Origin of the sequence: Chelatococcus sp. GCM10030263, from assembly GCF_042666455.1 — a bacterium.
GTDB lineage: Bacteria > Pseudomonadota > Alphaproteobacteria > Rhizobiales > Beijerinckiaceae > Chelatococcus.
This window is the reverse complement of the sequence record NZ_JBHTDB010000007.1, coordinates 52,065-107,736: the sequence shown is the minus strand read 5'-3', so window position 1 is coordinate 107,736 and position 55,672 is coordinate 52,065. Positions and strand designations below refer to the sequence as shown.

General features: G+C 65.5%; 55 protein-coding genes (2 of these 55 only partly in view). 17 read left to right on the top strand and 38 right to left on the bottom strand.

What is annotated here, in order from left to right; all coding sequences use genetic code 11:
* The 13 genes from ACFQU1_RS16715 to ACFQU1_RS16655 form a co-directional block, all read right to left on the bottom strand.
* Window positions 1-554, bottom strand: partial view of a peptidoglycan DD-metalloendopeptidase family protein gene (locus tag ACFQU1_RS16715; RefSeq protein WP_378134645.1) — the 5' end (the start) only. It extends 667 nt beyond the left edge of the window; only the first 554 of its 1,221 coding nucleotides appear in the window; its start codon is at window positions 552-554; its stop codon lies beyond the left edge, outside the window.
* Window positions 555-753: 199 nt separating this feature from the next.
* On the bottom strand, window positions 754-1,461 hold the full coding sequence (locus ACFQU1_RS16710) for a protein-L-isoaspartate O-methyltransferase (protein ID WP_378134643.1): 708 nt from the start codon (window positions 1,459-1,461) through the stop codon (window positions 754-756).
* Complete coding sequence (gene surE, locus ACFQU1_RS16705) at window positions 1,442-2,203, bottom strand: 5'/3'-nucleotidase SurE (RefSeq protein ID WP_378134641.1); 762 nt, start codon at window positions 2,201-2,203, stop codon at window positions 1,442-1,444. Before surE ends, ACFQU1_RS16710 begins: the two co-directional genes overlap by 20 nt.
* 25 nt (window positions 2,204-2,228) lie before the next feature.
* Window positions 2,229-3,560: a serine--tRNA ligase gene (serS, locus tag ACFQU1_RS16700; RefSeq protein ID WP_378134639.1), complete on the bottom strand. Its 1,332-nt coding sequence runs from the start codon at window positions 3,558-3,560 to the stop codon at window positions 2,229-2,231.
* A gap of 49 nt (window positions 3,561-3,609) precedes the next feature.
* Window positions 3,610-4,446, bottom strand: a complete 837-nt coding sequence (gene tatC / locus ACFQU1_RS16695; RefSeq protein ID WP_378134637.1) for a twin-arginine translocase subunit TatC — start codon at window positions 4,444-4,446, stop codon at window positions 3,610-3,612.
* Window positions 4,443-5,174, bottom strand: coding sequence for a Sec-independent protein translocase protein TatB (tatB, locus tag ACFQU1_RS16690; RefSeq protein WP_378134635.1), 732 nt, complete (start codon window positions 5,172-5,174; stop codon window positions 4,443-4,445). Before tatB ends, tatC begins: the two co-directional genes overlap by 4 nt.
* Before the next feature lie 74 nt (window positions 5,175-5,248).
* The gene (locus ACFQU1_RS16685; protein WP_378134632.1) at window positions 5,249-5,497 is read right to left on the bottom strand and encodes a twin-arginine translocase TatA/TatE family subunit; all 249 of its coding nucleotides are present in this window, start codon (window positions 5,495-5,497) and stop codon (window positions 5,249-5,251) included.
* Window positions 5,498-5,665: 168 nt separating this feature from the next.
* Window positions 5,666-6,373, bottom strand: coding sequence for an SMC-Scp complex subunit ScpB (scpB, locus tag ACFQU1_RS16680; RefSeq protein WP_378134630.1), 708 nt, complete (start codon window positions 6,371-6,373; stop codon window positions 5,666-5,668).
* On the bottom strand, window positions 6,370-7,185 hold the full coding sequence (locus tag ACFQU1_RS16675; protein WP_378134628.1) for a segregation and condensation protein A: 816 nt from the start codon (window positions 7,183-7,185) through the stop codon (window positions 6,370-6,372). The genes scpB and ACFQU1_RS16675 overlap by 4 nt, the downstream gene beginning before the upstream one ends.
* A 49-nt stretch (window positions 7,186-7,234) precedes the next feature.
* Entirely contained in the window at window positions 7,235-8,248 is a 1,014-nt protein-coding gene (gene nagZ / locus ACFQU1_RS16670; RefSeq protein ID WP_378134626.1) for a beta-N-acetylhexosaminidase, read from the bottom strand.
* 52 nt (window positions 8,249-8,300) lie between these two features.
* Window positions 8,301-9,875, bottom strand: coding sequence for an SPOR domain-containing protein (locus ACFQU1_RS16665; RefSeq protein WP_378134624.1), 1,575 nt, complete (start codon window positions 9,873-9,875; stop codon window positions 8,301-8,303).
* Between the two features lie 119 nt (window positions 9,876-9,994).
* The gene (argS, locus tag ACFQU1_RS16660; protein WP_378134622.1) at window positions 9,995-11,758 is read right to left on the bottom strand and encodes an arginine--tRNA ligase; all 1,764 of its coding nucleotides are present in this window, start codon (window positions 11,756-11,758) and stop codon (window positions 9,995-9,997) included.
* A 155-nt stretch (window positions 11,759-11,913) separates the two neighbouring features.
* On the bottom strand, window positions 11,914-13,122 hold the full coding sequence (locus ACFQU1_RS16655; RefSeq protein ID WP_378134620.1) for a deoxyguanosinetriphosphate triphosphohydrolase: 1,209 nt from the start codon (window positions 13,120-13,122) through the stop codon (window positions 11,914-11,916).
* Window positions 13,123-13,256: 134 nt separating this feature from the next.
* On the opposite strand from ACFQU1_RS16655, the gene erpA reads away from it, so the two are divergent.
* Together erpA and ACFQU1_RS16645 are read left to right on the top strand one after the other, a co-directional pair.
* Window positions 13,257-13,583, top strand: coding sequence for an iron-sulfur cluster insertion protein ErpA (gene erpA / locus ACFQU1_RS16650; RefSeq protein WP_378134618.1), 327 nt, complete (start codon window positions 13,257-13,259; stop codon window positions 13,581-13,583).
* A 119-nt stretch (window positions 13,584-13,702) separates the two neighbouring features.
* Complete coding sequence (locus ACFQU1_RS16645; protein ID WP_378134616.1) at window positions 13,703-15,469, top strand: hypothetical protein; 1,767 nt, start codon at window positions 13,703-13,705, stop codon at window positions 15,467-15,469.
* Here the strand turns inward: ACFQU1_RS16645 and ACFQU1_RS16640 are convergent.
* Window positions 15,450-17,774, bottom strand: a complete 2,325-nt coding sequence (locus ACFQU1_RS16640) for an NADP-dependent malic enzyme (protein ID WP_378134614.1) — start codon at window positions 17,772-17,774, stop codon at window positions 15,450-15,452. The two genes, ACFQU1_RS16645 and ACFQU1_RS16640, sit on opposite strands and share 20 nt — an antisense overlap.
* A 126-nt stretch (window positions 17,775-17,900) precedes the next feature.
* Here ACFQU1_RS16640 and ACFQU1_RS16635 point away from each other — a divergent pair, with 126 nt between their 5' ends.
* Window positions 17,901-18,521, top strand: coding sequence for a CatB-related O-acetyltransferase (locus ACFQU1_RS16635; RefSeq protein ID WP_378134612.1), 621 nt, complete (start codon window positions 17,901-17,903; stop codon window positions 18,519-18,521).
* Here ACFQU1_RS16635 and ACFQU1_RS16630 read toward each other — a convergent pair.
* From ACFQU1_RS16630 to aspS, 3 genes are all read right to left on the bottom strand, one after another.
* A complete protein-coding gene (locus ACFQU1_RS16630) occupies window positions 18,493-19,602 on the bottom strand; it encodes an acyltransferase family protein (RefSeq protein ID WP_378134610.1) in 1,110 nt (369 codons plus the stop codon). The two genes, ACFQU1_RS16635 and ACFQU1_RS16630, sit on opposite strands and share 29 nt — an antisense overlap.
* 96 nt (window positions 19,603-19,698) lie before the next feature.
* Window positions 19,699-20,574, bottom strand: coding sequence for a glycosyltransferase family 2 protein (locus ACFQU1_RS16625; RefSeq protein WP_378134608.1), 876 nt, complete (start codon window positions 20,572-20,574; stop codon window positions 19,699-19,701).
* A 291-nt stretch (window positions 20,575-20,865) separates the two neighbouring features.
* Window positions 20,866-22,641, bottom strand: coding sequence for an aspartate--tRNA ligase (aspS, locus tag ACFQU1_RS16620; protein WP_378134606.1), 1,776 nt, complete (start codon window positions 22,639-22,641; stop codon window positions 20,866-20,868).
* A 158-nt stretch (window positions 22,642-22,799) separates the two neighbouring features.
* On the opposite strand from aspS, the gene rnd reads away from it, so the two are divergent.
* Together rnd and ACFQU1_RS16610 are read left to right on the top strand one after the other, a co-directional pair.
* Window positions 22,800-23,945 (top strand): ribonuclease D, encoded by a 1,146-nt coding sequence (rnd, locus tag ACFQU1_RS16615; protein WP_378134604.1) that lies wholly within the window; start codon window positions 22,800-22,802, stop codon window positions 23,943-23,945.
* 240 nt (window positions 23,946-24,185) lie between these two features.
* Complete coding sequence (locus ACFQU1_RS16610; RefSeq protein WP_378134602.1) at window positions 24,186-25,832, top strand: reprolysin-like metallopeptidase; 1,647 nt, start codon at window positions 24,186-24,188, stop codon at window positions 25,830-25,832.
* Window positions 25,833-26,264: 432 nt separating this feature from the next.
* Here ACFQU1_RS16610 and ACFQU1_RS16605 read toward each other — a convergent pair whose 3' ends face one another.
* The 5 genes from ACFQU1_RS16605 to ACFQU1_RS16585 form a co-directional block, all read right to left on the bottom strand.
* Window positions 26,265-27,773 (bottom strand): Ppx/GppA family phosphatase, encoded by a 1,509-nt coding sequence (locus tag ACFQU1_RS16605; RefSeq protein WP_378134600.1) that lies wholly within the window; start codon window positions 27,771-27,773, stop codon window positions 26,265-26,267.
* Between the two features lie 4 nt (window positions 27,774-27,777).
* Window positions 27,778-29,982 carry an RNA degradosome polyphosphate kinase gene (locus ACFQU1_RS16600; protein ID WP_378134968.1) on the bottom strand — a complete coding sequence of 735 codons (2,205 nt, stop codon included), beginning with the start codon at window positions 29,980-29,982 and terminating at the stop codon, window positions 27,778-27,780.
* Between the two features lie 239 nt (window positions 29,983-30,221).
* Window positions 30,222-30,890: a hypothetical protein gene (locus tag ACFQU1_RS16595; protein ID WP_378134598.1), complete on the bottom strand. Its 669-nt coding sequence runs from the start codon at window positions 30,888-30,890 to the stop codon at window positions 30,222-30,224.
* Window positions 30,883-32,052 carry an AI-2E family transporter gene (locus ACFQU1_RS16590; RefSeq protein ID WP_378134596.1) on the bottom strand — a complete coding sequence of 390 codons (1,170 nt, stop codon included), beginning with the start codon at window positions 32,050-32,052 and terminating at the stop codon, window positions 30,883-30,885. Before ACFQU1_RS16590 ends, ACFQU1_RS16595 begins: the two co-directional genes overlap by 8 nt.
* 23 nt (window positions 32,053-32,075) lie before the next feature.
* On the bottom strand, window positions 32,076-32,606 hold the full coding sequence (locus tag ACFQU1_RS16585; protein WP_378134594.1) for a CDP-alcohol phosphatidyltransferase family protein: 531 nt from the start codon (window positions 32,604-32,606) through the stop codon (window positions 32,076-32,078).
* Window positions 32,607-32,822: 216 nt separating this feature from the next.
* Here ACFQU1_RS16585 and purM point away from each other — a divergent pair, with 216 nt between their 5' ends.
* From purM to ACFQU1_RS16570, 3 genes are read left to right on the top strand one after another with little or no spacing between them, the layout of a single operon-like run.
* Window positions 32,823-33,899, top strand: a complete 1,077-nt coding sequence (gene purM / locus ACFQU1_RS16580) for a phosphoribosylformylglycinamidine cyclo-ligase (protein ID WP_378134592.1) — start codon at window positions 32,823-32,825, stop codon at window positions 33,897-33,899.
* Between the two features lie 2 nt (window positions 33,900-33,901).
* Window positions 33,902-34,585 (top strand): phosphoribosylglycinamide formyltransferase, encoded by a 684-nt coding sequence (gene purN, locus ACFQU1_RS16575; protein WP_378134590.1) that lies wholly within the window; start codon window positions 33,902-33,904, stop codon window positions 34,583-34,585.
* Complete coding sequence (locus ACFQU1_RS16570; protein ID WP_378134588.1) at window positions 34,586-35,065, top strand: hypothetical protein; 480 nt, start codon at window positions 34,586-34,588, stop codon at window positions 35,063-35,065. It abuts the gene before it with no gap.
* Here ACFQU1_RS16570 and ACFQU1_RS16565 read toward each other — a convergent pair.
* The 3 genes from ACFQU1_RS16565 to ACFQU1_RS16555 all read right to left on the bottom strand — a co-directional run bounded on the left by ACFQU1_RS16565 (window position 35,055) and on the right by ACFQU1_RS16555 (window position 36,730).
* Complete coding sequence (locus ACFQU1_RS16565) at window positions 35,055-35,405, bottom strand: hypothetical protein (RefSeq protein WP_378134586.1); 351 nt, start codon at window positions 35,403-35,405, stop codon at window positions 35,055-35,057. The two genes, ACFQU1_RS16570 and ACFQU1_RS16565, sit on opposite strands and share 11 nt — an antisense overlap.
* Window positions 35,406-35,537: 132 nt before the next feature.
* A complete protein-coding gene (gene ndk, locus ACFQU1_RS16560) occupies window positions 35,538-35,960 on the bottom strand; it encodes a nucleoside-diphosphate kinase (RefSeq protein ID WP_378134584.1) in 423 nt (140 codons plus the stop codon).
* A 104-nt stretch (window positions 35,961-36,064) separates the two neighbouring features.
* Window positions 36,065-36,730: a glutathione S-transferase N-terminal domain-containing protein gene (locus ACFQU1_RS16555; RefSeq protein WP_378134582.1), complete on the bottom strand. Its 666-nt coding sequence runs from the start codon at window positions 36,728-36,730 to the stop codon at window positions 36,065-36,067.
* Window positions 36,731-36,963: 233 nt separating this feature from the next.
* Between ACFQU1_RS16555 and ACFQU1_RS16550 the strand changes: the two genes are divergently transcribed.
* Together ACFQU1_RS16550 and ACFQU1_RS16545 are read left to right on the top strand one after the other, a co-directional pair.
* Window positions 36,964-37,302, top strand: a complete 339-nt coding sequence (locus ACFQU1_RS16550; RefSeq protein WP_378134580.1) for a hypothetical protein — start codon at window positions 36,964-36,966, stop codon at window positions 37,300-37,302.
* A 27-nt stretch (window positions 37,303-37,329) separates the two neighbouring features.
* Window positions 37,330-38,130: a class I SAM-dependent methyltransferase gene (locus ACFQU1_RS16545; protein WP_378134578.1), complete on the top strand. Its 801-nt coding sequence runs from the start codon at window positions 37,330-37,332 to the stop codon at window positions 38,128-38,130.
* A 76-nt stretch (window positions 38,131-38,206) separates the two neighbouring features.
* Here ACFQU1_RS16545 and gatB read toward each other — a convergent pair whose 3' ends face one another.
* Entirely contained in the window at window positions 38,207-39,688 is a 1,482-nt protein-coding gene (gatB, locus tag ACFQU1_RS16540) for an Asp-tRNA(Asn)/Glu-tRNA(Gln) amidotransferase subunit GatB (protein WP_378134576.1), read from the bottom strand.
* Window positions 39,689-40,051: 363 nt separating this feature from the next.
* Between gatB and ACFQU1_RS16535 the strand changes: the two genes are divergently transcribed.
* Genes ACFQU1_RS16535 through ACFQU1_RS16525 form a run of 3 tightly spaced genes read left to right on the top strand, consistent with a single transcriptional unit; the run spans window position 40,052 to window position 43,250 of the window.
* Window positions 40,052-41,077: an ABC transporter substrate-binding protein gene (locus tag ACFQU1_RS16535; RefSeq protein ID WP_378134574.1), complete on the top strand. Its 1,026-nt coding sequence runs from the start codon at window positions 40,052-40,054 to the stop codon at window positions 41,075-41,077.
* A 53-nt stretch (window positions 41,078-41,130) separates the two neighbouring features.
* The gene (locus tag ACFQU1_RS16530; protein ID WP_378134572.1) at window positions 41,131-42,000 is read left to right on the top strand and encodes an ABC transporter permease; all 870 of its coding nucleotides are present in this window, start codon (window positions 41,131-41,133) and stop codon (window positions 41,998-42,000) included.
* Between the two features lie 5 nt (window positions 42,001-42,005).
* Entirely contained in the window at window positions 42,006-43,250 is a 1,245-nt protein-coding gene (locus ACFQU1_RS16525; protein ID WP_378134570.1) for a glycine betaine/L-proline ABC transporter ATP-binding protein, read from the top strand.
* Window positions 43,251-43,282: 32 nt separating this feature from the next.
* On the opposite strand, the gene ACFQU1_RS16520 is transcribed toward ACFQU1_RS16525, so the two are convergent.
* From ACFQU1_RS16520 to ACFQU1_RS16495, 6 genes are all read right to left on the bottom strand, one after another.
* Window positions 43,283-43,591, bottom strand: a complete 309-nt coding sequence (locus ACFQU1_RS16520; protein ID WP_378134568.1) for a chorismate mutase — start codon at window positions 43,589-43,591, stop codon at window positions 43,283-43,285.
* Window positions 43,591-45,072, bottom strand: coding sequence for an Asp-tRNA(Asn)/Glu-tRNA(Gln) amidotransferase subunit GatA (gatA, locus tag ACFQU1_RS16515; protein WP_378134566.1), 1,482 nt, complete (start codon window positions 45,070-45,072; stop codon window positions 43,591-43,593). The genes ACFQU1_RS16520 and gatA overlap by 1 nt, the downstream gene beginning before the upstream one ends.
* Before the next feature lie 109 nt (window positions 45,073-45,181).
* On the bottom strand, window positions 45,182-45,469 hold the full coding sequence (gene gatC, locus ACFQU1_RS16510) for an Asp-tRNA(Asn)/Glu-tRNA(Gln) amidotransferase subunit GatC (RefSeq protein WP_378134564.1): 288 nt from the start codon (window positions 45,467-45,469) through the stop codon (window positions 45,182-45,184).
* Window positions 45,470-45,544: 75 nt separating this feature from the next.
* Entirely contained in the window at window positions 45,545-46,051 is a 507-nt protein-coding gene (locus ACFQU1_RS16505) for a hypothetical protein (protein ID WP_378134561.1), read from the bottom strand.
* 111 nt (window positions 46,052-46,162) lie between these two features.
* Complete coding sequence (locus ACFQU1_RS16500) at window positions 46,163-46,861, bottom strand: metal-dependent hydrolase (protein ID WP_378134559.1); 699 nt, start codon at window positions 46,859-46,861, stop codon at window positions 46,163-46,165.
* Between the two features lie 77 nt (window positions 46,862-46,938).
* A complete protein-coding gene (locus tag ACFQU1_RS16495) occupies window positions 46,939-47,481 on the bottom strand; it encodes an MOSC domain-containing protein (protein WP_378134557.1) in 543 nt (180 codons plus the stop codon).
* Between the two features lie 57 nt (window positions 47,482-47,538).
* On the opposite strand from ACFQU1_RS16495, the gene ruvX reads away from it, so the two are divergent.
* A complete protein-coding gene (gene ruvX / locus ACFQU1_RS16490) occupies window positions 47,539-48,036 on the top strand; it encodes a Holliday junction resolvase RuvX (RefSeq protein WP_378134555.1) in 498 nt (165 codons plus the stop codon).
* 129 nt (window positions 48,037-48,165) lie between these two features.
* Window positions 48,166-48,438, top strand: a complete 273-nt coding sequence (locus tag ACFQU1_RS16485; protein WP_378134553.1) for a hypothetical protein — start codon at window positions 48,166-48,168, stop codon at window positions 48,436-48,438.
* 196 nt (window positions 48,439-48,634) lie between these two features.
* Here the strand turns inward: ACFQU1_RS16485 and ACFQU1_RS16480 are convergent, their stop codons facing one another.
* Entirely contained in the window at window positions 48,635-49,930 is a 1,296-nt protein-coding gene (locus tag ACFQU1_RS16480) for an Nramp family divalent metal transporter (RefSeq protein ID WP_378134551.1), read from the bottom strand.
* 107 nt (window positions 49,931-50,037) lie between these two features.
* Between ACFQU1_RS16480 and mntR the strand changes: the two genes are divergently transcribed.
* Window positions 50,038-50,487 (top strand): manganese-binding transcriptional regulator MntR, encoded by a 450-nt coding sequence (mntR, locus tag ACFQU1_RS16475; protein ID WP_378134549.1) that lies wholly within the window; start codon window positions 50,038-50,040, stop codon window positions 50,485-50,487.
* On the opposite strand, the gene dprA is transcribed toward mntR, so the two are convergent.
* The 4 genes from dprA to ACFQU1_RS16455 all read right to left on the bottom strand — a co-directional run bounded on the left by dprA (window position 50,484) and on the right by ACFQU1_RS16455 (window position 54,748).
* Window positions 50,484-51,782: a DNA-processing protein DprA gene (gene dprA, locus ACFQU1_RS16470; protein ID WP_378134547.1), complete on the bottom strand. Its 1,299-nt coding sequence runs from the start codon at window positions 51,780-51,782 to the stop codon at window positions 50,484-50,486. The two genes, mntR and dprA, sit on opposite strands and share 4 nt — an antisense overlap.
* 19 nt (window positions 51,783-51,801) lie before the next feature.
* Window positions 51,802-52,404: a glycerol-3-phosphate 1-O-acyltransferase PlsY gene (plsY, locus tag ACFQU1_RS16465; RefSeq protein ID WP_378134546.1), complete on the bottom strand. Its 603-nt coding sequence runs from the start codon at window positions 52,402-52,404 to the stop codon at window positions 51,802-51,804.
* Window positions 52,405-52,425: 21 nt separating this feature from the next.
* A complete protein-coding gene (locus ACFQU1_RS16460; protein WP_378134544.1) occupies window positions 52,426-53,721 on the bottom strand; it encodes a dihydroorotase in 1,296 nt (431 codons plus the stop codon).
* Window positions 53,722-53,788: 67 nt separating this feature from the next.
* Window positions 53,789-54,748 (bottom strand): aspartate carbamoyltransferase catalytic subunit, encoded by a 960-nt coding sequence (locus ACFQU1_RS16455; protein WP_378134542.1) that lies wholly within the window; start codon window positions 54,746-54,748, stop codon window positions 53,789-53,791.
* A gap of 219 nt (window positions 54,749-54,967) precedes the next feature.
* Here ACFQU1_RS16455 and rpmG point away from each other — a divergent pair, with 219 nt between their 5' ends.
* Complete coding sequence (gene rpmG, locus ACFQU1_RS16450) at window positions 54,968-55,135, top strand: 50S ribosomal protein L33 (RefSeq protein ID WP_378134540.1); 168 nt, start codon at window positions 54,968-54,970, stop codon at window positions 55,133-55,135.
* A gap of 381 nt (window positions 55,136-55,516) precedes the next feature.
* On the opposite strand, the gene ACFQU1_RS16445 is transcribed toward rpmG, so the two are convergent.
* A protein-coding gene (locus ACFQU1_RS16445; RefSeq protein ID WP_378134538.1) for a PleD family two-component system response regulator crosses the window boundary here: on the bottom strand, window positions 55,517-55,672 show its 3' end. It continues 1,218 nt past the right edge of the window; only the last 156 of its 1,374 coding nucleotides appear in the window; the start codon falls outside the window, past its right edge; the stop codon is at window positions 55,517-55,519.

Sequence of the window (55,672 nt, the reverse complement as noted above, 5' to 3'; positions counted from 1 at the left end):
GGCGGTGCAGCGAAATGGCCCGTGGATCCGGCCGAACGAGAAGCGACGGTCTGCGGCGCCGAGGGATTATAAACCGGGATGATGATCTGCTGGCCGGGCGACACGCTGTTGCCCTTGAGCCCATTGGCCGCGGCGAGCGCCGCGACCGGCACGTTGTAGCGCCCGGAAATGCCGGCGAGGGTATCACCCGTTCCGACGACGAAAGGCGTCCCGCCTTGCGCGGTCCAGCCCTTGGCGCTACCGCCGACAGCCTCGGGCGGTGCGACCGAGGCCCGGGGTGCCGAAGGCGCCGCAAGCGGGGCGCTCGTCACGGGAGCAGACCGCGAGGGATAGGCGCTCGGCGAGCCATAGGATGCCCCGCCGACCGGTGCCGAGGGTCCGATGCTTCCCGTCGCCATCTGATCACCGGCATTCGCCTTGAAGGGATCGGTGAAAGGATTTTGCACGAAGCGCATGGTGTCCGTGCCGCATCCCGAAGCAACGCTCGCGAGCAACCCGACAACTGCCACCCGCGACAACAGCCGCGGCCGCAACGACGCAACACGATGACGCATCGATACATCCATCCCATACGCAACAATCCGCAAACTGATTGAAAGCGGATTCTGGTTAAGTATCCGTTGCTGCGCTGGTAGTTTTGTAAGTTTTGAGGGCGGGCTGTGCAGGACCGCACTCTCTCGGAAAGAATGACCGGGCCCTCGAGGCTCCCGCTCACGGGTTCTCGCGAGCGGTACGAAGGGTCTAGATTCGCCGTTACAAAGCCCGTGCGATGCCCGAGACGAGCGGCGGCAGGCGAAGGAGACCGCCGAGTTCCTCCTTGAGCGTGCCGTCGGGCTCGCGCTCGATCCGCATGAGCTTCAGCTCGCCTGCGGCGAGCCGCGCCCCGACAAGGCGCCCGCCGGACGCGAGCGCACCCGTCAGCGTCGTCGGCGGAAAGGCAATAAGCGCTCCATTCAGCAGAATGCGATCGTAGGGGCCGCGCAGCCCCGCTTGCCCGGCGCCGGCCATCAGTCCGTCCGCGGTGATGATCTGCACATTCTCCAGCCCCAGGTTCGCAACCCGCTCGGACGCCGCCATGGCGAGCGTACGGAAGCGCTCGACCGACACGACTTCGGCACCGAGATGCGCCAGCACCGCCGCCACATAGCCGGAGCCGGTGCCGACCTCCAGGATGCGATGGTGATCTTCTATCCCGAGCGCCAGCAGCATGGTGGCGATCACGGCCGGGGCGGTCATCGTCTGCCCGCAGGGCAAAGGCAGGGACACGTCCGACCGGGCGAGATCGCTGAAACGCCGCGGCGCAAAGAGATCGCGGGGCACCATTTCCATGGCCCGGAGCAGGCGCGTGTCGCGGATGCCCTTGGCTCTGAGGCTCAGCAGAAAGGCAACCGTCTCCTCGGCCTCGGAGATCGGCCGCTCCAGCTCCTGCGCTGGCGTATCGCTAAGCGAAGAGTCGCGCATAGCGCGTCATGGTGGGCTCGTGCGTCAGGTTGATCTGCAGCGGCGTCACCGAAATACGCTGCTCGGCGAGCGCCGTCAGGTCCGTGCCGGTCGAGAGTTCCGGCTTGCCTTTCAGGATCGACAGCCAGAAATACGGCACGCCCCGCCCGTCGACCCGCTCGTCGATATCGAGCAGCTCGAGGCCGCGGCGGCCTTGCATGGTAACGGCGACGCCGGCCACCTCCTCGGGCGCGCAACCCGGGAAATTGATATTGACCAGCGTGCCGGCATCGACACCGGCTTCGAGCAGCTGCCGGATCAGGGGCGCGGCATGGGTCTGCGCGCAGGCCCAGGGCACGTTGCTGCGTCCGTTCGGCCCGAAGGCCTGCGAAAGGGCGAAGGCCGGCAGGCCGAGAAGAGCGCCTTCCATGGCGCCCGCCACCGTGCCCGAGTAAATGACATCCTCGGCGACGTTGCGGCCGCCATTAACGCCGGAGAGCACGAGGTCCGGCGCCTTGCCGGCGAGCACCTTTCGCACGCCCATGATGACGCAGTCCGTCGGCGTGCCCTTCACGGCAAAACGGCGGTCGCCGAGCTGCCGCAAGCGCAGGGGGTCATGCAGCGACAGCGAATGCGACACACCGCTCTGGTCGGTTTCCGGCGCAATGGTCCAGACGTCGTCGGAGAGTTGACGGGCGATAGTCTCCAGCACCTCGAGGCCGGGGGCGTGAATGCCGTCGTCGTTCGTGACGAGGATGCGCATGAGCTGGATGTCTCTCTGCAGGGGCTCAGCTTGCCCGTTCGATTGTGGTGACGCCACCCATATAGGGCCGTAGCGCCGACGGAACGGTGACGGAGCCGTCCGCATTCTGCCAAGTCTCGAGCACCGCGACCAGGGCACGGCCCACCGCCGTGCCCGAACCGTTCAGGGTGTGGACGAGCCGCGGCTGCTTGGCCCCGGCTGGCCGGTAGCGTGCCTGCATACGCCGGGCCTGGAAATCGCCGCAGACCGAGCAGCTCGAAATTTCGCGATAGGCCCCCTGCCCCGGCAGCCAGACCTCGATGTCGTAGGTCTTCTGCGAGGCGAATCCCATGTCGCCCGTGCACAGCGTCACGACCCGGTAGTGCAGCTCCAGGCGTTTCAAGACCTCCTCGGCGCAGGCGAGCATGCGCTCGTGCTCGTCGCGCGAAGCCTCGGGCGTGGTGATCGAGACGAGCTCGACCTTGGTGAACTGATGCTGGCGGATCATGCCGCGCGTGTCGCGGCCGGCGGCCCCAGCCTCCGCCCTGAAGCAGGGTGTGAGCGCCGTGAATCTTTTTGGCAGCTCTTCCTCGGAAAGGATTGATTCGCGCACAAGATTCGTCAGCGGCACCTCGGCCGTCGGGATGAGCCAGAGGTGGTTCGTCGCACCGGCAGAAGGCTCGTCCAGACCTGCGTGAACCGAAAACTGATCCTCCCGGAATTTCGGCAGCTGTGTCGTTCCGAACATGGCATCGTCGCGCACGAGAAGCGGCGGATTGACCTCCGTATAGCCGTGCTCGCCCGTGTGGATGTCGACCATGAACTGCCCGAGCGCCCGCTCGAGCCGCGCGAGCTGGCCCTTGAGCACCACGAAACGCGCGCCCGAGAGCTTGGCCGCCGTTTCGAAGTCCATGAGGCCGAGCGCCTCGCCCACCTCGAAGTGGTGCTTGGGCTCGAAGGCGTAATTGCGCTTCTCGCCGTGCCGGTGGCGCTCGACGTTGGCGTGCTCGTCGGCGCCGTCCGGCACCTCTTCGAGCGGTGTATTGGGGAGGGCGGCGATTTCGGCGTCGAGCGCGGTGAGCGCGGCACGCTCCTCGGCTTCGAGCTCCGGCGCCCTTTCCTTGAGCGCCGTCACTTCAGCCATCAGCGCCTGGGCGCGGGCCTCATCCTTCGCCTTTTTGGCCTCGCCCACCTCGCGCGAGAGCGCATTGCGCTGCTCCTGGACGGATTGCAACGCGGCGATCGCGGCCCGGCGGCGGTCGTCGAGCGCGATCAGCCGATCGAGGATCTCCTGCGCCACCTCCGGCGGGGTGCCGCGGCGGAGAAGTCCCCTCATAAAGGGATCGGGATCGTCGCGAATGAGGCGGATGTCGTGCATGGGCCCAGTCGTCTTGCGCCGCCGAGGAATAGGCGGCGCGCCGCAAGGCTCACGTCGCCGCGCGTGCGGCCTCGGCTTCCGCCCGCTTCTTCTCGACCATGCGGACGGAGAAGATGGAAAGCTCGTAAAGGAGGAGCGTGGGCAGGGCAAGGGACGTCTGGCTGATGATGTCCGGCGGCGTCAGCACGGCCGCCACGACGAAGACGCCGACGATGGCGTAGCGCCGCTTGCTCTTCAGGAAAGCGCTGTCGACGAGCCCCGCCCGCGCCAAAAGCGTGAGCAGCACCGGCAGCTGGAAGCACAGGCCGAAGGCGAAGATCAGCGTCATGATCAGCGAGAGATATTCGCTGACCTTCGGCAGCAGCTGGATGGCCGCGACGCCGTCGCCGCCCGCCTGTTGCTGGCCGAGCGAGAAATTCATCACGACCGGCATGGCGATGAAATAGACCACCGCCGCGCCCAAAATGAAGAAAAGCGGGGTGGCGACGAGATAGGGCAGGAAGGCCTGCCGCTCGTTCTTGTAGAGCCCCGGCGCGACGAATTTGTAGATCTGCGTCGCAACCACCGGGAAAGAGAGAAAGGCCGCCCCGAAAACCGCGATCTTGATCTGGGTGAAGAGATATTCGAGCGGCGCCGTATAGATGAGGCGCACGTCCGCGCCCGACCCTGCCGCAAAGACATAGGGCCAGACGAGGATGTTGTAGATCTGCTTCGCCAGAAGGAAGGAGAGGAAGAACATGATGATGAAGCTGATCAAGGCCTTGATCAGCCGCGACCTCAGCTCGACGAGGTGATCGATCAGCGGCGCCCGCGACGCCTCGACCTCATCTCCCTCGGCTTCCGGAGTGGGCTTCTCGGTCTGGCCTTCTGTCACCGTGTCGCTCATGACGAGCTCCCCTCGCCGGAGGAGCCATCGGGGGGCGCCACAGCCACCTTCTTGCGCGGCGCGCGCCTGGTGGTCGTGCCGGCGGCCGCGTCATCCGCCGCAACCTTGCGCGTCCGCGGCTTCCGCGGCGTCGCGGGGCCCACTTCAGCCAAGGCGGTGAGTTCGTCGGGAGCGCCCCTGGCCGTGCGTTTCGCCGGCGCCTTCCGAGCAGGCTTTGTCGCGGTCGCCTCCGGCGGCGCTGCAACGGGGGGCGCCTCGGCCGCGATCACCTTTGCCGGCTCCGGAGCCGGCGGAACAGCGGGCAGCGACAGATCGGCAACCGGCTGGGGCGTCGAGGCGATGTGATCGGCCGTCCCCGCATCTGGAACCGCGTTCTGCACCGTGCCGGGCGCTTCCACCGTCCCATCCGCGGTCACGGCGGCTTCCTCCGAGACAGGCGCTGCCGGCGGCTTGGCTTCGATCGTGTTGCGCAGCTCCTCGCGCACGGTTTGCAGCGGATTGAAGCTCTTGGTCGTCTCGCGGACGCTCTCGACGCTGCGTCTGATGTCGTCGAGCTCGGCCTCACGCATGGCCTCGTTGAACTGGCCCTGGAAATCGGCCGCCATGCGCTTGAGCTTGGTGGTGAACTGGCCGAGCGTGCGTAGGGCCCGCGGCAGATCCTTCGGGCCAATAACCACGAGCGCGACCGCACCAACCAGGAGTAGCTCGCTCCAACCTATGTCGAACATGTTAGGCCTAACGGCGTCCGCCGGTCCGATCGCAAGAATTCAGCAATGCAGCGTCGCCGCCGGTTTCAACGGGCTCAGCCCGCCTTACGCTCACCGACGCCGCTCTCGACCGGCGCACTGGACGTCTGCTGATGTCCGATGGGACGCGGCGGTTCCGCAGCCGTAGACGGCGGCGCCTTCTCGTCATCGTCGCTCATGCCCTTCTTGAAGGCCTTGATGCCCTTGGCTACGTCGCCCATCAGGTCCGAGACCTTACCCCGTCCGAACAACAGGAGAACGATCACGCCGACGACGATCCAATGCCAGATACTTGCTCCACCCATCACCATTCTCCGAAGCGCCTCGTCGGACGCATCACTCGGGCCCGCAAAAGCGGGCGGGAAATTTCCCCGAAACTAGGCGCCTGGAGCGGGGAAAACAAGGACTTCATCATCGTCGGGGCTCAAACCGCCCGGCCGGTCCCGCCGGACGCCAGCCGAGCTCTCGCTGGGTCAACCCTCGTCGTTGCCGCCGGAATCGCCGGCCTGCATGTAGAGATCGTCCTCAAGCGGGCCCTCATCAAGGGGATCTTCGTCTTCGGCGAGCTCAGGAGCGTCACTCGGCAGCGGCACGGAGAAGGATGGCGGCAGGCGTCCATCGATGAAGCCGGCCCCCTTCAATTCATCGAGACCAGGCAGGTCATCGATCGCATCGAGCCCGAAATGGGCGAGGAAAGCGGGCGTCGTGCCGTATGTCACCGGCCGCCCGGGGGTGCGGCGCCGGCCGCGCAGGCGGATCCACGAGCTCTCGAGAAGCGCGTCGATGGTGCCGCGCGACGTGGCGACGCCGCGGATATCCTCGATTTCGGCGCGTGTCACCGGCTGGTGATAGGCGATAATGGCGAGCGTCTCCAGCGCCGCCCGCGACAATTTGCGCGGCTCCTCGATCTCCCGCGCCAAGGATGCGGCGAGGTCCGGCGCCGTGCGGAAGGCCCAGCCCCCGGCAACCCGCACCAGATTGATGCCGCGACCGGCATAGGAGGCCTGAAGCCTGGCGAGGACGGCCTGAAGATCCGTATCCGGCGGCAGGCGGCTCGCCAGATCGGCCTCGCTCACCGGCTCGCGCGAAGCGAAGAGCACGGCTTCCGCGGCCCGCATGGCCTCGGAAAATCGGTGAGCCTCGTCGTGATAGCGGCTGATGCGCTCGATAACGGCTGTCATTTCACCTCCTCCGCAACGGCCAGCGCCTGCGCCCCGCGCCTGCGCACCCAGAGCGGCGCAAAGGCGCCGTCCTGCTGCACGTCGAGAATGCCCTCCCGCACCATTTCGAGGGTCGCCGAAAAAGCCGAGGCCCGGATCGTCGCGCGCGAGCTCGGCTCGACGGCATAGGCCAGAAGAAAGTCGTCGAGCTGGGTCCAGCTACCGGAAATGCCGACGAGGCGCTCCAGCGCCTCGCGCGCGTCGACGAGCGACCAGACGAAACGCTTGCGCAGGGTCATCCGCGCATTCACCCGTTTCAGCCGCTGCCGGGCATAGGCGCTGAGCAGGTCGTAGAGGGTTGCCTCCCAGCGCGGCTTGGAGATGTCGCCGATGGGCTCCGGCGCGCCGCGCGCGAAGACTTCGCGGCCGAGCTGAGGCCGCTCGGCGAGCTTCTTGGCGGCCATACGCATGGCCTCCAGGCGCCGCAGGCGCAGCGCCAACGCCGTGGCGAGGTCGGCTGCGCTCGGCTCGGCCTCCTGCTTCGGCTGTTCGGGCAGAAGGAGCCTGGACTTCAGATAGGCGAGCCAGGCAGCCATGACGAGATAATCGGCCGCGAGCTCGAGCCGGAGGCGCCGCGCCGCCTCGATGAAGCCGAGATATTGTTCGGCCAGCGCCAGAATGGAGATGCGCGTGAGGTCGACCTTCTGCCGACGCGCGAGTTCGAGCAGCAGATCGAGCGGCCCCTCGAAGCCGTCGACGTCGACGATCAGCGCGGCGTCATCTTCGCCGCGTTCCGCTTGCAAGACATCGTCGAAAGCCAATTCGCGAGCCACGACTTCGCTCCCGAGGCAGTGATTCGCCTGAAACGCCAGCTTCTGCGGCTCAGGCCGTCGCGGCAAGTGCAAGCGTCAGGCTCGCCAGCCCGTCCACAGGATCGAAGGGTTCGGGTCCCCCTGCGGTCCGGGCGAGCGCCGCGGCGGCGCGCTGCGCTCCCTCTCCGACCAAGGCAGGCGTGACCTCCGCCACCCGCTGCATTTCGTCGAGACGGCCGCTGCAGTGCAGGACGATATCGCAACCGGCCGCGAGCGCTGCGGCCGCCCTCTCTTCTGCAGAGCCGGACAGCGCGTTCATGGCGATGTCGTCGCTCATCAGGAGGCCGCCAAAGCCGATCGCTCGACGGATGACGCGCGTGATCACGGAAGCCGAGGTCGTGGCCGGCTGCCGGTCGTCGATGGCCGTGTAGACGACATGCGCCGTCATGGCGAGCGGCATGTCGGCCATCAGCCGGAAGGGCACGAAGTCATGGCCTTCGAGCTCCGCCAGCGACGCTTCGACCACAGGCAAGGCGTGGTGGCTGTCGACGCCCGCGCGTCCATGGCCGGGGATATGCTTCATCACCGGCAGGACGCCGCCAGCCATCAAGCCCTCGGCTGCCGCCCGTCCGATCTCGGCGACCATTTGGGGATCCGGGCCATAGGCGCGATCGCCGATGACGGCATCTGCCCCAGGCGCTGGAAGATCGAGCACGGGCAGGCAATCCACCGTGATGCCGAGCTCGAAAAGGTCATGCGCCATCAGCCGGGCGCCGAGCCGAGCGATCTCCAAGCCGAGGGCGGGATCGCGCGCATAAACCTCGCCATAGGCACGCCCCGGCGGATAAGCCGGCCAATGCGGGGCCTTCAGGCGCTGCACGCGACCGCCTTCCTGGTCGACCAGGATGGGCGCCTCGTCACGCCCTACCGCTTCGCGCAGTTCGGTCGTCAGCGCCTTCACCTGCGCGGGCGATTCGATATTGCGTTTGAAGAGAATGAAGCCCCAGGGGTTCGCCTCTTGGAAGAAGAGACGCTCCTCGGCCGTGAGGCGAAGGCCCGCGCAACTGGCGATCATCGCACGCATGCTGGAGACCTAGCTCGGATGCTTCGCCGTCACGCGCAGACGCCCCTCGCCATCAGTTGCGCGCCACGAAACATTGCCCGCCGGAGGCCTGCAGTCGCGTGCACAAGGATGTGGCATCCTCCCGCGAGAAGGGTCCGATGCGCAGGCGATAAATCGTCCGGTCGTTGACCTCGGCCTTGCGAATGAAGGGCTTGTAGCCGCTGAGGTCCGCATAGCGACGCTGCAGCGACGAGAAGAGCTCGCGCGCGTCCTTCTCGCTGCTGGGTGCTGCGAGCTGGACAGCGAAGTTGCCGCTCGTGCTCGTCGGCGCCGCGTTCGTCTGGCGGGCGGGCGGGACCTCGATCGGACCGGCGGGCGTGGGCGCGATCGGTGCGGCCGAGGCCACGCGCTGCGCCGGCGGTGTGATCCGCAGAGGTGCACGGGTCGAAGGCCGCGCAGGCGCAGGTGGCGCAACATGCGGCGCTTCGGCAAGCGGCTCGTTCGCTGCAACCTGGGCCGCCGGCGGCGTGGCATTGGCCGGGGTCGGGTCCGCCGGCATCACAGGCGCCGGCTCGGGCGTCGGGGTTGGCGCATCCGAAATGATGCTGCCGTCAGGCCGAACCGAGACCGTCTTCACACGGCGCGGCTCGCCGAGGATGTCGGTCGGCGAACCAGCCCCAGGCGGCAATACGGCCGGCGCGGTCTGGTCCGATATAACGGGCGGGGCAATGGACGCGACCGACTGGTCGGGGCCACCGGCCGGCCCGATCGCCCCCGTCGCCTGCGTGGTATCAGCGGCGGCCGGCGCGGACGAGGCCTCTTGGCGCAACGCCTGATTGACGTCGAGCGGCTGCTCCTCCCGCGAGACGATCTTCGTCGTCGCTGCGACCGGATCGCCGATGTGATCGTAGATGGCGTTGTTCTGAGCCGGCACGTCGACGCCGCCGGGATTCTGCGGCTCGACCTTGACGGGCTGGTTGTCGGCGGTGATGAGCGGCGGGCCGTCACCGGAGGCGCCCGTGCCGCCACGGAAGACGAGAGCCGATGCGACGCCGACGGCCGCCATGCACAATATGAGGGCGACGGCGATCAGGCCCTTGCGCGAACGTCGCTCCGGAAGAGCCGTATCTTCGTAATTGGCCGTCTCGTCGTAGTTGTCGGAGGCGTAGCCGTCGTCGGGGTGATAGTCGTCGTCCCGTTGGCCGTAGCCGTCATCATAGGCGTAGGCGCCGCGCGGGCCATACTGACCGTCCGCCGGGTGAAGGTCCGGATCGGCCACCGCAGGATGCTGAAACCCACCGTTCTCGTTCGATCCGCCTGCGGGCAGCGAGCCGCGCAGCAGGGGATTGTCATCAAAGCCACTGTCCTGCGGGTTGGAGTGCACCGCCCGCAATGGTGGCCCAGCACGAGGAGGAAGCGGCTGCGCGGGGCGCCCGCCATAAGCTGCGATCGGGCCGTCATCAGGCGGCGCCCGCCTGTCGTCGGCCAGGAGACCGCGGAAGGGATCGTCCTGCCCAACGATGCGCGCCAGCTCGGCAAGCGGATCGTCGCCACCGGGCAATTGGGTATTGCCGGTCGAAGAGAATCTCGGTTCGTTGCCCTCGAATGGGAAATCCCGGGCGAAACGAGCTTTGTTTCTGTCAATCATGGGCGCAGTCCGAACTCGCGGCGCAGCCGAAGGAGCCGCCCCTTTCAAACCTCTCGCTCAGCCTACGACCTTTTGGGCGAGTCAGCGACTCGTTGTCGCAGTTCCCTCTTAGGACGCGGCTAGCGCATCTCTTCCGGTGCCGCAACGCCAAGTATTGCAAGACCAGACGCAAGGACCGACCGAACAGCTAGGACTAAGGCCAACCTTGCTGAAGTCGACTCTCGATCGTTAGAATTAATAAATCGTAATTGCGGGGCATCTTTGCCCTTATTCCATAAACTATGAAAGGTACTTGCCAACTCATACAGGAAAAAGGCGACCCTATGCGGCTCATGGGACGCGGCTGACGCCTGAACGATCCTGGGATATTGAGCGAGCGTCCGCAGGAGATCGATCTCGGCCTCGTCATTCAAGCGAGAAAAGTCGGCAAATGCAAGGGCCTCACGCGAGAAAGGCACATCGACCGCCGTCTCGGCGGCCTGCCGGAACACCGACGCGCAGCGGGCATGGGCATACTGCACATAGAAAACGGGATTGTCCTTCGACTGTTCGACCACTTTGGCAAGGTCGAAATCCAAAGGCGCATCATTCTTGCGGAAAAGCATCATGAAGCGCACCGCGTCGCGGCCCACCTCGTCGATCACCTCACGGAGCGTGACGAAATCGCCGGAACGCTTCGACATCTTCACCGGCTCGCCATGGCGCAGCAGGCGCACCAGCTGGCACAGCAGCACCACCGCCCGTGCCTCGCCCCCGCCGATAGCCCGGGCCACCGCCTGCAGGCGCTTCACGTAGCCGCCGTGATCGGCGCCGAGCACATAGATGAGCTCGCGAAAACCGCGCGCATGCTTGTCCTCGAGATAAGCGACGTCAGCCGCGAAATAGGTGTAGCTGCCGTCCGACTTCATCAGCGGGCGATCGATGTCGTCGCCGACCTCCGTCGCCCGGAAAAGAAGCTGCTCGCGGTCTTCCCAGTCTTCCGGCAATTGCCCCTTCGGCGGCGGGACCCGGCCGCGGTAGACATAGCCCCGCTCCGTCAGGTCATCGATCGCCTGTTTAATGGCGCCGCCGTTTTCACCATGCAGCGTGCGCTCGGAGAAAAACACGTCGTGGTGGATGCCGAGCGCGGCGAGATCGTCGCGGATCATCGCCATCATCGCGTCGATGGCGGCATCGCGGATGATGGGCAGCCATTCCGTCTCGGGCATCGTGGTGAGGGCCGGGCCGAAGCGCTCGGCAAGCGCCGTGCCGACCGGCTTTAGGTAATCGCCCGGATAGAGTCCCTCGGGGATGGCGCCGATATCCTCGCCCAGCGCCTCGCGATAACGCAGAAAGGCCGAGCGAGCGAGAACCTCGATCTGTCCGCCCGCGTCGTTGATGTAATATTCGCGGGTGACGCTATAGCCGGCGAAGGCAAGCAGGCTCGCCAAGGCATCGCCGAAAACCGCGCCGCGGCCGTGGCCGACATGCAGGGGGCCGGTCGGGTTGGCGGAGACATATTCCACATTCACCGGCCCGCCACCGGCCGGCGGCGCGGCACGTCCGAAATCCGTTCCGGCGGTGAGGATCGCCTTGAGCACATCATGATAGAGGCTCGGCACGAGCGTCAGATTGATGAAACCCGGCCCTGCCATCTCGGCCTGCGCGATGCCCGGGGTCGCGGCGAGCGCCTCCGCCAGCATAGCGGCGAGCGCGCGCGGATTGGTTTTCGCCTCTTTGGCGAGCACCATGGCCGCATTGGTCGCCAGATCGCCGTGGCTCGCATCGCGCGGCGGCTCGACGACCACACGCGACAAATCGAGGTTCTCCGGCAGACGGCCCGCGGCCGCCAGATCACCGACGACGGCGGCGACGCGCCGCTGAAAGAGGTCGAACAGGTTCATGCTGCTTTCCGGTCGAAAGGCACTGTCGCCTCTGCCTTGGCATGCCTCATGGCCGGCCACCAGCCGCGCGCGGCCCGTCGCGACCTCAAAGCTTGGCCACAATGCCTTGATTTTGCAGGGCAATCCTATGGATTGCACGTGTCCTCGGCTGTTCCCTAACGCAAATCCGGTGTTGCGTCAAACAACCGGCGGTGCTCGTCGAGGGCGTAGCGGTCGGTCATGCCGGCAATATAGTCGGCAACCCGGCGGGCGAGCCGTGCGCCACCGGCACCAGTGAGATCCGCCGCCCATTCCGCCGGCATGAGGCCGGGATCGGCGACGAAGCGCCGAAAGAGATCGCGCACGACCTGATCGGCCTCGCGGCGCACCGCCATCACCCGCGGATGCCGATACATATGCGGATAGAGAAAGGCTTTGATCCCGGCCTCCGCATCGGCCATGGCGGGAGAAAAGGCCACGACCGCGTGAGGCGCGGCCCGTATGGCATCGGCGCCGGCCGGCGCGAGCGTCGCGATCCGCCGCTCGCTCTCGCCGATCACATCCTCGACGAAGCGCGTGATGATGCGGCGCACGAGTTCGTGGATGACGCGCGAACGTTCCAGCCCTGGATGCAAGCGATCGATCTCACTCAGAATGGCACCGAGGAAGGGCACCTTGCGCATGTCGGCGAGATCGAACAGCTCGGCGCGCAGGCCATCGTCGATGTCATGGGCGTCATAGGCGATATCGTCGGCAATCGCCGCCGCCTGGGCCTCGGCACTGGCGAAGGTGGCGATTTCGAGATCGTGAAGGCGGCAGTAATCGAGGATCGCGCCGGGCACGCCCTCGTCCCGATAGCGCCCGGTCGGTTGCCCCGCCGCATCGAGGAGCGGTCCGTTGTGCTTGACGAGCCCCTCCAGCGTCTCCCAGGTCAGGTTGAGCCCGTCGTAGGCCGCATAGCGGCGCTCCAGCCTGGTGACCAGCCTGAGCGCCTGGGCATTGTGGTCGAAGCCGCCGAAGCCAGCCATTTCGGCGTCGAGCGCCTCCTCGCCGGTATGCCCGAAAGGCGTGTGGCCGAGATCGTGAGAGAGGGCGAGTGCCTCGGCCAGATCCTCGTCGAGGCCGAGCGCACGGGCGAGCGCCCGGGCGATCTGGCTCACCTCAATGGTATGCGTGAGGCGCGTGCGGTAATGGTCGCCCTCGTGATAAACGAAGACCTGCGTCTTGTGCTTGAGGCGCCGGAAGGCCGTCGAATGGATGATGCGGTCGCGATCGCGCTGGAAGGGGCTGCGCGTCGGCGAATCGGCTTCCGGGAAAAGCCGGCCGCGGCTTTTGCCGGGATCGCAGGCATAAATCGCTCGCCATCTCTCGCCGTGAGGTCGCACGCTCGGCTCCGCCGTTGAAGGATGATCCACGGGCACTTATCTTGGCGGTGGAATAGGATGCAAGCGTGACCGCGTCGCAGCGAGCGGCGGGATGGGCCACGGGCGTCAGACCCAAACGAGCAGGTGCAACGGACATGAACGCGATCACCCTTACCGACCGGGCCGTGGCGCGTATCAACCAGGTGCTCTCGCATGAAGAGGCCGGGGCGATGCTGCGCATCAGCGTCAATGGTGGCGGCTGCTCCGGTTTCCAATATGCCTTCGACGTCGACCACGCCCGGCAGGATGACGATCTCATCCTCGAGCGCGACGGTGCGGTCGTGCTCGTCGATCCGGTCTCGCTCGAATACATCGAAGGCTCGGTCATCGACTTCGTGGACGATCTCATCGGCCAGTCCTTCAAGATCGAGAATCCGCACGCGACCGCTTCCTGCGGCTGCGGCACCTCCTTCTCCCTCTGACATCACCGCGCCGAAACGCACAGAAAGACCGTCTCGTCCGATTTGAAGCGGCGGCGGTGGTTCTCGCCGTCATCCGGGCAGGATAGTGTGGTCCACATTCATTTTTGAAGGACCGCGTCATGCCCCGGCGCTCGAAAGCCCTGTTCCTCTCCGCCGTTTCTTTCGCCGCCCTCGTCGGGCTGGCCCCGCTAGGCACCAAGCTCGCAACCGAATGGGTGGTGGCGCAGCTCGCCCGTCAGGCGGGCGCGACCGTTGCAGACATCAGCGCCGATCCCTTCACCGGGCGGGTAACCCTGGGCGGTCTCGCCCTGCCCGTCGGTACGGGCAGCCTTGCGGTCGGCAAAGTGGCGCTCAGCGGCGGTTTCGCCCTGTTCCCGCCAGCTCAGGCGGCCGAGGACGTGACGCTCGAAAATGTCTCGCTCACCTTCGGACCGGCCACCTACCGCATCGCTCGCGTCGAAGTCGCCGGCTCCAGTCTGGATCGCGCCGGGCTGCAGGCCATCTTTGACGGCTCCTCGGCCGGCGAACCGCTCGCGGCCCGCTTCGCCAAGCTGTCGGCGACGAGCGCGACCATGCCGGAGGTCCAGTTCGAACAGAGCTTGACCTTCGGTTCGGTCACGACGACGTCCAAGGGCCGCTACGAGAATGTCGTCGCGCGCGATATCGTCGACGGACGGGCCGCTCTCATCACCGTCGAGCGCGCCTCCACGACAACCACCACCGAGGACGCCGCCAAGCCTGCCAGCGGCGAGCAAACGTTGGCAGAAAAGCCCTCGGAAACGTCTGCGACCATGGGTGTCTTCGAAGTCCACGACGTGGATCTGGCCTTTCTGATCCGCCAGTACACCGAGGGCGCGGGCACCGGCCCCAATCCTCCGGTCCGCGTTTACGGGCCCTTCAAGCTGAGCGGAGTGAGCCAGATCACGCGCCAGGGAACCCAGGACATCAGCAAGGTCGAGATCAGCGAGATATCGGGCGATGGCTTCACCGGCCATCTGAGCGAAAAGCCGTGGCTGTCGCTGATCGAGAATTTGAAGCGGGAGTTTGGTGACGCAAACGCGTCTGACTCCACTCAGCCAGATCAAGCCTTCGACATGCTCCACAGCCTTGGAGACATGATGAGCAGCATCGATTCGGGCGCGGCGGCCATCAAGGGCATCTCGGTCGAGCAGATCATGCCGCAGCCGGTGAAATTCCAGATCGGCGCCTTTGAAATGGGCTTTTCACGGGAGGCTCCCGCGCAAGGTGCGAGCCCGCTTTACCCCGCCCAAGGCGGCGTGCGTTTCGCCTTCGACAAGATCGCCTTCAGTCTGCCGCAGGATGCCAAGGCCGACATGACCCAGCACCTCATCGCCATGGGGTACAAGGATTTGTCGCTTTCCCTTGCCTTCGAAGGGCGGTTGAACGAGGCAGGCGAGGAACTGGTGATCAACGATTTCTCGCTGTCCGGCGAGAACATGGGCAAGGCGACGGTAAGCGCCCTGCTCGGCAATGTGACCGACGACCTCCTCTCGACCGACGAGGCCGTGCGCCAGACTGCGATCATGGGGCTGACAGCCAAGAATCTGGCGGTCACGGTGCAGAACGGCGGCTTCTTCGACCGGCTGTTCTCGGAACTCGCCGCCCAGCAGAACAAGACGCCGGACGCGCTGAAAACCGAATACAGCATGATCGCCATGGTCGGCGTGCCCGGCTTTCTCGGTGGTTCGGCCGATACGAAGGCGCTCGGCTCGGCCATCGCGCGCTTCATCGCCAAGCCTGGGGAACTCGACGTCAAGGCCGTGGCCAAGGATCCTGCCGGCTTCGGCCTCGCCGATTACGGTGCGACCGGCGGCCGGCCCGCCGACATTCTCGAACAGCTCGAGATCAGCGCCGAGGCGAAGTAGCCGCTCGCTCCGGCGCGGGCGCCTGGTCCGCCGCCTGCGCCTCAACCACGGCCACCGCCGTCATATTGACGATGCCGCGCGTCGTCACCGACGGCGTGAGGATATGGGCGGGCTTTGCCGGGCCGAGGATGATCGGCCCGACGGGCAGCGCATCCGCCAAGATCTTGGTGAGCTGGAAGGCGATATTGGCCGAATCGAGATTGGGCATGATGAGGACATTGGCCGCGCCCTTGAGATGAGACGACGGCAGGACCTTCTCCCTGATCATCTGCGACAGCGCCGTATCGGCCTGCATTTCGCCGTCCACCTCCAGCGACGGCGCGCGATGGCGGATATAGGCGAGCGCCCTGCGCATCTTGAGGGCGCTTTCGGTGTCGGCCGATCCGAAATCCGAATGGGCGAGCAGCGCGATCTGCGGCTCGATGCCGAAGCGCCGCACATGTTCGGCGCACATCAGCGTCATCTCGGCGATTTCTTCGGCGCTCGGATTGTCGCGCACATGGGTATCGGCGAGGAAGTAGTGGCCCTGCGAGGTGATGATGAGGCTCATCGCCGAGAGCGCGCGCTGGCCGGGCGCCAGGCCGATGATGTCCTCGATATGCCTGACGCGGGATGAGAAGCGCCCCTCCAGCCCGCACAGCATGGCGTCCGCCTCGCCGCGCACCACCGCAAGGGCCGCAATGACGGTGGTATTGGTGCGCACCAGGGTCTTGGCCGCATCCGGCGTGACGCCGCGGCGGCCGGCGACTTCGAGATAGGTCGCGACATAATCCCGGTAGCGCGGATCATCCTCCGGATTGATGAGCTCGAAGTCCTTCTCCACCCGGATCGAGAGGCCGAAGCGCTTGAGCCGCGTCTCGACGACGCTCGGGCGGCCGATCAAGACCGGCCGGGCGATGCCCTCCTCGATCACCGCCTGGGCGGCGCGCAGCACGCGCTCGTCCTCGCCCTCGGCATAGATCACACGTTTCGGATCGGTCCGCGCTTGGGCGAAAACCGGCTTCATGATGAAGCCCGAACGGAAGACGAAGCGTGTGAGCGATTCGGCGTAAGCCGCCATGTCGCCGATCGGTTTCTGCGCGACGCCCGAATCCATGGCAGCCTGCGCCACCGCCGGCGCGATCCGCAGGATAAGGCGAGGATCGAAGGGATTCGGAATGAGCGAATCCGGGCCGAAGGTGTGGAGTTCGCCGCCATAGGCGCGGGCCACCACATCGGAGGGCGCTTCCCGTGCCAGTGCCGCGATGGCCTGGACAGCGGCCGCCTTCATGGCTTCGTTGATGGTGCGGGCACCCACGTCGAGCGCCCCGCGGAAGATATAGGGGAAGCACAGGACGTTGTTGACCTGGTTGGGATAGTCCGACCGCCCGGTGCAGATCATGGCATCCGGCCGCACCGCCACCGCCTCCTCCGGCATGATTTCCGGATAAGGATTGGCGAGCGCGAGAATGAGCGGCTTTTCGGCCATGAGCTTCAAAAGCTCGGGCTTCAGCACGCCGCCGGCGGAGAGGCCGAGAAAGATATCGGCGCCGCCGATGACGTCGGCGAGCGTGCGCGCCGTGGTCTTCTGCGCATAGACCGCCTTCCAGCGGTCCATCAGGGCCTCGCGGCCCTCGTAGACCACGCCCTCGATATCGGTGATCCAGATATTCTCGCGCTTTGCCCCCAGCGCGACCAGAAGATTGAGGCAGGCGAGCGCCGCTGCCCCCGCTCCCGAGGCGACGATCTTGACCTCGCCGATCGGCTTCTGGGCGAGCGCCAGCGCATTGGTGACGGCGGCCGCGACGATGATCGCGGTGCCGTGCTGGTCGTCATGGAAGACGGGAATGCCCATGCGGGCTTTGAGCCGCTCCTCCACCTCGAAACATTCGGGCGCCTTGATGTCCTCGAGATTGATGCCGCCGAAGGTTGGCTCGAGCGCGGCCACCACATCGACGAGCTTTTCGACATTGGTCTCGGCGACCTCGATGTCGAAGACGTCGATGCCGGCGAATTTCTTGAAGAGGACGGCCTTGCCCTCCATCACCGGCTTGGAGGCGAGCGGCCCGATATTGCCGAGGCCGAGCACGGCGGTGCCGTTCGAGACGACCGCCACGAGATTCTGGCGGGAGGTGAGCTCGGAGGCCTCTGCCGGATCGGCGGCGATCGCCTCGCAGGCGGCAGCCACACCCGGCGAATAGGCAAGGGCGAGGTCGCGCTGGTTGCCGAGCGGCTTCGTCGGCTGGATCTCGAGCTTACCGGGACGTGGGTAGCGGTGGTAATGGAGCGCTCCGGCCTTCAGATCCTTGGATATCTCAGCAGCCATCTCGCAAGCTCCCGCCCTGCCGGTGGACAACATCGTTTAGTTCAGGTTCTTGTGCGCGTGAAAGCGTGACCGCGTCAATGTCGCTCAAGCTTGTGCGAGCGTCGCAGGCGGGAGAGGAACGGACGGATGCGGCTTCTCGACAAGCTGACGGCACGGCGCAACCCGCATAACGAGACGCGCCTGCATCTGGATAAGCTCGTTCGGCGGCACGGCGCGTCCGTCGGCGCCTATTCCTACGGCCGCCCGAAGGTGCGCTTTGCCGACTGGGGCGGCAAGCTCACCATCGGCCGCTACTGCTCCATCGCCGACCAGGTCGAGATCATGCTCGGCGGCAACCACCGCGGCGATTTCATCTCCACCTACCCCTTCTCCGCCTTCCGCGAGCGCTGGCCGGAGGCGCCCGCCGGCAACGACCATCAGGGGCCGGCCGGCGATGTCGTCATCGGTCATGACGTGTGGATCGGCTCGGGTGCGCTGATCCTGCCGGGCGTCACCATCGGCTCCGGCGCCATCATCGCGGCGCGCGCCGTGGTCAGCCGCGACGTGCCGCCCTATGCGGTCGCGGCCGGCGTGCCGGCCCGCGTCATGCGCCGGCGCTTCGACGATCAGGCGATCGCGGCCCTTCTCGATTGCGCCTGGTGGGACCTGCCGCGCGAGGAGGTCGCCGCCCTCATTCCACTCCTCCAGAGCTCTCGCGTGGAGGAATTCGTGGCCGCCGTCAGATCCCGACGGAGCCGGGCGCCTTGAACTTCTCGCCCAGAAGCCGCGCCTTCAAGGCGAGCGCCGGCTTCTCAACGCCATACCAGGACAGCGCCGCCACCAGCAGCGTGAGCAGGACCGCGATCGGCAGCATCACCGGAATGGCCACATCCGGGAAATATTGCTGCAGCGTCTGCTGGATCGGCCAGCCGTAGAGATAGGTGCCGTAGGACAGATCCGCCTTGATGTTGAAGGCCGGCGACGACAAGCCCGGCGCGACGGCGAGATAGATGAAGCCATAGGCTTCGGTGATGAAGAGCAGCGCCTTGTAGAAGGCGCCTCCATGGGCGAGCCAGGTCGCGACGACGAGCACGGCCAGCAGCACCGCCGAGACCCGCACCCGATCCCGAAACAGGTAGAGCACGGCCCCCGCGCCGAAGAGCAGCGGCAGGCGCAGCGATGTTTGCGCGGCCTTGCCCGCATCCGGCACCAAGGCATCGAGCAGCACGACGGCCACGGCGAGACCCGCGACGATGGCGAGCGCGAGCAGGCGCCGCTCGACGCCGACAGCGACCCCGAAAGCGAGCACGCCGAGATAGCAGAGCACCTCGTATTTCAGCGTCCAGACGGTCGCGAGCGGAAAGGGCATGGGGTTGTCGGCGAAGACGCCGGGCAGCGCACCGGCGCTCTTGAAGGCTGTGAGCGTCGTCACGACGAAGCGCGGCACCCGGGGGTCGGACCAGTATTCGGCGGCGCTGAGGGTGGTCAGCGCTGCACCGCATAGCGTCATGACGAGGGTGACGACGATGAAGGCCGGCGCGATCCTGAGCGTGCGCGCGACGATATAGTCGCGCCAGCCGCGCCGCGCGAAACTCATCGTGACGAGAAAGCCGGAGATGGCGAAGAAGCCGTTGACCGCGTGCTCACCCAAGGTGAAGTCAGTTGTGATGTGAAGCGGCTCGTTACCGCCGGTCGAGACGCTGAAGGCATGCGAGACGACCACCGCGAGCGCCAACATCAGCCGCAGCAGGGTGAAGTTGTCGTAAGGCCGTGCCATGGCGGTCGCGAGCGTCGGCGCGGCGGAGAGAAACTTGGCCGGTGCGGCGGAAGTCGTCGTTGTGGATGTCATTGCCGGCAAAGATGGATGGTGAAATCAGCCCGGCACGCCCCCTGCGGGCCGGCTTCTCCGCTCACCTGTGACCTGTGACGCCCCGGCATGCAACCCCTATTCCCCGAGCCCCTCGCGCGCCAAGGCATCGGCACCGCGCCATGCAGCAAACGCCCCGGCGGCCGAGCCGCCGTAGCGCGCCATGCGGCGGCGATTGAACACGAGGGCGGCCCCAAGGGCCTTGACGGCGTTCCTGGCCAGCATGGCGGGTGCTGGATCGGCCAGGCCGTATTTCCGACTGACATAGGCGCGCGACCAGGCCTGATGCCAGCGCGCGCGATAAATCCGCCCCGGCGCCGGCGCGCTGGAGCCGCCGCGGCCATGGCGTGCAACGGCCGCATGCACGTGGACGAGCGCGTGGCCGGCGTCGGCCATGCGGCGGCAGAGGTCATCGTCCTCGTAGAAAAGGAAGATCTTTTCGTCGAAGCCGCCGAGCGCCAGAAAGGCATCGCGGCGGACGAGAAGCGCCGCGCCGGAAAGAAAAGGCGCGCAGCAGTCCCCCTCTGGCAGGCGCAGGATGCCCGCGTCGTTGTGCAGATAGGGCGACAGCAGCGACCGCGGCTGAAAGAACAGCCGCCCATCGGCCTCGACGAGCCGCGGCGCAAGCAGGCCCGCTTCGGGATAGCGCCCGGCAGCGGCGACCAGCGCGGCAGCCGCCCCTTCGTCGAGCACGACATCCGGATTGACGATGAGGACGAGCGGCGTGTCGGCGGCGGCAACGCCGCGGTTGTTGGCCCGGCCGTAGCCCTCGTTCATCGCATTGCGCAAAACGCGAGCGCCCAGCCGTTCCGCCAATTCAGCCGAACCGTCGCCGCTTGCATTGTCGACCACGATGGCCGGCACCCCCTCCCACTGCAATGCGCCGAGACAGTCCGGCAGCGCATGGGCGCTGTCATAGGTCACGACGACGGCGGTGAGCGGGGAGGCATTCACAGCCGTTGCGTTCCGGATACCGCCTCGGAGAGCACAGGACCATCAATCGAATGCATCAAGGTCGAATGGGGCTTCCTGAGCGGCGATCGAGAGCGCCTCTCTCCCCCCTTGAGGGGGAGAGCTGGAGAGGGGGGTGACCAGGGAAGGCATAGAGCGCGGCTGCGGAAAGATCCGGCGGCACTCCCAATACCCCCCACCCTACCCTCCCCCTCAAGGGGGGAGGGATTGCGCGGTAGCAGCCGCCAGGCGGTCATTCGCCCGATGGTGCGGTTCGATAGCACCGCGAGCCCGTCACTTCGTCTCCGGCAGGTTCAGCCGGATGTGCAGCTCACGCAGCTGCCGCGGTGAGACTTCCGACGGCGCGCCCATGAGCAGGTCGAGCGCCTGCTGGTTCATGGGGAAGAGCGAAATCTCCCGCAGGTTGGTCACGCCGCAGAGCAGCATGACGATGCGGTCGACGCCCGCCGCCATGCCGCCATGCGGCGGCGCGCCGTATTGGAAGGCCCGGTACATGCCGCCGAAGCGCTCGATCACCGTCTCCTCGCCGTAACCGGCGATCTCGAAGGCCTTGAGCATCGTGTCCGGCCGGTGATTGCGGATACCGCCGGAGGCGAGTTCGTAGCCGTTGCAGGCGATGTCGTACTGAAAGGCCTTGATGGTCAGCGGATCCTGGCTCTCCAGCGCCTCCAGCCCGCCTTGCGGCATCGAGAAAGGGTTATGCGAGAAGTCAACGCGCTTTTCGTCCTCGTTCCATTCATACATCGGGAAATCGACGATCCAGGCGAGCTCGAAGCGGTCGTGATCGACCAGATTGAGCTCCTCGCCGACCTTGGTACGCGCCGCGCCTGCAAATCTGACGAACTTCGCCGGGTCGCCCGCGACGAAGAAGGCGGCGTCGCCCTCCTTGAGACCGAGCTGGTCGCGAATCGCGGCTGCCCGCTCTGGCCCGATGTTATTGGCGATGGGACCGGCCCCCTCCCCGCCCTCGCGCCAGAAGATATAGCCGAGGCCGGGCTGGCCTTCGCCCTGAGCCCAGGCGTTCATGCGGTCGCAGAAGGCGCGCGAGCCGCCGCTCGGGCCGGGAATAGCCCATACCTGGTTCTTCTGATCTTCGAGCAGGCGCGCAAAAACCTTGAAGCCCGAGCCGCGGAAATGCTCCGACACGTCCTGCATCACGAGCGGGTTGCGCAGGTCCGGCTTGTCCGTGCCGTATTTGCGCATGGCCTCGGCATAGGGGATGCGCGGGAAGGACTGGGTGACCGGCTTACCCTCGGCGAAATCCTCGAAGACACCGCGGATGACAGGCTCGACGGCCGCGAAGACATCCTCCTGCGTCACAAAGCTCATTTCGAGGTCGAGCTGATAGAACTCTCCCGGCAGCCGGTCGGCACGCGGGTCCTCGTCGCGGAAGCAGGGCGCGATCTGGAAATAGCGATCGAAGCCCGACATCATGATGAGCTGCTTGTACTGCTGCGGCGCTTGCGGCAGCGCGTAGAATTTGCCGGGATGGAGCCGCGACGGCACGAGGAAGTCGCGTGCCCCCTCCGGCGAGGAGGCGGTGAGGATCGGCGTCTGGAATTCGAAGAAGCCCTGCCCTTTCATGCGCCGGCGCATCGAGTCGATGACCGCGCTACGCGTCATGAGATTTTTGTGGAGCTTCTCGCGCCTGAGATCGAGGAAGCGGTATTTGAGCCGCGTCTCCTCGGGATAGGGCTGATCGCCGAAGACCTGCAACGGCAGTTCCGCCGCCGGGCCGAGCACCTCGATTTCGGTGACATAGACCTCGACAGCCCCGGTCGGCAGATCCGGATTGTCGGTGCCCTCGGGCCGGGCGCGGACTGTTCCGTCGACGCGCACCACCCATTCGGCGCGCAGCGCCTCCGCCGCCTTGAACGCCGGCGAATCGGGATCGATCACTGCCTGGGTGAGGCCGTAGTGATCGCGCAGATCGATGAAGAGCACGCCGCCGTGGTCGCGGATGCGATGGCACCAGCCGGACAGGCGAACTTTTTCGCCGATGTCGGTCGCGCGGAGCGCGCCGCAGGTGTGAGTGCGGTAGCGATGCATGTCCGATGCCGCCAGAAGCTGCGGGGCCTCGGCCCCGGGAGTGAACCGTTGCAGCGCGGACGCGCTGTACGGATGAAGCGCCGGAAAAGTCCACGAGACGTCGATCTTGTCAAGGATGGGCGCGACAAGTCGCTCCGGCTCGGCTATAGCGCGGTTTCATGGATCTGATCGACACAACTGAAAAGCTCAAGGCTGCCTGCGCGCGGCTCAGCCAGCACCGCTTCGTCACCGTGGACACCGAGTTCCTCCGGGAGACGACCTTCTATTCGAAGCTTTGCCTGATCCAGATGGCGAGCGACGAGGAAGCGATACTGGTCGACCCCCTGTCGCCCGAGCTCGACCTCGCCCCCTTCTTCGCCTTGATGACGGACGAGGCGGTGGTCAAGGTTTTCCACTCGGCCCGACAGGACGTGGAGATCGTCTGGCAGAAGGGGGGCATCATCCCGCACCCCCTGTTCGACACCCAGGTCGCCGCCATGGTCTGCGGCTATGGCGATTCCGTCTCCTACGAGCAGCTCGCCAATGACCTCGCCAAGGCTCGCATCGACAAGTCGTCGCGCTTCACGGACTGGTCGCACCGGCCGCTCAGCGAGCAGCAGCTCGCCTATGCCCTGTCCGATGTCACGCATCTGTGCACGGTTTATCAGGCGCTGTCGGCCGAACTCGCCCGCACCGGCCGGGAAGCCTGGCTCGAAGAAGAGATGGGCGTTCTCACCTCCCCCGCCACCTATGAGATGAAGCCCGAGAATGCCTGGATGCGGCTGCGTGGGCGGGTGAAGAAGGCGCGCGATCTTGCCGTTCTCATCGAGGTCGCCGCCTGGCGTGAGAAGGAGGCGCAAGCGCGCGACGTGCCGCGCTCGCGCGTGATGAAGGACGACACCGTCATCGATATCGCCACGCATACGCCCCGCAGCATCGAGGCGCTCGGCGGGTTGCGGTCGGTGCCGAACGGCTTCGAGCGCTCGCGCGGCGGCGCCGACGTGCTGGCTGCGGTCGAGCGTGGTCTGTCGCGCGATGCCAAGACTGTCCCCGCCATGGAGCGGCCGCGCGGCAAGGCGGCGAACGGCGCGGTCCTCGAAATGCTCAAGGTGCTCTTGAAGGCGATTGCCGAGAACGAGCGCGTCGCCCCAAAAATACTCGCTACCGTGGACGACCTCGAAGCGATCGCCGCGAGCGACGATGCGGACGTGCCGGCGCTGCGCGGTTGGCGCCGATCGCTCTTCGGCGAACGGGCGCTCGCCCTGAAACACGGCCGCCTCGCGCTCGCTGTCCGTCGTGGCCGGGTGGCTTTGCTGGACTGCTGAGCCGGTGTAGCGAACGCGTGCGACTGCGGACGTGCAGCCGGTGCCAACTCCGGCTCTGCCGCGTTGATGCAGCCCCGCCCAAATGTGACGAATAACAGTATTTTACAGTATATTTTCATGCAAACCTCCACCTCTGATGATTAAGAGAAAGCCTGTCCCAAATACGCCGCATCTCGGGCGCAACTTTGCCGAACACTTCGGGCATAAAATTGTCGACTGCGAAGTAACTCGGGATGTGAAATGTTTGAATATTCAAAAATACAAAGAATCGAAAAAATAGACCCAACCGGCGACAAAAGTATTGATGCATTTCTAGGGAATTTCTACGTAAATTCTTTTGAAAAAACATACTCCTTCCCTAGGAAGGAAGAAATGACCCACCTCCCCTTCACGACCGAGAATGGCATCGAATCCGAGCTTGGCGAGGATGAGGAGGATTTGTCGGGGGCTTATTTGCCGATGCCGCCGGACGGACGGCAAGCCATTCGTTTTGCGCTGAAGCAGATTACGGAACTGGTCCACGTCCGGTTCGTGGAGGAAACGCAGTCACCGGCCGATGCCGATATCCGCTTCGCATTGACCAAGGGATTGACCCATCTCGGGAGTACCGACCGCGCTCTTCCTGTCAGCGTTCAGCAGGATGTCTGGCTGGACGCAAGACCGCTTGCGACCGCATCCTTTCTCGGCAGCGGCTTCCACACAACAGCCCTCCATGAGATCGGCCATACACTCGGCCTGAGCCATCCTCAAGGCGACGGCAGCTCTCAGTGGGCGGTAGCGACGCCGGACGCTGACACGCAGAGCAATGCCATCATGACCTACACGGGCCAGATGGCCTACACCTTGAAGTCCCCGCCGACCACCGACCAGCTATTCGGCGAAAAACGCGAATGGCTCAACGCGCTATCCATCTGGTTGCCCCAGTCCCCGATGCCCGGCGACGCCGCGGCCCTCTGGGCGCTCTATTCTCCCAATTACACGACCCGCAAGACGGATACGGCCTACAGTTTTAGCCCGGAGACCGGCGAAGTTTTCGCCGACAAGGTCGGTTTCGGCGTGCCGCAGGTGCCGAAGCCCTATCTGATGATCTGGGACGCCGGCGGCCGCGACTGTTACGATTTCTCCAACTGGAGCCACCGCCTCGTGGCCGACCTGCGTCCAGGCGAGGCCACGACCCTGCACACCCTCGTTTCCGACCTCAGCTTCCAAGGGCTCGATATCGTCGCCCGCATCGTCAACGCGCCGCTCTTCAAGGACGATCCCCGCTCGCTGATCGAAGACTGCATCGGCACGCCCGAGGACGACCGCATCCATGGCAATGCTGGCGCAAACCGCCTGTGTGGACGTGGGGGCGACGACGTCATTTCAGGCGATGCAGGCAGCGATACCCTGGTCGGTGGCGAAGGCGAGGATATTCTCTATGGCGACGACGGCAACGACACCCTCATAGGCGGCCGCGGTCGAGACATCCTCGTCGGAGGCGAGGGCGATGACCTGCTCTACGGCGGCCTGGGTGACGATGAACTCGATGGCGGCCGAGGCAACGACATCCTCTTCGGCGGCCCCGGAAACGATACCTTGGCCATAGGCAGCGGAACGGACCGGCTGAGCGGCGGCCCCGACAGCGACACTTTCGTGCTACGCGCAATGACCGGGATAATCACCATCGCCGATTTCACGCCTGCCAGCCGCGGCAAGGACCGCGACGTCATCGGGATCGCTAAACACGGAGGTGGCAAAAGCGACGCCGAACGGCTGCTGGCCACCGCCCGGCAAACAGGCCAGGATGTAGAAATACCGATGGACGATGGCGGCAAACTCGTGCTCGCGAAGGTGGGACTTCCCGAGCTCTCGCTCGCCGATTTCGAATATGTGGTGCCGCTGTAGACACATGCCCGCAGGATGGGGCGCCGGCTCGCGAGGTCATCGTCCTCTCGTTTTCATGACCTTGGCAGACCACAGACGGCAGAAGGGCTTCGCTCGCCGTGAAGCCCGGCTACCTGAAAGCGAAGCGCCCCAAAAAGCCGTGCAGTTCGCGCGACGAAGGATGCGAGCTCAGGGATTGAATTCCCGTTATCGAGAGATCGCGCGGCAAGGCGGCGAACAGCGCCGTGGCGCTTCGGGAAAGACGATCACGCCTGTCCCCGCGGCTCCCCCGGCAATCGACGGCCGGCGGCCCCACACCGTAGCGCCCCTCGATAACGCAAGCTGGCTTCCGTCTGTAAGCGTGGGGCGCGACGCCTCATGCATCTATTGGAAGGCGCAGCCAGTCGGCGGCTGACGTGGCCTGTGGCTGGTCGCGCTGCTTGCCGTACGCAATCATTGCCGTTTGCCAGCGGCGAGTTGAGGGTCGCGCGCGACGAAGCGCGCGAGCTGCTTCAGCCGGTTGCGCAGCCGGTCGCTCGCGAGATCCGCGAGGTCCGGTGGCAAGATGAGCTGGAGCTTGTGCCCGCTGGCGACGAGCGGTGTATGGGGCAGCGTTCCCGGCATCCCCGCCGAGAGGAGATAGCCGAGGCGCATGGCCCCCGCCAGAATACGCGCCCGGTCGAGAAGCCGGGCGGTCATCAGCTCGCGCAGCCGGAAGCCGTCATCCCCGGCAAACCCGACGTGCCGAAGGAAAACCGCCAGCGCGACAAAGGCGCGGCCGGGATGGTCGATGCCGACGAAAGCCGCCTGGGCGATGGACGCGAAGCTTTGATCACCGCGATAATCGGGGTGCGATCGCCAGCCGATATCCGATAGCAAACAGGCTGCATGGCGCAGGCGACGCTCCTCGGCGGTCTCGTCGAGGTGGAGCGAACTGGCGAGCTGATCCGTCCAGGCGATGAGTTCCTCGGCATGCGCCGGTGACCGTGACCGCAAGCAATTGACCTCGCGCGCGGCGTGCAGCAGCGGGTCCTCTTTCTGGGCTTCCGGATCGAGCTTGGCGAAGAGCAGTCCCTCGCGTACGCCAGCCGCCGAGAGGACGACCGTTTTCGGCCGGCCACGCCGGACGATTTCCTCGAGCACGAGCGCTCCATAGGGAAGGAGCGGCCGCCGTGCTTCCGACACCAGCTCGACTGAGGCAAGCGCCTCCGCGCCGACACGTTCCACGATCTTGGCGAAGTCGATGGTCTCGCCAGGCATGATCGAATAGCCGTGCAACACGTGCAGCGGATAGCCTTTCTGCCCCATATGCAGCCGGGCAAGGGCGCGCCAGGTGCCGCCGACCGCATAGAAAGTGCGGCCGCGCAAGGCATCGAGCGGCGCCGCATCGCGCAGTGCCTCGCGTACGATGCGTTTGGCCTCCCGCAGGGAACCCTTGGCAACGTCGCGCAAGGCAAGCCCCCCAACCGGCAGCGTCACGCCGCTCGCGAGATTGGTGCCCTTCACGTCGATGAGCTCGAGGCTCCCGCCGCCGAGATCGCCGACCACCCCGTCCGGTCCGTGGAAGCTCGATATCACGCCATAGGCGGAGAGCTCCGCCTCCTGAGGTCCCGACAAGAGTTGCACCGGCTCGCCGATCGCTGCCTCCGCCGCAGCGAGAAAGGCCGGACCATTGGACGCATCGCGGGCGGCAGCCGTGGCGAGCACATGCACCGCACCGACCTGCATATGTGCGCAGATCACGCGAAACCGCTTGAGCGCCCTCAGCGCCTTGCCGATCGCCCCCTGATCCAGCTGACCCGTCGTCGCGACATTGTCGCCGAGGCCGCAGAGCACCTTCTCGTTGAACAGCGGCGAGGGTGCGCGCGTCAGCCCTTCATAGGCGACGAGGCGCACGGAGTTCGACCCGATATCGACAATGGCGACGGGAGGTCCGACGTCCAGCCGCCCGGGAATACCCAAGTCGTCAGCGACTGCTTCGGCCGGTCTTCTTAGCCAAGGTTCTGGGGCGTGAATCTTTGAGTGATTTTCCACGTCCGGACAGGCTCGGGTTGGTCATGAAATACTGATGCGCGTTGAACTTCAGCTCACCGCGCTGAGGCACGACTCTCTGGCTCGTCCCGTCCGGGAGTATGGTCCAGCTCTGCTCATTGTCGAGCAGATTCGCCAAAAGAATTTGATCGAGAATCTGCTGGTGAACCGTCTCGTTGGTAATGGGGCAGAGCGTCTCCACGCGCCGATCAAGGTTGCGCGGCATCAAATCCGCCGACGAGATGTAGAGGTGAGCCTGCGGATGCGGCAAGCCATGGCCATTGCCGAAAGCAAAGATGCGGCTGTGCTCCAGGAAACGTCCAACAATCGATTTCACGCGGATGTTGTCCGACAGCCCGTTGAGTCCTGGCCTCAGGCAGCAGATTCCGCGGATGATGAGATCGATCTGCACGCCGGCGGAGCTCGCCTCGTAAAGTGCGTCTATAATGACCGGATCGACGAGCGAATTGCACTTGCCCCAGATGGCGGCAGGCCGACCTGCCTTCGCATGGGCCATCTCTTCGCTGATATGGTCGAGAATACGCGGCTTCAGCGTGACCGGCGAGACGGCCATACGCTCGAGACCGGCAGGCTCCGCATAACCGGTGATGTAGTTGAAGATGCGGCTGACGTCGCGGGCGATTACCGGATCGGCGGTGAAGAAGGAGAGATCCGTATAGATGCGCGCCGTGATCGGGTGATAGTTGCCCGTGCCCACGTGGCAATAGGTCACGAGCTGGTTGCCCTCGCGGCGGACCACAGACGACATCTTGGCGTGCGTCTTCAACTCGATGAAGCCGAAGACCACCTGCACGCCGGCCCGTTCGAGGTCTCGCGCCCAGCGGATATTCGCCTCTTCGTCGAAGCGCGCCTTAAGCTCAACCAGCGCGGTCACCGACTTGCCGGCTTCGGCCGCCTCGGCAAGGGCCTTGACGATGGGGGAATCCGACGACGTCCGGTAGAGGGTCTGCTTGACCGCGACCACATCCGGATCCCGCGCGGCCTGTTGCAGGAACTGCACGACCGCGTCGAAGGATTCGTAGGGGTGGTGGACGACGATGTCCTTCTCGCGGATGGCCGCGAAGCAATCACCGCCATGTTCGCGAATACGTTCGGGAAAACGCGGATTATAGGGCTTGAACTTCAGGTCTGATCGATCGAGCGAGACGAGCTGGCTCAATTCGTTGAGCGCCGGCATGCCCTCCACGAGAAAGACCGCGTCCTGCTCGATTTTCAGCTCTTTCACGACGAAGGACCGCAGGCTGTCCGGCATCGCAAAATCGATTTCGAGGCGGATCACGCTGCCGCGCCGACGCCGCTTCAAGGCCGTCTCGAAGAGACGCACCAGATCTTCGGCCTCTTCCTCCACCTCGATGTCGGAATCGCGGATGACGCGGAAGCCGCCGCCACCCGTGACCGTATAGCCGGGGAACAGCCGCCCGGTGAACAACAGGATGAGTTGCTCGAGCGTGACGAAGCGCGCCGCGCCGGTGTCGGCGAAATCCGGCAGGCGCACGAAGCGCTCCACCTTGTTCGGCACGCGGATGAGCGCGTTGAGCACGCGGTTATCACTCTTGCGAAAGAGCGACAGCGCGATCGAGAAGCCGAGGTTGGGGATGAAGGGAAAAGGATGAGCCGGATCGATCGCGAGCGGCGTCAGCACGGGAAAGACGTGGTCGAGGAAATAATCCTCGAGCCAAGCCCGTTCCGCCGTCGTGAGATCCTCGCCCTCGACCAGGACGATGCCGTTAAGCAGGAGGTCTTCCCGGAGCTCCCGCCAACGCTGTTGCTGATCAAAGGCGAGTGAGGACACCTCGGTACTGATACGCGCCAGTTGCTCGGCCGGCGTCAGGCCGTCCTGTGAGGCGAGTTCCACGCCCGAGCGCACCTGGCCGCGCAAGCCCGCCACGCGCACCATGAAGAATTCATCGAGATTGTTCGCCGAAATCGACAGAAAGCGAAGCTGCTCGAGCAGCGGGTGACTGCGGTTCGAGGCCTCCTCGAGCACGCGCCGATTGAACTGGAGCCAGGAGAGTTCCCGGTTGATGAAGCGCTCCGGCGAGCCCGCCAGCGGGTTGCCCGTCGTTTCCGCTCCACGGGTCTCAACAACTTTCTCCGCGGCGGCTGGCTGCGAGGCCATCACAGCCTCTTCCGCAACCTGATGCGAAACTTCGACGCTCACCAATGCCTCCCGGGATTGTAACCGCTGCTCTGCAGCGATTGTCCCAAGTTTAAGCGACGATTCCAAGACATCGGCATCGTTTGTCGCGCTGGTGGCCGGATCGCCAAGCCGCGGCGCCGGCTCGGCGAGCTGCACGGGCCGGCGCCGCGGCTTGGCGATCCGGCGGGCGCGGGGCTTCGAAGCGGGGGTGGGTACCTTCACGTCATCTCCTGCAGGATGGCGGTGGCCATGACACGCGTGATCCGTCGCCCGCGGCTGAGCGCTTCCCTGTCGAGGGCTGCCACGATTCGCTGGGCGGCTGCAAAGGAACGCTCCATCCTGAGAAGGAGGGTTTCGATCACGCCGGCATCGACCACCAGCTGGCGATCGACGAAGAGCTTCACAAGGACCGCGCGCAAAAGCGCGTCGTCCGGCGCCCCCATTTCCGCGACGGGCGCCAGGCGCAGCCGCGACAGGAGGTCGGGCGTCGCGAGCCCCCAGCCGCCTGGCAGCGTCCGCGCCGTCAGCAGGGCATGGCCCTTGGCGCGCATGACATTGAGCAGGTGGAAGAGGCCATGTTCGTCGAGCGCTCCCCGGTCGCAATCCTCGACGAGGACGGCGTCGCGGTCGTCTTCGGTGAACACCGCCTCGTCGATCGTCCCGGCCGGAATGGCGAGCGCCCCTGCCCGCTCGCGCCAAATGGCAGCGAGATGCGTCTTGCCCGATCCCTCGGGTCCGACGAGCAAGACGACCCTGTCCGGCCAGTCGGGCCAGCGGTCCACGAGCGCATGAGCGGCCGCATTGGGCGGGCCGACGAGAAAATCCTCCGCGCCGTAGCGCGCCGCCACAGGCAGGTCCAAAGGCAGTTGGCGAGGCGTTTCAGGCATTCTTTTTGGATCTCGGCCGCGCTGTCGCGACGAGCGGCTTCGCCCCTACGGGCGCGGGCGGTAAGGGCTCTGCCGGCAAGGGCTCTGAAGGTAAAGGCTCCGCCGGCGCGTCGTAGAGCGGGCTGGTCAGATATTGGCGAAGCGCGAAACGGACGATGACGCCGATGGAGGCCGCGATCGGTACGGCCAGGAGCAGGCCGAGGAAGCCGAACAGCGAGCCGAAGGCGAGCAGCGCGAACATCAGCCAGACCGGATGGACGCCGACCGCATCGCCCACGAGTTTCGGCGAGAGAATATTGCCCTCGACGAACTGGCCGATGAAGAAGATGGCGAAGGTCGCGGCGATCATCGGCCAATCCGGCCAGAACTGCACGATGGCCACTCCGCCCGAGAGGACGAGACCCGTCAGCGAACCGACATAGGGAATGAAGGTGAGAAGGCCGCTGACAAGGCCGATCAGCGTCCCGAAATTCAGGCCGACGATCGTCAGGCCAACGGCATAGAAGGTGCCGAGGATGAGACACACCAAGGCCTGCCCGCGCAGGAAGCCGGCGATGGCGTGGTCCATTTCGCTGGCGAGCATGCGGATGGTCTCGACATGGCGGCGCGGCAGCCAGCTGTCGACCTTCGCCACCATCCGGTCCCAGTCGACCAGGAGATAGAAGGCGACCACCGGAGTGATCACCAGAAGCGAGAAAATGCCGACGATCGCCTGACCGCCGGACCAGAGCGACTGCAGGAAAGCGCCGAGCCAGCTCGCGCCCTGCGTCATGAGATTGCCGAGCGAGCTCTCGACGTCGTGCAGTGCGCCTGCTCCACCGAAGCGCTCGATGAGCGGCCCGCCATGCTCGACCGCCAACTGCTGCAGCCGGCTCACCGTCTCCGGCATCCTGGCGACGAAGGCCGCGAGCTGGTTGACGAGCACCGGCACGATCACGACGAGGCCGAGGATCAGCAGGAGCACGAAGACGCAGAGAATGGCCAGCGTCGCCGGCAGGCGCGCGATGCCGAGCCGCTGCAGCCGGTCTGCCAGGGGATCGAGCAGATAAGCCAGAACCAGGCCGGCGACGAAGGGCAGCAGAATGCCGCGCAGCAGCACGAGCGCGAGAACTGCGATGACGAGCGCCGTCAGCCAGAAGCCGAGCTGTCGCTGAAAACTCATCGCCCGCCCATTGTCCTTCTGCATCAGGTCGCCATGTGGCGCAGCCAGACGGCGAGATAGGCTCCTGCGGAGACCACCGTCAAGCCGGCGACGAGCAGCATGACGACGTCAATGAGCGGATCCAGCGCCAGGCCGAAGCCGCGCGAGCCAAGCACCAGCGCCGCAAAAGCGATCTGCAGCCCGGTATTGATCTTGCCGACCATGAGCGGCTTGATCTCCATGGGCTTGCTCATGAACCACGAAAGCATCACGGCCATCAGGATCATCACGTCGCGCGATACGACCACGATCGCGAACCAGCCCGGCAGAACTCCGACCACGGACAGGGTCACGAAGATCGAGACGAGCAGCGCCTTGTCAGCGAGCGCGTCGATATAGGCGCCGAGCTCGCTCTTCATGTCGAAGCGTCGGGCAATGAAGCCGTCGACCCCGTCGGAGATGCCCGCCACCACGAAGAGAACGAAGGCGGTGTGCCAGCGTTCCGCGCTGATCATCGCGATGACGATAGGCACCAGGATGAGCCGCGCGATGGTGATGAAATTGGGCAGGGTCATGCGAGTGAGCGGGTCATCGGCCTTGGGACGCAGCGAACCCAATATGTAGGGCGAGCATTCACAAAGCGCGAGGGGCTTGACCGGAGCGGCAAGGGCCGGATCGCCCGAAACCCCTCGCCAATCCTCTCGCCGAATCCCCTTGCACCCCGGCCATTGCCGTCGTACTCGCGAAGCGGGCCGGGATTGGCCGGCCCAGGACGCAGCACCGGGCCGCTCATGTCGAAATCGCCTAAAAACGGACTGACCTATGCCGAGGCGGGCGTCGATATCGACGCCGGCAATGCCATGGTCGAGGCGATCAAGCCGCTCGTCCGTTCAACCCGCCGGCCGGGCGCTGATGGCGAGATCGGCGGCTTCGGCGGGCTCTTCGACCTCAAGGCGGCGGGATTCAAGGACCCCATTCTGGTAGCGGCCAACGACGGCGTCGGCACCAAGGTCAAGATCGCCATCGAGACGGGCATCAACGACACGGTCGGCATCGACCTCGTTGCCATGTGCGTCAACGACCTGGTGGTGCAGGGCGCCGAGCCGCTCTTCTTTCTCGACTATTATGCGACGGGCCGGCTCGACCCGGCCGTCGGCGCGGCGATCGTCGCCGGCATCGCCGAGGGCTGCCGGCAGGCCGGCTGTGCGCTCATCGGCGGTGAGACGGCCGAGATGCCCGGGCTCTACGAAGGGGCGGATTACGACCTTGCCGGCTTTGCCGTGGGCGCCGCAGAACGCGGCCGGCTCCTGCCGCGCGGCGATATCGCCCCCGGCGACGTCCTGGTCGGCCTTGCCTCCTCAGGCGTCCATTCCAATGGCTTTTCCCTGGTCCGCAAGGTGGTCGCCGCGGCCGGGCTCGACTGGCAGGCACCCGCCCCCTTCGCCACGGGTAAGGCACTCGGCGCGGCCCTGCTCACGCCGACCCGCATCTATGTGAAAAGCCTGCTTGCTACACTGCGCAAGACCGACGCCATCAAGGCGCTTGCCCATATCACCGGCGGCGGCTTTCCCGAGAATATCCCGCGGGTCCTGCCCGTGGGCCTTGCCGTGCGGCTCGATCTCGATGCCATCCGCCCGCCGCCGGTTTTCGGCTGGCTCGCCCGCGAGGGCGGCATCGCCGAGGCCGAGATGTTGCGCACCTTCAACTGCGGCATCGGCATGGTCGCAGTCATCGCACGCGATGCCGAGAAGGACGTCATGGCGACCCTCACCGAAGCCGGAGAGGCGCCGGTGGTGATCGGCGAGATCGTCGCGGCAACAGGCAACGGGCCGCGGGTGGCGACCACGGGCCGCCTGCAATTGGACTGAGCATGAGCAATCCGTCCATGCGCCGCCGCGTCCGTACCGCCGTCCTTATTTCCGGCCGGGGCTCGAATATGGTCGCCTTGGTCGAAGCGGCGCGTGACCCGGCCTTCCCGGCAGAGATCGCGCTCGTGCTGTCGAACCGTCCCGATGCCGGCGGGCTCGATCATGCCCGCCAGGCGGGCATCGCCACCGCCGTCATCGACCACAAGGGCTTCGCCGGCGACCGCGGCGCCTTCGAGGCGGCGCTCCATCAGGTGATCGCCGATAAGGATATCGAGCTCGTCTGCCTGGCGGGCTTCCTGCGCGTGCTCACGCCCTGGTTCGTGACGCGCTGGACGGGCCGGCTCCTCAATATCCATCCGTCGCTCCTGCCGGCCTTCCGCGGGCTCGACACCCACGCGCGTGCGCTCGCCGCCGGCGTGCGCATCCACGGCTGCACCGTGCATTTCGTGACGCCCGAGCTCGATGAGGGGCCGGTGATCATGCAGGCGGCGGTGCCGGTGCTCGCCGGCGACACGGCCGAGACCCTCGCCGCGCGCGTGTTGGCGCAGGAGCATGTGATCTATCCGGCCGCCCTTGCCCGCGTTGCGCAAGGCACCGTTCGCCTCGTCGACGGCCGGGTCGCGGCCGACGACGATGACACCCCTTCAACGGCGCCCCTGATCGTTCCGGGGCTGCCCGAGCGTTAGATGTATCAGGTCCGCACGCCGGGATACCGCAAGCGGGACCAGGCGATGCGCTGGGCCCTGCCCGACCGCGTCTTCTTCGCCTGCGGCGCCTGCCACATCCTCGCCTATGCTTTCCTGGAGCGTTACGGCACGCCGGAGATGACGGCGCTCTGGATCAAGCCGGACCCGGGTTTCACCGGCAATCACATCGTCGTTGCCACCGACGATTGGGTCTTCGACTACCACGGGCTCTCGCGGCGCGAGCCCTTTCTGGCGCATAGCTTCGCGCGGGCGCGCCGACAATGGCCCGGATGGAACGCGAGCCTCGTCGAACTGCCTCGCGACGTCCTGATTTCGGAAGAGAAGTCGCGGCGCTATGAGGGCCTGTGGCTGCGGGAGCCGGCACAATTTCTGCACGACGCATTGCCCCGCGCCCGCCGCTTTCTCGACCGTGTCACCTGCGGCGCGACGGCCTACCCCGCGGACCGGCTCAGCGCGTGACCCTGCAGGCGGCGAGCGCCGCTTGGGCCTTCGGCCGGGTCACATCGCTGAAATAGCCGGTTGCGCGGAAAGCGTCGAATTCCTGCGGCGCCATCTGGGCGGTGACGCGCCGGGCATAGCAGCCGCAGCGATTGGCATAATCGTCCCGCGATGATGTCGCCTTCTGCCACTGGCCGACCACGCAGGCATCGACGATGGCCGTGCGCACCTGATCATTGGTCATATTGGCATAGTTCGGTCCGGCGGTACCGGCCGGCGGCCGCCCACCGGATTGCGCACCACTCGCCACCATAATCGTCATCGCGCAGCCCAGGGCCGCAGCGGTCAAGACACGAATCATCGTCCCATCCTTGTTTCCGAAGGACTATCGCATCTGGAAAGGCCCCGATCCTAGATCGAGGCCTCCTTGAAGGTCTTGAATCTTCAGGCACGCGGCTTCGCTGCCACAATCGGCCGCCAGCCTCGGGTCGGGTCAGCCGACGATCTCGTTCCCGGAAAAGAACTGGGCGATTTCGACGGCCGCAGTCTCCGGTGCGTCGGAGCCATGAACCGTATTTTCGCCGACCGATTTGGCGAATTGCTTGCGGATGGTGCCCTCCGCAGCATTGGCGGGATTGGTCGCCCCCATTACCTCGCGATAGCGGGCAACGGCATTCTCGCCTTCGAGCACCTGAACGACCACCGGGCCGGAGGTCATGAACTCCACGAGTTCGTCGAAGAAAGGCCGGCCCTTGTGCACGGCATAGAAGGTCTCCGCCTGCTCGCGCGTGAGCTTGACGCGCTTCTGCGCGACGATGCGCAGCCCCGCGGCTTCGATCACGGTATTGACGGCGCCGGTGAGGTTGCGGGCGGTGGCGTCGGGTTTCAGGATGGAAAAGGTGCGCTCGGTGGCCATTCTTACCGTCTTCATTGTGCGTTGCGGCGATGGCTCGGCTTATAGCGAGCACCCGCCGGTGAAACAAGGAGCGCCGGCTCGGAATTGACGAATGGCTTCCGTCTTCAGCCGTCGCTCTCGCCGCGCTTGCGGCCGTCGCTGCCGACGGCAAGCCCCCGCTGCACCGCCGGGCGCGCCTTGATGGCCGCGAGCCACCGCCCGATCGCCGGAAAGCGCGCGAGATCGATGCCCTGCCTGTCCCAGAGCTTCACCCAGCCGAAACAGGCGATATCGGCGATCGTGTAGTCCTCGCCGGCGAGATAGGGATGGGCGGAGAGACGCCGGTCCATGACGCCGTAGAGCCGTTCCACCTCGGCGGTGAAGCGATCGATCGCGTAGGGGATTTTTTCCGGCGCATAAATGCGGAAGTGATGCGCCTGGCCCGCCATGGGTCCAAGGCCCGACACCTGCCAGAACAGCCATTCGTCGACCGCAACGCGGGCCCGCAAGTCACGCGGGTAGAAGAGCCCCGTCTTCTCACCGAAATAGCGCAGGATCGCGCCGGATTCGAAAATCGTGATGGGCGCACCGTCCGGCCCGTCCGGGTCGATAATGGCCGGGATCTTGTTGTTGGGCGATATCGCCAGGAAGTCGGGCGTCAGCTGCTCGCCTTTGCCGATGTGAATGGGGCGGACCACGTAGGGAAGCCCGCATTCCTCGAGCATGATCGTAATCTTCCAGCCATTGGGGGTCGGCCAGTAAAAGACCTCGATCGGTTTGGCGTCGCTCATGAAAGCTCCGTTGGACTGCCCGGCTGCCCCTCGGCCATCCAGCACAGACGAAACGTAAGAGACCGTAGCAAGGATACCAAGTGACACGGCGCACAATGTCGCCGCAAGCATTAACATCGCCGCATCGGCGGCGTTCAATTGCCGTTCAGAAAACGTGGCGCAGCATCCCTGCCTTCCCCGAAGGGAAGATCTCGCGCAGCTGATGAACGCGAGACAATTGCGAGGATATGTTGATGGTCAAGACCTTGCTCAGCGGCTTTGCCGCCACCGTCGCCCTGACGGCTTTCATCCATTCCGCCAGCGCGCAGACGGCACAGCCGCAAGCGCCCGCAGCGGGCCAGCCCTCTGCCACCGCGCCCACCAATCCCGGCACGATGGGCAAGCGGGCGGCCACGGCCCACACCAGCACCAAGCCGTCGACGGCTGCGAAAAAGCCGCCGAGCCAGGCACAACTCGCCGCCCGCAGCCGCATGAAGGACTGCGCCGCCGAGTGGCAGAAGGCCAAGGCAGCCAAAACGACGGGTGGCAAGACCTACCGCCAGTTCTCCAGCGCGTGTATGAAACAGCACTGAGCTGCACGAATAGGGAAGCGGTGCGGAATGGCAGATAGATCTTTCGATCCGCACCGCTTCCATTCCACCGTTCCATTCTATGCCCGTTATCGGGTCCCCTACCCGGCTGAGCTCATCGCCTTCGTCGCCGACCATGTCGCCTTGCCGGCGGGCGGTGCCGTCCTCGACCTCGGTACGGGTCCCGGCTTGCTCGCCACGGCCTTCGCCGGCCTGGGCTTTCGGGTGACGGCGATGGACCCTGAACCGGCGATGCTCGAAGCCGCCGGACAATATGCCGCAGAGGCCGGTGTGACCGTTGCGCTGCTGCGCGGCTCGTCTTTCGATCTCGACCCGACCGCCGGCTCCTTCGATCTCGTGACCATGGGCCGGTCCTTTCATTGGATGGACCGGCAGGCCACGCTCGCCACCCTCGATCGCATGGTCACGCCCACGGGCGCCGTCGTCCTCTTCGGAGACCGCCGCATCCCCTCGCCCGGGCAGGACTGGCGCGCGGTGATCGAGGCGCTGGTCGAGACTTACGCGCCGGACGCCATCCGGGATCGCCGGCGCCGCCGCACAGAGGCCCGGCATGAGACCGTGCTCGCCGCCTCTGCCTTCTCACGCCTGGAACATTACGGCATCGTGGTCAGCCGCACCGTCGACATCGATGCCGTCGTCGGCCGGACGCTGTCGATGTCGGGAACCTCCCCGGCCGTTCTCGGCGACCGGCGGGAGGCCTTCGAGGCCGAGCTGCGCCGCGCTCTTGCCGCGCTTTCGCCGACCGGGACGTTTCAGGAGCTCGTCGAGACCAAAGCGCTGATCGCGCGGCGACCGGCCCACTCTCCCTGAGCGTAGTCAGGCTGGACGGGCCCCACGGCGTCCTCGCCGTGTGCCGCCCCCATGACCACATGGGCCGGTCACGGCATCACTCGATGCCGAGCTTTGCCTTGAGGAGGGCGTTGACGGCCTGCGGATTGGCCTTGCCGCCGGTCGACTTCATCACCTGCCCGACGAACCAGCCGAGCATCGAGGGCTTGGCCTTGACCTGCTCCACCTTGTCGGGACTGGCGGCGATCACAGCATCAACGGCCTGTTCGATGGCGCCGGTGTCGGTGACCTGCTTGAGGCTGCGCTCCTCGACGAGCCGGCGCGGGTCGCCGCCTTCGCTCCAGACGATCTCGAACAGGTCCTTCGCAATCTTGCCCGAGATGACGCCCTCGCCGATGAGATCGACGATGGCGCCGAGCTGATCGGCGGAGACCGGCGAATTACCGATCGTCAGCCCTTCCTTGTTGAGGCGGCCGAAGAGCTCGTTGATCACCCAGTTCGCAGCGGCTTTGCCATCACGGCCCTTTGCCACGGCCTCGAAGAAATCGGCCGTCTCGCGTTCGGCGACGAGCACGGCCGCGTCATAGGACGACAGGCCATAGCTTTCGACGAAACGGGCCTTCTTCTCGTCGGGCAGTTCCGGCAGATGCCGCTTCAGCTCTTCGACATAGGCCTCCTCGATGACGAGGGGCAGAAGATCGGGATCGGGGAAATAGCGGTAGTCATGCGCCTCCTCCTTGGAGCGCATGGACCGCGTCTCGCCCTTGTTCGCGTCGAAAAGCCGCGTCTCCTGGTCGATGACGCCCCCGTCTTCCAGGATGTCGATCTGGCGGCGCGCCTCATATTCGATCGCCTGGCCGATGAAGCGGATCGAATTGACGTTCTTGATCTCGCAGCGCGTGCCGAGCGGCTTGCCGGGCCGGCGCACCGACACGTTGACGTCGGCGCGTAGCGAGCCCTTCTCCATGTCCCCGTCGCAGGTGCCGAGATAGCGCAGGATGGTCCTGAGCTTCGTCACATAGGCTTTGGCTTCTTCCGACGAGCGGAGGTCCGGCCGGGAGACGATCTCCATGAGCGCGACGCCCGAGCGGTTGAGATCGACGAAGCTCATGGTCGGGTGCTGGTCGTGCAGCGACTTGCCCGCGTCCTGCTCGAGATGCAGGCGCTCGACGCCGACCGTGAAGCGCGAGCCGTCGAGCATGTCGACGATCACCTCGCCCTCGCCGACGATCGGGCTCTTGTACTGGCTGATCTGATAGCCCTGCGGGAGATCCGGATAGAAGTAGTTCTTCCGGTCGAAGACGGAAACCAGATTGATCTGAGCCTTGAGCCCGAGCCCGCTCCGCACGGCCTGGGCGACACATTCGGCGTTGATCACCGGCAGCATGCCCGGCATGGCCGCATCCACCAACGAGACATGGTCGTTCGGCTCGCCGCCGAATTCGGTCGAGGCGCCGGAAAAGAGCTTCGACTTCGAGCTCACCTGGGCATGGATCTCCATGCCGACGATGACCTCCCAATCGCCGGTCGCGCCCTTGATGAACTTGGCCGGCTCTGCGGCCCGCATATGCGCGTTCATGGTGTCAGCCTCGTCTGCAACACGTGTGCCCTTCGCTTGGCCCGGCGAGCGCCTGTCCGTCAAGTGTGGAGCACCCACTGTCACGCGGCGGCGAGGGCGAAACCGTCTCGCGATTCCCCCATCCGGGTCGCTCGATCAAGCTGATTTTTGCTGACGCATCAATATTTTAGAGATTAATTAGGCTTCCGGGGTTGATCTTGAAGGGATACCGCCTTAATTTGGGCGCAAATCGCCAACCGACGCACTGACATTTTGCTGAACACGATGCGCTCGTGCTCGGTATTACTTCTTTTGTTCGATTAGTGATTAGTTCGACTGATCTACATTCGAAATATTTATCCCACATCAACCAAGGAGAACATGATGAAGTTCATCCGATCCGCGGCAGCGGCGCTTCTTTTTGCATCCGGGGCTGCCCTTGCGCCCGCCCCCGCTGCAGCGCAGGGCTGCCCGATCGACCGGCCGATCGTTTTCGGCGACCTGGATTGGGATTCCGCAGTTTTCCACAATGATGTGGCCCGCTTCATCCTGGAGAAGGGCTACGGCTGCAAGACGGATTCGATCCCCGGCACCACCGTGCCGCTCTACGCGGGCACCGTGCGCGGCGACATCGACGTGATCATGGAGATCTGGTCGAACACCTCACCCGAGGTGTGGACCAAGGGTCTGGCCGACGACAAGGTGCGGGAAGTCGGCGTAAACTTTCCCGATGCGTACCAGAACTGGTTCGTTCCGCGCTATCTGGTCGAGGGTGACGACGCTCCCGCCAAGGGGCTGAAGTCCGTCGCCGATCTTCCGAAGTTCAAGGCGCTGTTCACGGATCCGGAGGAACCGAGCAAGGGCCGCTTCTACAATTGCATCTCGGGCTGGGCCTGCGAGATGGTCAACACCAAGAAGTTTCACGCCTATGGCCTGGACAAGGATTTCGTGAACTTCCGCCCGGGCACCGGGGCAGCCCTCATCGCAGCGGTCGAGGGTAGCATCAAGCGCAAGAAGCCGATCGTGTTCCATTACTGGGGCCCGACCTGGCTGCTCGGCAAGCTCGGCGACCAAGTCGTGGCGCTGGAGGAGCCGGCCTATGACGATGCCGCCTGGCAACAGCTGATGGACGCCAAGTCGCCCGAAGAGGTGAAGAAGGCGACCGCCTATCCGCAGATCTCGGTGAAGATCGGCCTGAACGCGGGACTCGCGGACAAGGCAGGCGATCTGGTCGCCTTCCTGAAGAACTACAAGACGACCAGTGCGCTCGTCTCGGAGGCGCTCGCCTACGCCCAGGACCATGACGGCTCGATGGAAACGGCCGCTCACCACTTCCTCGAGACCCGACAGGACCTGTGGACGAAGTGGGTGCCTGACGATGTCGCCAAACGCGTCAAGGCGGCGCTCTAACGCCGTTTCGGTGCCCCGCCTCAGGCGGGGCGCCCTTTCATTTGAGATGCTTCATGACAATTGATCTTTTCCCAGACCTGCGAGCGCCGCTCGCGCGCATGACAAATGATGCGGTCGATGCGCTCGTTACCCAGTACGGCGCACTTTTCGAGACCATTTCTACCGCCATTCTGTCGGTGCTCCTCGTTGTCGAGCACGGGCTGCGGGCCGTGCCGCCGGTGGTCCTGATCGCCGCGGTGGGGGCAATTGCCTTCTATGCGAGCCGCAAGCCGTTCTTTTCGGTGGCGGCAGCCTTGGGCATGTGGCTCATCGGCGCCCTCGGGATGTGGGATCAGGCCATGCAGACGCTCGCCATCATTCTGGTGGCTGTGGCGATCTCCGTCGTCATCGGCATGCCGCTCGGTATCGCGGCCGCCTCTTCAGCGGCGGTGCGACGCATTCTGATGCCGTTGCTCGATCTGATGCAGACCATCCCGAGTTTCGTCTATCTCATCCCCGCCGCGATGCTCTTCGGTCTCGGCAAGGTGCCCGCGATCCTGGCCACGGTGGTCTATGCGGCCCCACCCTTGATCCGCCTCACCGATCTCGGCATCCGCGAGGTCGATTACGCCGTCGTGGAGGCGAGCCGAGCCTTCGGCGCCACCCGTTGGCAGATCTTGAGCGGGGTCCAGATTCCCTTATCGCTGCCCGCAATCATGCAGGGCATCAACCAGACCACCATGCTGGCGCTGTCCATGGTCGTCATCGCCTCGATGATCGGTGCACGCGGCGTCGGCGAGACGGTGTTGCTGGGGCTGCAGCGCAACGATTCCGGAATGGGCCTCGTTGGCGGCCTGACGATCGTCGTGCTCGCCGTGGTCATCGACCGCATCACCCAAGCCTACGGCCAGCGGCTGCAGCGCCACCGCAAGGCAGGAGCGTGAGCCGAATGTCTCTCATCGAACTCGATCGCGTCACCACCATCTTCGGCAAGGCACCGCGCGAGGCGCTCGCCCGTCTGCGGCAAGGCGCGGACAAGAAGACGCTGCTCGACGAAACCGGCCATGTGGTCGGCCTGCACGACGTCTCGCTGTCCATCGAGGCAGGCGAGATTTTCGTCATTATGGGCCTGTCAGGCTCGGGCAAGTCGACCCTGGTGCGCCACATCAACCGGCTGGTCGATCCAACCGACGGAGAGGTGCGTATCGACGGCACGAACATCCTTTCGTTGTCGCGCGCCGAGCTCATCCGCCTGCGCCGCAAGCGGATCACCATGGTCTTCCAGCGCTTCGGCCTTCTGCCGCACCGCCAGGTGATCGAAAACGTGGCCTACGGCCTGGCGATCCACGGCGTTCCCAAGAAGGAGCGGCTGGCTCGGGCTCGGGAGTGGATCGAGCGTGTCAGCCTCTCCGGATACGAGACCCACTATCCCGACCAGCTTTCGGGCGGCATGCAGCAGCGGGTGGGGCTCGCGCGCGCACTCGCGGCCGATACCGATATCATTCTCATGGACGAAGCCTTCTCGGCGCTCGATCCCCTGATCCGCAGCGAACTGCAGGACGAGGTGGTCAACCTGCAGCGCAGCACCGGTAAGACGGTCGTGTTCATCACGCATGATCTCGACGAGGCGCTGCGTCTCGCCGATCGCATCGCCGTGCTGCGCGACGGCGCTCTCGTCCAGGTCGGCACGCCGGCCGACATCCTGCTGAAGCCGGCCGACGCCTATGTCGAAAGCTTTGTGCGCAACGTGAACCGGGCCCGTGCGCTCACGGTCGAGACGCTGATGAAACCGCCTGCACTGCGTCTAACGGCCGAGTCGATCGGCGAGGCGCTGGCTGCCATGCGACGCATGCGCACCGATGTCGGCTACGTTGTCGACGACGGGCGCTTTGCAGGCGTCGTCACCAAGGACGTGCTCGAGCGCGCCGCTAACGAGCAAGGCAGGACGACTGCCGCGTCCGAAGTCGCCGAACACTTGCCGTCGGCAACGACGGCTTGCGCGATCGAGACCGTGCTGCCGGCGCTCCTCGAACATCAGCACCCGATTCCGATCGTGGACGAGCGTGGCGACTTTGCCGGTGTCCTACGCCCGGAAGACGTCGGCGAGATGCTGGGCAGCGATAGTCCGTCGAAGGAGGAGGAGCAAGCCGAAAGCCCCGCCGAAGCACTGAAGCACGCGCAGCCGGCCGCCTGACCGGCGGCCTCGCCACCGCAGCTTGCGACGGATCAGGGCGAGGGCCGCGGGCGAAGCTGGGCATCCTCGTAAGCGATGACCCAGTCCATCATGGTCCGCCATAACGTCTCGGCAAGGTCCGGCGGTGCGCCGCGATGCGCGGCCTCGGCGCGGACACGGGCCGCAACGTCCTCGACCCGGTGGGGAATGAGTGCCGGCAGGCCCTGCGCGCGCTTCACCGCAATGACCCGATCGACGACCGCCATGCGCCGCGCGACGAGGGCCACCATCTCGGCGTCGATCGCGTCGATCTCGGCCCGAAACGCAGCCAGCACCGCGCGATCGGACGTGGCCTCCGCCATCACGCCCACCACGCCTCGGGCAGCTTCATGCGGCCGGCCGCCGCCTCCACGACCTGCCCGGCCGCGAAGAGCGTCTCCTCGTCGAAGGGCCGGCCGATGAGCTGCAGGCCGAGCGGCAGGCCCTGGGAGTCGTGCCCCGCGGGCACGGATATTCCGGGCAGGCCCGCCATATTCACGGTCACCGTGAAGACGTCGTTGAGATACATCTCGACCGGCGAGGCCGTTTCCATTTCGGCAAGACCGAAGGCGGCCGAGGGCGTCGCCGGAGTCAGGATGGCATCGACCCCGTCGCGGAACACAGTCTCGAAGTCCCGCTTGATCAAGGTGCGGATCTTCTGCGCCCTCAGATAATAGGCATCGTAATAGCCGGCCGATAGCACATAGGTGCCGATCATGATGCGCCGCCGGACCTCCTTGCCGAAGCCCGCCGCGCGCGTGTTCTCATACATCTCGACGATGCCCTGCCCCGGCACGCGCGCGCCGTAGCGCACGCCGTCGTAGCGCGCGAGATTGGAGGAGGCCTCGGCCGGCGCCACGATATAATAGGCCGGCAGCGCATATTTCGTATGCGGCAGCGAGATGTCGACCACCGTCGCGCCCGCATCCTCCAGCCACTGCCGCCCTTTCTGCCAGAGATCGGCGATCTCCTGCGGCATACCTTCGACCTGATATTCCTTCGGGATACCGATCTTGAGGCCTTTCACGCCGCGGCCGACCGCCGCCTCGAAATCCGGCACGCGCACGTCAGCCGAGGTGCTGTCCTTCGGATCGTGGCCGGACATGGACTTGAGCAGCACCGCGCAGTCGCGCACCGTCTTGCCGATCGGCCCTGCCTGATCGAGAGAAGATGCGAAGGCGACGATCCCCCAGCGCGAGCACCGCCCGTAGGTCGGCTTGATGCCGACGGTGCCGGTGAAGGCTGCCGGCTGGCGGATGGAGCCGCCGGTGTCGGTGGCGGTCGCGCCGAGGCAGAGGCGCGCGGCCACCGCCGCCGCCGAGCCGCCGGAGGAGCCGCCAGGCACGAGCGCGGCGTTCGAGCCCTGACGTCGCCAGGGATTGACCACCGGCCCGAAGCGGGATGTCTCGTTGGACGAGCCCATGGCGAATTCGTCGTTGTTCAGCTTGCCGAGCATCACGGCGCCGTCACGCCAGAGCTGCGCGGTCACCGTCGACTCGTAGGGCGGCACGAACTCGCCGAGGATCTTCGAACAGGCGGTGGTGCGCACCCCGGTCGTGCAGAAAAGGTCCTTCACCCCGAGCGGAATGCCCTCGAGCGGCCGGGCCTCGCCGGCAGCAATACGGCGATCGCTTTGGGCAGCCTGTTCCAGCGCTTTTTCCGGTGTTTCCAGCACATAGGCGTTCAGCGGCCGCGCCGCCTCGACTGCGGCGATATGCGTCTCTGCGAGTTCCTTGGCCGAGAAGCGCTTGGCGGCCAGGCCATCGCGCGCTTCGCAAAGGGTAAGGTCCGTGAGTTCGGTCACTGGGTCTCTCGTCATTGCGCCGGTTGATGCATGGCCCGGAGATCGGCGCGGCCATCCACTCGATAATCGGCTGTGCCGCACCACCTGCTGTGCGCGCGTGCGCCAAGGCTCACTCGACGACTTTGGGCACCACGAAAAAATTGTCTTCCGACACCGGGGCATTGGCCAGGATCGCCTCCGGGGAGCCACCGTCCGTCACCTCATCCGGCCGTTGCCGCAAGGCCATGGGCGTCACCGACGTCATTGGCTCCACGCCCGTGACATCGACCTTATCGAGCTCTTCCACAAAGGCGAGAATGGCATTGAGCTCACCTTGCAGGTGAGGGATCTCCTCGTCTGCGACGGCGATGCGCGCAAGATGCGCGATGCGGCGAACGGTCTTCTCGTCGACGGACATGAACGCGGACCGGGATATGATTGCGGGTCGACGGGCTATAGCACCCGGACATTTCACGCCGCAACCCGCGAACGGTCAACGGCGGCTGGACGGCGACGCACCCGGCATGAACTCGCCCTCGCCCCTGTTCTGGACGGCTGCCTGGTTGAGGGCAGCGGCATCGAGTTCCCGCTGGCGCCGCCGCACGGCGAGCGCCCATTTGCGGGCACGCTCGTCCTCGCCCGTCCTGGCTTGTCGGGTCGAGGCTCCGGAGGTTGCGCCCAGACTCACGATGCGATCGGGCGGGATCGTTCCGGCAAGAGCTTCATCGTCCGACATCGTCGCAGCATCCCTGGGCGGCTCAGGCGGAACCGCGCTCGCGATCGGCTGGAGGACCGACATTCGACCGAAACCGCCTCCAACCGAGCCGCCATATGTCCAGGACATGAGGCGCGCATGCGGCAGCGGAACGAAAGGTAACGACTCGAGATCGACCGCGATCCAGGCGCCCGTCAGCTCGGCATCGTCCACGACGAGGCCGGGCTGTCCCATCGCCGGGTCGGCGACCCGTTCTGGCAGGGGTTCGGCGCGCAGATGTCTCATTCACCGCCGTCGGGGTAAAGACTTCGTAAACAGGTTATCGCACCAAAACCCGGCCAATGCGACGACGAGCTGACGGCAAGGTTAACCGCCGCCCGTCCCCCGGCCCTTGCCTCAAACCGTGAAGGCCTCGTTCTTCGTGGGAACGACGACCTTCGTGCCCTGGTCGTGCATCGCAGCAACGAATTTATCCGCATTGGGCTCGATGATCGGAAACGAGCCATAGTGGCAAGGAATAACGCATTTGAGCTTGAAGAAGCGGCGCACCGCGAGCGCTGCCGTCAACGGACTCATGGTGAAGCGATCGCCGATCGGCACCATAGCGACCTCCGGTTCGTGAATCTCGGCAATCAGCGCCATGTCGCCGAAGATATCGGTATCGCCCATGTGATAGACGGTCGGCTCGCCGGGCGCCTTGACGATCACGCCATTGGGGCTGCCGAGCGGGACATTGACGCCCTGTTCGGTGAGGCCGGCGGAATGGTCGGCCCGCACGAGGCTCACGCTGAAGCCGCCGAGGTCCACCGTGCCGCCGGTATTCATCGGCTCGAAGCGCTCGAGCCCCTGAGAGACGAGCCACATGCCGAGATCGAAATTGGTGACCACCGTCGCGCCGGTCTCCTTGGCGATGGCGAGCGTATCGCCGATATGATCGCCGTGGCCGTGCGTGACCAGGATGTGGCTCACCCCGGCCATGGCCGTCTTCGGATCCTCGGTAAAAGCGGGATTGCCGGTGAAAAAGGGATCGATCAAGACGGCCTTTCCGGCGAAGTCCAGCCGAAAGGCGGAATGTCCGAACCAGGTGATCTGCATGGCGCACTCCCGTATTACGATGCCAGTTGCGGGCGACCATAGGTCAACTGTGCCGAGGTCGGAAAGCGGGATGTCCGTCAAACCGGCGCGAGACGGCGATGCGGTTCCGGCGGCAGTTCCATCCGGATGGGATCGCCGGGGCGCACCAGGCCGCCACGCTGGACGATGCCCATGACGCCGGACTTGCGCAAGAGATTGCCTTCGGCATCGCATCCGAGTACGGCCTTCATCAGACCAGGCTGGAAATGGTCGAGCTGAGCGCAAGGGTTGCGCAGCCCGGTGACCAGAACAGCGGCCTCGTCACCCAGGAAAAGCAAGGTGCCGACCGGCAGGCCGAGAAGATCGATGCCGCGCGTCGTCACATTCTCACCCATGGCGCCGGGCGATACGGCAAAGCCCGCCGCAGTAAGCTCCTCGTGCAGCTCGGCATGGATGAGATGGACTTGGCGGAGATTGGGCTGACTCGGATCGACTTTGACGCGCGAGCGATGCTTGACGGTTTCGCCGCAATGGGCATCGCCATCGACGCCCTGCCCGACAACGAGCCGGATCGCATCGAGATTGGGTTTGCTGAACCGGTGTTCTCGATCGCAGCTGACCGCCGTCACAACCCCGCTCATCACGAATCTCCTTCTGCGAGCATTTGCCCCTAGCGACGCGCGTGTTAGCACGAAGCGATGGCGACGATCGTATCGATTGAGAGTTTCAGGGATCTGGAGCCCGGGCGAAGACTGCTCGGTCTCGATCTCGGCACCAAGACCATCGGGCTCGCGCTCTCCGACGTGAGACGCGTGGTCGCCACGCCTCTCGAGACAATCCAGCGCACGAAATTCACCAAAGATGCCGCGCGGCTCACCGCCATCTGCACAGAGCACGCGATCGGCGGCCTCGTGGTGGGCCTGCCCCTCAACATGGATGGCTCGGAGGGACCGCGCGCCCAGGCGACCCGCGCCTTCATCCGCAATCTCGGCCCCCTTCTCGACCTGCCCGTCGTTCTCTGGGACGAACGACTCACCACCGTTGCTGTCAATCGCGCGATGATCGCCGCCGATACCTCGCGCGCGCGCCGTGCCGAGGTCGTCGACAAGGTGGCCGCCGGGTACATTCTCCAGGGAGTTCTCGACCGGCTCTCGGAGCTCAGCAGACGCGGCCGCGATCCAGCCCAGAACGATTGATTGGACCGTTTTTTTGTTCGCGAATCCCAAATATATGTGCTACATTTTTGCCATAATTCTACTAAGGTCGTAATGCGTCAGTGCTTAGTTATTTTGATAATCCCATAATTCCATGAACACCAATTTTTGATGGATATTAAACAAATGCTTATGGAAGAACATAGACTACGACAGGGCACTCAACACGATTACGATACTTCTCTCCCCAGTCCGCAAGACAACATAGATCCCACCGAGATCGCGATCTATATTGCCCAGCTTTCGGGAGAACTAGCTGATATGTCGCGCAAGGCTCGCCTCGATGTGATCGCCTATTTCCTCGAAATGGTGCGCGAGGAGGCTCGAAAAACCGCACGACGCGGCCGCCCCGTCACGGAAATAAGAGCACAACTGGCGAGATGATTAACAGATGACGGAACGATTAGTTGTATCTGCTGAGGATGTCATGCAGGTCCACTGACCGTCAGCTGAGCCTACTAATAAACCGGCACGCGCGCCGATTTTCGCGACCTTGCCGTCTCCGCGGCGGCAGGGGCGCGGCACGGGCGTGTGACGGCTTGGGCCAGTGCGCGGCTGAGCACGTTTCAACTTGTCTGCATCAGGGAAGATCGACCCCGAAGACCTGCAGCAACAGAACGCTATTGAGAGTGAGGACCACGATTGCCCCGACGATCGCGGCGATATCGGTCAGCCGACCATTGGCGAACTCGCCCATGATGTCGCGCCGTCGGGTGAAGACGACGAGCGCGATCATCGGGATGGGAAGCGCGAAGGACAGGATGACCTGACTGAAGACGAGTGCCTCCGTCGCATTGACGCCGAGCCCGACCACGACGAAAGCGGGCAGCATGGTCACGAGGCGCCGGATGACGAGCGGAATACGCACGCCGATAAAGCCCTGCATGATCATCTGGCCGGCCATGGTGCCGACCACCGAGCTCGATATGCCCGAGGCGATCAGGGACACGAGAAAGACGGCAGCCGCTGCGCCCCCGAGAAGCGGCGTCAAAGTATGATAGGCGGTCTCGATCTCCGCCACCTCGGCATGACCTTCGTGGAAGGCAGCCGATGCCATCATCACCATGGCCATATTGACGAGGCCGGCGACTGCCAGCGCGAGGACGACCTCCCAATTGGAAAAGCGCAGCAGGACGCGCCGCTGGCGGTTGTCGCGCGCCGGGGCGCGCTTCTGCGTCAGGCCGGAGTGGAGATAGACGGCATGCGGCATGACCGTCGCGCCGATAATGCCGACTGAGATGGCGAGCGCTTCGCCTCCGGGCATGCTGGGCTGGATGATGTGCAAGGCAGCCTCGCGCCAGTCCACCGGAGCGATCAGCATCTCGACGAGATAGCAGAGGCCGATCAAGCCGACGAGGAGCCCGATGATCATCTCCATCGGCCGGAAGCCGCGCCCCTCGACGAGCAGGATGGCATAGGTCAGGACCGCCGTGACCCCCATCCCGGCCATCAACGGCATATGGAACAGAAGCGACAGCCCGATCGCGCCGCCGAGAAACTCGGCCAGGTCGGTCGCCATGGCCGCGACCTCGCTGACGCCCCACATCACCCAGACGAGCGCCTTCGGGCTCTCGTCGCGGCAGACTTCCGCGAGGTTGCGGCCGGTGACGATGCCGAGCTTGGCCGATAGCGCCTGGAACAGCATGGCGATAAGATTCGCCATCAGCACGACCCACAGGAGGCTGTAGCCATATTTGGCGCCGGCCTGGATATTGGTCGCGAAATTGCCCGGGTCCATATAGGCGATGGACGAGACGACCGCGGGGCCGGCGAAGAGAAGCATCGATCGGATGCCGCGCCGCTCGCCGCTCAACACGTCGCCGATGGCCGCGGCCGTCCGGTCGCTCAAGCTGGATTTGGCCGTCACATCGCGCATCGTGCTGTCTGGCATCGAAGAGGAATGTAGCCTAAGCTACATTTTTGACAAGAAGGTATAAATATTGGGCCGATGCTTCATCGGGCAAGGCCTTGAGGGGAGGACGAATGCAGGGAAGGCCGGACAGCACCGCATCGCCACGGGAGCAGGAAGCGGCCGAGGCGGAGCGCTTCGGGCAGGCCCGCCGTGCACGGTCGGCAGCACTGGCGGAAGATTATGTCGAGCTCATTGCCGACCTCCTGGAGGTCGATGGCGAGGCGCGGCCCGTCGACATCGCCCGCCGCCTCGGCGTGTCGCATGCAACCGTTATCAAGTCGCTCGGCCGGCTGCGACGCGAGAACCTCGTCAGCGGCAAGCCCTATCGCGGTATCTTTCTGACCGCATCGGGAGAGGAACTGGCCAAGCGCGTGCGCGCCAGGCACCGGCTCGTGGTGGAACTGCTCGTTGCGGTCGGCGTGCCGCGGGACGATGCGGAGACGGACGCGGAGGGCATCGAACACCACGTCTCAGACAACACGCTCGCCGCCTTCGCGCGTTTTCTTGCCGCCCGGGACTAGGCCGGATACTTCAAGGATACGCCGTTGCCGGCGTGGCGCATGACATAACCGGCAAGTTCGAGTTCGACGACCGCCCGCTGCACCTCGCGCGCGGCGAGCCCCGACTGCCGCGCAAGATCGTCGAGCGGCACAGGCGACGGGCCAAGGAGCGCCAGCAGCCGCCGGCCGTGAAGCGAATGCCCATCGGCGAGCGGCGTCTCCGGGCCGATGCCCGAGCCTTGCGAATGGCTCGCGAGCGTGATTTCTCCCGACAGGATGGCTGATCGGTCGCGCGATGGCGCAACTCCATCCTGCAGGCCGTCATACGAAAACCCGAGAGGGGCGGTCGGCGCCGGTGGCACGTCGGCCATGTCGAGCTCATCCCACAGCGGCTCACCCGCATCCTCCCGCGACTGGTCGTTCCAGGCCTCCAGCGGCGGTCGTTCGGCTTCGATCAAGGGCGCGAGCGCGGAAACGACGTGCTCCACATCGGCGCAGAGCGTCGCCCCCTGGCGAATGAGATCGTTCGTCCCCTCCGCCCGCGGATCGAGGGGCGACCCTGGGACGGCAAATACCTCCCGTCCCTGTTCGAGTGCGAAACGGGCGGTAATGAGCGAGCCAGACCGGCGGGCGGCTTCCACCACGACGACGCCAAGGGCCACGCCGGAGACGATGCGGTTGCGCCGTGGAAAGTCGCGGCCCCGCGGCTCGTAGCCCATGGCCATTTCCGAGACGACGGCCCCCTGCCCCGCGATGCGCTCCAGGAGCTCCTGATTCTCCGCCGGGTAGACCCGGTCATGCCCGCCGGCCAGCACGGCCACGGTGCCACTCGCCAGGCTCACGGCATGGGCGCGGGTATCGATCCCCCGTGCGAGGCCGGACACGACGACGAAGCCGGCCTCGCCGAGCCCGGCCGCGAGCCGCTCAGTGAATTTCAGACCGGCGGCGGAGGCGTTGCGCGATCCGACGATCGCAACCATGGGACGGGCGAGAACCACCGCCTCGCCGCGAATGCCGAGGATCGGCGGCGCGGAATCGATCTCCTTGAGCAGCCGTGGATAGTCGGGCTCGCCGAGTGCGACGAAGCGGACGCCGAGATGCTGCGCCCGCTCGATCTCGCGCTCGGCCTCGGCACGGGTCGTGATATGAATGGATCGCCCCGTCCGGCGCGCCACGTCCGGCAGTGCTGCCAAGGCCGCCTCGGCACTGCCGAAACGCCCCAGCAAGCTACGGAAGCTGCGGGGGCCAATGCTTTCGGAACGCGAAAGCCGCAGCCAGCTCAGCCGCTGCTCATCCGTGAGACGAAGCTCCCCCAAACGCCCCTCTCCCCCGCCTCTAGCCCTTGCTGCCTATTCGGCTTTCCTCGCCTCTGAGGAGGCGCTGGATATTGGCCCGGTGCCGCACCCATAGAAGCGCGGCGAGCCCAACGAAGAGCACGGCCGCCGGTGCATTCCCGAGGGTGAAGAGCACGGCTGGCGTGACGGCGCTCGCAACGAGCGCGGCAAGTGACGAGTATCGGACAAGGAAGGCCACCGCCAGCCAGATGATGGCGAAGGCGAGCGCCGCCCAGATATTGAGGCCGATGAGGCAGCCGATGAAGGTGGCAACCCCCTTGCCGCCTTTGAAGCCGAGCCAAACCGGAAAGAGATGGCCGAGAAAGGCGCCGAGCGCCGCCACCAAGGCCGCGCCCTCGCTCCAGCGGGCAGCAATCAGCACGGCGACCGTGCCCTTCAGTGCGTCACCGAGAAGCGTCGCGGCAGCCAGGAGCTTGTTGCCCGTGCGCAGGACATTCGTGGCGCCGATATTGCCTGAGCCGACGGCACGAATGTCGCCGAGCCCGGCGATACGCGTCAGCAGCAACCCGAATGGGATCGAACCGAGCAGATAGCCGAAAACGAGTGCCACCAGCACCTGCGGCCATGCCCCGATGTCGCTCATCTGTGGCTTTCCCCCGTCGCCTTACCGAAGGTAGCGGTGCACGAGCCGCCCCGCAACATAAGTCATGAGAACTCTGCCCTGGAGCCGTGCCTCGTCGAAGGGCGAATTCTTGCTGCGCGAGCGCAGCTCACGGGCATCGAGCGTATAGGGGTCGTCGGGATCGAGGAGAATGAGATCGGCGGGCGCACCGCGCGCCAGGCGCCCCTGCGGCAGGCCGAGGATGTCCGCCGGGCGCACCGCCAAGGCCGCGAGCAATCGCGCGAGCGGCATCCGCTCGTCATGGACGAGGCGCAGTCCCGCTGCAAGCAGCGTCTCCAGGCCGATTGCGCCGTCCGCGGCCTCCGCGAAAGGCAGGCGCTTGGTCTCGACGTCCTGCGGATTATGGTCCGACACGACCACATCGATGGTGCCGCGCGCCAGCGCCTCGATGACCGCCTGCCGGTCGTCCTCGGCGCGCAGCGGCGGCGACAGCTTGAGGAAGGTGCGATAATCGCCGATGTCGAGCTCGTTCAGCGAGAGATGGTTGATGGAGACGCCGCAGGTCACCGCGAGCCCCTCGTCCTTCGCCCGCGCCACCAGCGCAACCGACTCGGCCGTCGAGATCATCGCGGCGTGATAGCGGCCGCCGGTCAGCCGCAGGAGCCTCAGATCCCGCTCGAGCATGATGATTTCCGCCTCGCGCGGAACACCGGTAAGGCCGAGCCGCGTGGCGCGCTCGCCGGCATTCATCACCCCCTCGCCGACAAGGTCCGGCTCCTCGGTATGGTGCAGGATGAGCACGTCGAGATCGCGGGCATAGGTGAGCGCCCGGCGCATCACCTGGGCGCTGGTCACGGAGCGCGCCCCATCGGTGAAGGCGACAGCGCCGGCATCGCGCAACAGCCCGAATTCCGTCATCTCACGGCCCGCCAGCCCCTTGGTGAGGGCCGCCGCCGGACAGACATTGACGATGGCGGTGTCGCGGGCCCGGCGCCGGATGAATTCGACGATCGCCGGATCGTCGACGATCGGATCGGTGTCAGGCATGCAGACGATGGTCGTGACGCCACCGGCAGCCGCCGCCTCGCTCGCGGTCTTGAGCGTCTCACGGTGCTCAGCCCCGGGCTCGCCCACGAAAGCGCGCATGTCGACGAGGCCTGGCGCCAGCACGGAGCCGGCGCAATCGACGATCTCGGCCCCCTCCGGCCCCTCAGGCGCGGTGCCCCAGGCAATGTCCGCGATCACCCCGTCCTCGACGAGGAGCGAGCCCGCGCCGTCGCGGCCGGTCGCAGGGTCGACCAGGCGTGCATTCCTGAAGAGAAGGGCTCGGGCAGACATGGCAATCCTCTTGCGAACCGTGCCTTTAGCGGATCGTGCCTTTTGCAGACCGGCCGCTCGCACGCGCTCAACCGTTCGGCAAATGGCTGCCGAGCGCTTCGAGCACCGCCATGCGCACGGCAACCCCCATTTCGACCTGCTCGCGGATAAGCGACTGCGCGCCGTCCGCGACCTCAGAGTCGATTTCAACGCCGCGATTCATCGGGCCCGGATGCATGACGAGCGCATCGGGCTTGGCATGGGCGAGCTTCTCACGGTCGAGCCCGTAGAAGTGGAAATATTCCTTCACCGAAGGCACGAAGGAGCCGTTCATGCGCTCGCGCTGCAGGCGCAGCATCATCACGATATCCACATCGGCGAGCCCCACGCGCATATCGGTGAAGATGTCCACCCCGAACCGGTCGAGCCCGGGCGGCAGGAGCGTCGAGGGGCCGATGCAGCGCACACGCGCGCCAAGGGCCTGGAGCAGCAGGATATTGGATCGCGCGACGCGCGAATGCAGGATGTCCCCGCAGATCGCCACCTGCAGCCCTTCGATGCGGCCCTTGTTGCGGCGGATCGTCAGCGCGTCCAGGAGCGCCTGCGTCGGATGTTCATGGGCCCCGTCGCCGGCATTGACCACCGAGCAGTCCACTTTGCGCGCGAGCAGATGGACCGCGCCGGCCGCGTGGTGGCGAACGACGATGATGTCCGGTCGCATGGCGTTGAGGGTCGCGGCCGTGTCGATGAGCGTCTCGCCCTTTTTCACGGAGGAGGACGCGACGGGCATATTCATGACATCGGCGCCGAGACGCTTGCCGGCGATCTCGAAGGACGATTGCGTGCGTGTCGAGGGCTCGAAGAACAGATTGATCTGGGTGCGGCCGCGCAGCGTGGCGCGCTTCTTTTCGACCTGCCGGCTGACCTCCACGGCTGCTTCCGCCCGGTCGAGAAGACCGATGATCTCCCCGGGCGTCAGCCCCTCGATTCCGAGGAGATGGCGATGAGGGAATTCGGGCGGGCGATCGGCAGTGCGGGCGGCTGTCATCTTGAAGCCATCGCTATAGGCGGAGTCGATCTGGGCAACAAGATCACTCGTGGCTGAATCGACAGTTCGCTACCCACGCCCCAGGCTCAAAGCGGTGATCGGACTTGACTTCAATGCGCGAATGCCGCATCTCCCAGTTAAGCATGGCTGGGCGGCGCCCGGCCCTTTTCATTTGCCCCGCGGGCGACCGCGCAGATATTCGCCGAGAGGTGCTTCGCCATGGCCAAGGCCACGACCATCAAGATCAAGCTCGTGTCGACGGCCGATACCGGCCACTTCTACGTCACGAAGAAGAACGCGCGCACCATGACCGACAAGCTGACGATCAAGAAGTTCGATCCGGTCGCGCGCAAGCACGTCGAATACAAGGAATCGAAGATCAAGTGAGATCCGCCACCCGGGTCTGACGCTTGTGGGCGTGTTCAAGGGACCGCCCAGCTTCGACAATAAAAAAGGACGCCTCAGGGCGTCCTTTTTTATTGCGGTCGTCGTTGAAGGTGGCCGGCCGGAAACAGCGTGCGAGGAGGCCACGTTCGCCGTTTCCAGGCCGGCCGAACCCCACGGGTCCCAGGAGATGCGGCGGACCTGAGCATTCCGTAGGGTAAGAGAGGGGTGCGCAGTCGCTGCACACCGTCATTTCGAAAACACTAGCGATCCCCCCGACGAAAGCAATGCTCTCATCACTTTCCCGGTGAATAAGTATGCGTCAGGGTTAAGTTTGCAGGAGTTGCACGCCGAAAGGCAGCGCGGCCCAAGTTCTGGAAAACCTCAGGCTGCCGCGGCAACCACCCTGTTGCGGCCGGCTTGCTTGGCCTGATAGAGCGCGAGGTCGGCGCGCTTCAGAAGGTCCGCAGGGGTCTTGTCGGACGGCAGCCGGGACGCTACTCCGATGGAGACCGTCACGCCGATCTGCTGGGCGCCGCC

Coding starts and splice junctions, on each gene's coding strand:
- ACFQU1_RS16710 (WP_378134643.1), bottom strand. CDS start 1,461: ATGCGCGACTCTTCGCTTAGCGATACGCCAGCGCAGGAGCTGGAGCGG.
- surE (WP_378134641.1), bottom strand. CDS start 2,203: ATGCGCATCCTCGTCACGAACGACGACGGCATTCACGCCCCCGGCCTC.
- serS (WP_378134639.1), bottom strand. CDS start 3,560: ATGCACGACATCCGCCTCATTCGCGACGATCCCGATCCCTTTATGAGG.
- tatC (WP_378134637.1), bottom strand. CDS start 4,446: ATGAGCGACACGGTGACAGAAGGCCAGACCGAGAAGCCCACTCCGGAA.
- tatB (WP_378134635.1), bottom strand. CDS start 5,174: ATGTTCGACATAGGTTGGAGCGAGCTACTCCTGGTTGGTGCGGTCGCG.
- ACFQU1_RS16685 (WP_378134632.1), bottom strand. CDS start 5,497: ATGGGTGGAGCAAGTATCTGGCATTGGATCGTCGTCGGCGTGATCGTT.
- scpB (WP_378134630.1), bottom strand. CDS start 6,373: ATGACAGCCGTTATCGAGCGCATCAGCCGCTATCACGACGAGGCTCAC.
- nagZ (WP_378134626.1), bottom strand. CDS start 8,248: ATGCGTGCGATGATCGCCAGTTGCGCGGGCCTTCGCCTCACGGCCGAG.
- ACFQU1_RS16665 (WP_378134624.1), bottom strand. CDS start 9,875: ATGATTGACAGAAACAAAGCTCGTTTCGCCCGGGATTTCCCATTCGAG.
- argS (WP_378134622.1), bottom strand. CDS start 11,758: ATGAACCTGTTCGACCTCTTTCAGCGGCGCGTCGCCGCCGTCGTCGGT.
- erpA (WP_378134618.1), top strand. CDS start 13,257: ATGAACGCGATCACCCTTACCGACCGGGCCGTGGCGCGTATCAACCAG.
- ACFQU1_RS16645 (WP_378134616.1), top strand. CDS start 13,703: ATGCCCCGGCGCTCGAAAGCCCTGTTCCTCTCCGCCGTTTCTTTCGCC.
- ACFQU1_RS16640 (WP_378134614.1), bottom strand. CDS start 17,774: ATGGCTGCTGAGATATCCAAGGATCTGAAGGCCGGAGCGCTCCATTAC.
- ACFQU1_RS16635 (WP_378134612.1), top strand. CDS start 17,901: ATGCGGCTTCTCGACAAGCTGACGGCACGGCGCAACCCGCATAACGAG.
- ACFQU1_RS16630 (WP_378134610.1), bottom strand. CDS start 19,602: ATGACATCCACAACGACGACTTCCGCCGCACCGGCCAAGTTTCTCTCC.
- aspS (WP_378134606.1), bottom strand. CDS start 22,641: ATGCATCGCTACCGCACTCACACCTGCGGCGCGCTCCGCGCGACCGAC.
- rnd (WP_378134604.1), top strand. CDS start 22,800: ATGGATCTGATCGACACAACTGAAAAGCTCAAGGCTGCCTGCGCGCGG.
- ACFQU1_RS16610 (WP_378134602.1), top strand. CDS start 24,186: ATGTTTGAATATTCAAAAATACAAAGAATCGAAAAAATAGACCCAACC.
- ACFQU1_RS16600 (WP_378134968.1), bottom strand. CDS start 29,982: ATGGCCTCGCAGCCAGCCGCCGCGGAGAAAGTTGTTGAGACCCGTGGA.
- ACFQU1_RS16595 (WP_378134598.1), bottom strand. CDS start 30,890: ATGCCTGAAACGCCTCGCCAACTGCCTTTGGACCTGCCTGTGGCGGCG.
- ACFQU1_RS16590 (WP_378134596.1), bottom strand. CDS start 32,052: ATGAGTTTTCAGCGACAGCTCGGCTTCTGGCTGACGGCGCTCGTCATC.
- ACFQU1_RS16585 (WP_378134594.1), bottom strand. CDS start 32,606: ATGACCCTGCCCAATTTCATCACCATCGCGCGGCTCATCCTGGTGCCT.
- purM (WP_378134592.1), top strand. CDS start 32,823: ATGTCGAAATCGCCTAAAAACGGACTGACCTATGCCGAGGCGGGCGTC.
- purN (WP_378134590.1), top strand. CDS start 33,902: ATGAGCAATCCGTCCATGCGCCGCCGCGTCCGTACCGCCGTCCTTATT.
- ACFQU1_RS16570 (WP_378134588.1), top strand. CDS start 34,586: ATGTATCAGGTCCGCACGCCGGGATACCGCAAGCGGGACCAGGCGATG.
- ACFQU1_RS16565 (WP_378134586.1), bottom strand. CDS start 35,405: ATGATTCGTGTCTTGACCGCTGCGGCCCTGGGCTGCGCGATGACGATT.
- ndk (WP_378134584.1), bottom strand. CDS start 35,960: ATGGCCACCGAGCGCACCTTTTCCATCCTGAAACCCGACGCCACCGCC.
- ACFQU1_RS16555 (WP_378134582.1), bottom strand. CDS start 36,730: ATGAGCGACGCCAAACCGATCGAGGTCTTTTACTGGCCGACCCCCAAT.
- ACFQU1_RS16550 (WP_378134580.1), top strand. CDS start 36,964: ATGGTCAAGACCTTGCTCAGCGGCTTTGCCGCCACCGTCGCCCTGACG.
- ACFQU1_RS16545 (WP_378134578.1), top strand. CDS start 37,330: ATGGCAGATAGATCTTTCGATCCGCACCGCTTCCATTCCACCGTTCCA.
- gatB (WP_378134576.1), bottom strand. CDS start 39,688: ATGAACGCGCATATGCGGGCCGCAGAGCCGGCCAAGTTCATCAAGGGC.
- ACFQU1_RS16535 (WP_378134574.1), top strand. CDS start 40,052: ATGAAGTTCATCCGATCCGCGGCAGCGGCGCTTCTTTTTGCATCCGGG.
- ACFQU1_RS16530 (WP_378134572.1), top strand. CDS start 41,131: ATGACAATTGATCTTTTCCCAGACCTGCGAGCGCCGCTCGCGCGCATG.
- ACFQU1_RS16525 (WP_378134570.1), top strand. CDS start 42,006: ATGTCTCTCATCGAACTCGATCGCGTCACCACCATCTTCGGCAAGGCA.
- ACFQU1_RS16520 (WP_378134568.1), bottom strand. CDS start 43,591: ATGGCGGAGGCCACGTCCGATCGCGCGGTGCTGGCTGCGTTTCGGGCC.
- gatC (WP_378134564.1), bottom strand. CDS start 45,469: ATGTCCGTCGACGAGAAGACCGTTCGCCGCATCGCGCATCTTGCGCGC.
- ACFQU1_RS16505 (WP_378134561.1), bottom strand. CDS start 46,051: ATGAGACATCTGCGCGCCGAACCCCTGCCAGAACGGGTCGCCGACCCG.
- ACFQU1_RS16500 (WP_378134559.1), bottom strand. CDS start 46,861: ATGCAGATCACCTGGTTCGGACATTCCGCCTTTCGGCTGGACTTCGCC.
- ACFQU1_RS16495 (WP_378134557.1), bottom strand. CDS start 47,481: ATGAGCGGGGTTGTGACGGCGGTCAGCTGCGATCGAGAACACCGGTTC.
- ruvX (WP_378134555.1), top strand. CDS start 47,539: ATGGCGACGATCGTATCGATTGAGAGTTTCAGGGATCTGGAGCCCGGG.
- ACFQU1_RS16485 (WP_378134553.1), top strand. CDS start 48,166: ATGGATATTAAACAAATGCTTATGGAAGAACATAGACTACGACAGGGC.
- ACFQU1_RS16480 (WP_378134551.1), bottom strand. CDS start 49,930: ATGCGCGATGTGACGGCCAAATCCAGCTTGAGCGACCGGACGGCCGCG.
- mntR (WP_378134549.1), top strand. CDS start 50,038: ATGCAGGGAAGGCCGGACAGCACCGCATCGCCACGGGAGCAGGAAGCG.
- plsY (WP_378134546.1), bottom strand. CDS start 52,404: ATGAGCGACATCGGGGCATGGCCGCAGGTGCTGGTGGCACTCGTTTTC.
- ACFQU1_RS16460 (WP_378134544.1), bottom strand. CDS start 53,721: ATGTCTGCCCGAGCCCTTCTCTTCAGGAATGCACGCCTGGTCGACCCT.
- ACFQU1_RS16455 (WP_378134542.1), bottom strand. CDS start 54,748: ATGACAGCCGCCCGCACTGCCGATCGCCCGCCCGAATTCCCTCATCGC.
- rpmG (WP_378134540.1), top strand. CDS start 54,968: ATGGCCAAGGCCACGACCATCAAGATCAAGCTCGTGTCGACGGCCGAT.